Here is a 55,921-nt window from a genome sequence, read left to right on the forward strand (position 1 = left end):
AAACGCCCGGTTACATTCCGAACCCGGAAGCTAAGCCTTACAGCGCCGATGGTACTGCAGGGGGGACCCTGTGGGAGAGTAGGACACCGCCGAACTCCTTTTATAGCTCCGGTTCTTGGGCATGCAGCCCAAGAACCGGAGCTTTTTTGTGTTGAGGTAGGGTCAGGGAGCATCGTTGGAACGTTCCCACAGGAGGCCCCCGGGTGGAGGTCCAGGAGACCCGTGTCCAGACGGAACGGGTGCTCACCATCCCCAACATCCTCAGCATGGCGCGGCTCGCTGGTGTGCCGCTCTTCCTGTGGCTGATCCTGAGGCCCGAGTTCGGCGGTCCGCAGAGCGACGGCTGGGCGCTGCTGGTGCTCATGCTGAGCGGAGTCAGCGACTATCTGGACGGCAAGCTGGCGCGGCGTTGGAACCAGATCAGCAGCCTTGGCCGGCTGCTCGATCCCGCGGCCGACCGGCTCTACATTCTCTCGACTTTGGTCGGTCTCACCTGGCGCGAGATTCTGCCAATCTGGTTGACCGCTGCACTGCTGGCGCGCGAGCTGGTTCTCCTGGTGATGGTGGGCATCCTCAGGCGGCATGGCTATCCGCCGCCGCAGGTGAACTTCCTGGGGAAGGCCGCCACCTTCAACCTGATGTACGCCTTCCCGCTGCTCCTGCTCAGTGACGGAAGTGGATGGATCTCGTCACTCGGTGCTATTTTCGGATGGGCGTTCGCAGGATGGGGTACAACGCTGTATTGGTGGGCAGGAGTCCTCTACGTGGTACAAGTCCGCCGTCTGATCCGTGCGGACACCATGGCCGACTGAACCCGCCGTTTGGTGCTGGTCGTCGCTCGATGGCCCCCGGCGGAAAAGTGCGGGACAATCTGACGGGTGAAGTCGGCTAGACCGTCGTCTCTTCGAGGAGGACGCTTCCGACATGAAGGCCGTCGTGATGGCCGGAGGTGAAGGCACACGCCTTCGCCCCATGACCTCAAGCATGCCCAAGCCACTCCTGCCAGTGGTCAACCGCCCGATCATGGAGCATGTGCTGAGGCTGCTCAAAAGGCACGGGCTGAACGAGACCGTCGTGACTGTCCAGTTCCTGGCCTCCTTGGTCAAGAACTACTTCGGTGACGGCGAGGAGCTCGGAATGGAGCTCTCCTATGCCAACGAGGAGAAGCCACTCGGTACCGCCGGGAGCGTCAAGAACGCTGAGGAAGCGTTGAAGGACGATGCCTTCGTCGTCATCTCCGGTGATGCCCTGACCGATTTCGACCTCACCGAGCTCATCAATTTCCACAAGGAAAAAGGTGCGCTCGTCACCGTGTGTCTGACGCGGGTACCGAATCCATTGGAATTCGGAATCACGATCGTCGACGAAGAAGGCAAGGTCGAGCGCTTCCTTGAGAAGCCGACCTGGGGACAGGTCTTCTCCGACACCGTGAACACGGGCATCTACGTCATGGAGCCCGAAGTCTTCGACTATGTCGAACCCGATGTGTCCGTCGACTGGTCCGGCGATGTCTTTCCGCAGTTGATGAAGGAAGGCAAGCCGATCTACGGCTATATCGCCGAGGGCTACTGGGAGGACGTCGGCACGCACGAGAGCTATGTGAAGGCCCAGGCCGATGTCCTGGAGGGCAAGGTCGACGTCGAGATCGATGGGTTCGAGCTCTCCCCGGGTGTCTGGGTGGCCGAGGGTGCGGAGGTGCATCCCGATGCCGTTCTCCGTGGGCCGCTCTACATCGGCGACTACGCCAAGGTCGAGGCCGGTGCCGAGATCCGCGAGCACAGCGTCGTCGGTTCGAACGTCGTCGTGAAGTCCGGGGCCTTTCTGCACAAGGCCGTTGTGCACGACAACGTCTACGTCGGGCAGCACAGCAATCTGCGTGGCTGTGTCATTGGAAAGAACACCGACATCATGCGGGCCGCTCGGATCGAGGACGGCGCGGTCATCGGTGACGAGTGTTTGATCGGTGAAGAATCGATCATCCAGGGGAATGTACGGGTCTACCCGTTCAAGACCATCGAGGCCGGTGCCTTCGTCAACACCTCCGTCATCTGGGAGTCCAGAGGACAGGCGCATCTCTTCGGCGCGCGGGGGGTCTCCGGAATCCTGAACGTGGAGATCACCCCCGAACTCGCCGTGCGCCTTGCCGGCGCCTACGCGACGACCCTGAAGAAGGGCTCGACCGTCACCACCGCGCGCGATCACTCGCGTGGTGCTCGTGCGCTCAAGCGGGCGGTCATTTCCGCGCTGCAGGCCAGTGCCATCGACGTACGCGACCTGGAGAACGTACCGCTGCCCGTGGCCCGGCAGCAGACCGCTCGGGGTAGTGCCGGCGGGATCATGATCCGGACCACTCCCGGGGTGCCGGACTCTGTGGACATCATGTTCTTCGACGGGCGGGGAGCGGACCTGTCGCAGGGCGGTCAGCGGAAGCTGGACCGAGTGTTCGCGCGGCAGGAGTATCGGCGTGCGTTCCCCGGTGAGATCGGGGACCTGTACTTTCCGGCCAGCGTCTTCGACTCGTATACGGGTTCCTTGCTGCGGAACGTCGACACCACAGGGGTCGCCGAGTCCGGGCTGAAGGTCGTGGTCGACGCGTCGAACGGTAGTGCCGGGCTTGTCCTGCCTAGCCTGCTCGGCAAGCTGGGTGTGGACTCGCTGACCATCAACCCGGGTCTGGACGAGTCCAGGCCTACGGAGACCGGGGATATCCGGCGGTCGGGGCTGGTGCGGCTCGGTGAGATCGTCGCGTCGTCGCGGGCCGCCTTCGGAGTGCGCTTCGACCCTGTCGGTGAACGGCTCTCGCTGGTCGACGAGAAGGGGCGGATCGTCGAGGACGACCGTGCGCTGCTCGTCATGCTCGACCTGGTGGCCGCGGAACGGCGCAGCGGCCGGGTGGCGCTGCCGGTGACCACGACGAGGATCGCCGAGCAGGTGGCGGCGTACCACGGCACGCAGGTGGAGTGGACGACGACCTCGCCCGACGACCTGACCCGGGTGGGACGCGACGAGACGACCATCTTCGGGGGCGACGGCAAGGGCGGCTTCATCGTCCCGGAGTTCAGCAGTGTCTTCGACGGTACGGCGGCTTTCGTACGGTTGATCGGGCTGGTGGCGCGGACGCAGCTCACGCTCAGCCAGATCGACGCGCGGATTCCGCGGGCGCATGTCCTGAAGCGGGATCTGGCGACTCCGTGGGCGGTCAAGGGACTTGTGATGCGTCGGGTCGTCGAGGCGGCCGGAGAGCGCTTCGTGGACACCACCGACGGTGTGCGCGTGGTGGAGACCGACGGGCGCTGGGTGATGGTGCTGCCGGACCCGGCCGAGGCGGTCACCCATCTGTGGGCCGAGGGGCCGGACGACGCGTCCGCCCAGGCGCTGCTCGACGAGTGGTCGGCGGTCGTGGACAGCGCCGGTCGCTGAAAGGCGCGGCACGCGTGCGTGCCGGACATGTGTCCTCAAGGGGGCCTGTCCGGCACGCCGGTGGGGCCATTCGGAGGTAGTGGCCACGACGTGCGACGATGTGCGGCATGCCGCAGCAGCCCCCCGTTCGGAGGACACCCACGCGCCCTTCGCGTCCGGACGCGTCCATGTCGCTGCTCACCAACGTCATGGATCACAGCCTCGACGACGGCTATGCCGAGGCGGCCGAACGGAAGAAGGCCGCGGGGGCCGGCGGTATGCCCAAGACCCTCCGCGCCAGGCTGGGTCTCGCCGCCGGGTTGGTGCTCGCGGCGCTCGTCGTCACCGTGGGTGCGGCACAGGCGCGCGTGGCGGCTCCCGTCGTCGCCAAGGAGCGCGAGGAACTGATCGACCGTATTGACCGTGAGACCGACACGGCCGACAAGCTGGAGGGCTCCGTCGACAAGCTGCGCGACGACGTGGGCGATCGGCAGCGGGAGGCCCTCAAGAAGAGCGGCGGCGAGGACCAGTCGGAGCTCGTGGCCATTCTGTCGGGCGCGGTCGCCGTCCACGGTCCGGGCGTGAAGCTCGTCGTGAACGACGCCAAGGAAGCCACCACCGGCGGTGACGGCAACCCGCGCGAGACCAACGGTTTCTCGGACACGGGGCGCGTGCGCGACCGGGACATGCAGCGCGTGATCAACGGGCTGTGGGAGTCCGGGGCCGAGGCGGTCTCCATCAACGGACAGCGGCTTACGGCGCTGTCCGCGATCAGGGCCGCGGGTGACGCGATACTGGTCGACAACAAGCCACTGGTTCCGCCGTATACGGTGCTCGCCGTGGGGGACGGCAAGCGGTTGAGCACCAGGTTCCAGAACAGTGCCGACGGGCTGTATCTGCATGCCCTGCAGGAGAACTACGGCATCAGGACCGCCATCTCCACCGAGGACGACGTCCGGTTGCCCGTCGCACCGAGTGTGACCGTACGTACCGCACAGCCGAATACCGAGAAAAATGAGAAGGGCACATCGTGATCGCCGTACTGGGCCTCGTCGTGGGAGTCGTGGCCGGCATCTTGGTCCGGCCCGAGGTTCCGGCGGTCGTCGAGCCTTATCTGCCGATCGCCGTCGTGGCGGCGCTGGACGCCGTGTTCGGCGGCCTGCGGGCCATGCTCGACGGCATCTTCGACGACAAGGTCTTCGTGGTGTCGTTCCTGTCCAACGTGGTCGTGGCCGCGCTGATCGTGTTCCTGGGCGACAAGTTGGGCGTGGGCGCCCAGCTGTCGACCGGCGTCGTCGTGGTCCTGGGGATCCGGATCTTCTCCAACGCCGCGGCGATCCGCCGGCACGTCTTCCGGGCGTGAGGCCGATGAGCGAGAACGAAGAGACACCCGAGAACAGGTTGCGCAAGGAACTGCCCGAAGAGGTGGAGGCGCCCGCGACGGCCGCCGAGGGCGCGGAGAAGTCCTCCGAGCCGACTCCGGGGCTCACCGGGCGGCAGCGGCTGGCGAAGGGTGTGTGGCCGCCGCGCGTCACCCGGGCCCAACTCATCGTCGCCGTACTGCTGTTCGGGCTCGGCTTCGGGCTGGCCGTGCAGGTCGCCTCGAACAGCGACAGTGACAGTGCCCTGCGCGGCGCACGTCAGGAAGATCTCGTTCGCATCCTTGATGAACTGGACGACCGTACACAGCGTCTTGAGGACGAGAAGCAGGGACTGGAGAAGCAGCGCGACGAGCTGGAGAACAGCTCCGACCAGGCTGAGGAGGCCCGCAAGCAGACCGTCGAGAAGGAGGGGCAACTCGGCATTCTGGCGGGCACGGTGGCCGCGCAGGGACCTGGCATCACGATGACCATCGACGACACGAAGGGGACGGTCGAGGCGGACATGCTGCTCGACGCGATCCAGGAGCTGCGCGCGGCCGGCGCGGAGGCGATCCAGGTGAACGGCGTACGGGTCGTCGCCGGCACCTACCTCACGGACTCCGACAAGAGCGTGAGCGTCGACGGGAACAAGATCAACGCGCCCTATCGTTTCAAGGTCATCGGCAAGCCGGAGGACCTGGAGCCGGCGCTCAACATCCCTGGAGGCGTGGTGCAGACTCTTGAGAAGGAGCAGGCCACCGTTACCGTCGAGCGGTCGAACAAGATCGTCGTGGACGCCTTGCGAGCGGCGAAGCAGCCTGACTACGCTCGGTCGTCCTCTCAGTGAACCGGCGGTGCATGGGGGCCGTCCGGCAGGGGCATGAGGTTGCGGGGGGTCGGCGCACCGAATGGGTGGTGCGTGGTGGAAACTGTCTGGTGGATACGGACGTTGTGAGGATGTCCGGGTCGGCCGGTGTATGCAATCAGGGTTCGTCCTGCCCCACGGGCGGGTCTGTTTCGGTCAAGGGGAATCGCCCGTGAAGTTGTTTGCGAAGTTGTTCGGCAAGAGCGCGCGAGAGGGTAGCGACAATGCGAACGCGACCGCTCGCCATCGCGCACAGCCAGACGCGGAAGGCGAGCGTCCGCTGTTCCGAGACCAGGTGGGCGGTCAGGGCGGTGACGTTTCCGGAGGTCAGGGCGCGCCGTCTGTTGACCCTGCGGAGTCCGGCGGCATAGGTTTCGGGCAGCCGTCAACCTCAAGTACGGGTGGAGGGTTTTCCCCTATGTCGGCCCTGGTGTGTACGAGGTGCGGTAACCGCAACGCGGAGAACAGTCGCTTCTGTTCCAACTGCGGTGCGCCGTTGCGAGGCGGTGCCGAGCGGCCGTCCGAGACGACTTCGACGATCTCCATCTCCGGCCTTGAGGCGTACGACGCCGAGGTGACCGGACAGACGCAGATTCCGGCGCTCTCTCCCGAGGCGCAGGCGGCGGTGGACGCGCTGCCGCTGGGTTCCGCGCTCCTGGTCGTGCGCCGCGGCCCGAACTCGGGCAGCCGCTTCCTGCTGGACGGCGACCTGACCACGGCCGGGCGTCACCCGCAGAGCGACATCTTCCTGGACGACGTGACGGTCTCGCGCCGGCACGTGGAGTTCCGCCGCGCCGCGGACGGTTCGTTCACGGTGGCCGACGTGGGCAGCCTGAACGGTACGTACGTCAACCGCGAGCGGATCGACTCGGTCGCGCTCAACAATGGCGACGAGGTGCAGATCGGCAAGTACCGGCTGGTGTTCTACGCGAGCCAGCGAGGCTACTGACCCTCCCCCGGAGAAGGTCCATGCTTCATACACCGAGCGGCGGGGCCGGACACGGCGTCGCCGCCGCGGACAGTGGACTGATGAGCATCGGCACGGTGCTGAACGTGCTGCGCGACGAGTTCCCCGAAGTCACCATCTCCAAGATCCGTTTCCTGGAGTCGGAGGGGCTCATCGAGCCGCAGCGGACCCCCTCGGGGTACCGCAAGTTCAGCCCCGGTGACGTCGAGCGCCTCGGTCACGTCCTGAGGATGCAGCGGGACCACTATCTGCCGCTCAAGGTCATCCGCGAGCACCTGGACGCAATGGAGCGCGGCGAGGCCGTGCTTCTGCCTGCTGTGGGGCGCCAGCGGGACGGTGAGACCGTCCTGGAGGTCCCCGAGGGGCCCACGGCGGCCCGGATCGGCCGGGACGAGCTGCTGGCGGCGGCCGGCATCGGCGAGCAGGAGCTCGAGGAGTGGGAGTCGTACGGGCTCGTCGGGCCGTTGCCGGACGGGGCGTACGACGCGGAGGCGGCCACCGTGGCCGTCCTCGTCGTCGAGCTGGGCCGGTTCGGGATCGAACCGCGCCACCTTCGGGTGATGAAGGCGGCCGCCGATCGCGAGGCCGGGCTCGTGGACCAGGTGGTGGCCCCGCTGAAGCGCCATCGCAATCCGCAGACCAGGGCCCACGCGGAGGCCCGTACGAAGGAGCTGGCGGCGCTCACCGTACGGCTGCACGCCGCGCTCGTGCAGACCGCGCTGGGCGTGCGCCTGCCCTGAGCCGGGCGCCCGCGCGGCGGCCGGATCATCCCCCCGTTCCCTGCCCGACTACCCAAACGTCCCGGGCACGTCCTAGGGTTGCTGTGTGAACGAGCTCGATGTCGTAGGTGTCCGGGTCGAAATGCCCTCCAACCAACCGATCGTGCTCCTGCGTGAAGTGGGAGGCGACCGCTACCTCCCCATCTGGATCGGGCCGGGCGAGGCGACGGCGATCGCCTTCGCCCAGCAGGGCATGGCCCCCGCACGACCGCTGACCCACGACCTGTTCAAGGACGTGCTGGAGGCCGTCGGCCAGGAGCTCACCGAAGTGCGCATCACGGATCTGCGTGAGGGCGTCTTCTACGCCGAACTGGTCTTCGCCAGCGGGGTCGAGGTGAGCGCGCGCCCGTCCGACGCCATAGCGCTGGCGCTGCGCACGGGGACGCCGATCTACGGCAGCGACGGGGTGCTCGACGACGCCGGTATCGCGATCCCGGACGAGCAGGAGGACGAGGTGGAGAAGTTCCGCGAGTTCCTCGACCAGATCTCACCCGAGGACTTCGGCACCAGCAGCCAGTGAGTCGGGGCTGGCCCCGTGGACTCGCGGTCCGTGTGGCGCCGGTCCACGGTCGGTCACAACCGAAATGCCGGCATTTGCCAGCGGCTACTGAGAGCGTCCTGAAGCCCGCTCGGAGCACATTCGGCTAGCCTTTCCCCGCGGATGGGTGCGGGAAACCACTCCTAGGGTGATTATCACTCGGCGTGCCGAGTGTGGCGATCGTTGACGCACCCCTGGTGACTGCCTACCGTCGAGAAGGCAGGTCAAGGACGGAGGTCGGCGTGAGCAGCAGCGGCGACGGTACGGCTGGGGGTGCCCCGGGACACGGTCTCGGGGAGAGCGGTCCGTACCCTCCCCCAGGCTCTCAACTGCGTTCGAGCAGGGGTTACCCCTATCGCTCCGGCGCGGCCGATCACGTTCCGCAGCGACCGGCGGCCGTGCCGAGCAGCGGAGGGGCGACGTCCATGGCGTCCGAGCAGATCGGCTATCGAGGTCCTACGGCCTGTGCGGCCGCCGGGATCACCTATCGGCAACTGGACTACTGGGCACGCACCGGGCTCGTGGAGCCGAGCGTGCGGCCCGCCCACGGGTCGGGCACGCAGCGGCTGTACAGCTTCCGGGACGTCGTCGTCCTGAAGATCGTCAAGCGGTTCCTCGACACCGGTGTGTCCCTGCAGAACATCCGCACCGCGGTCCAGCATCTGCGCGCCTGCGGCTTCCGCGACCTGGAGCGCATGACGCTGATGAGCGACGGCGCCACGGTCTACGAGTGCACCTCGCCCGACGAGGTCCACGCGCTGCTCCAGGGCGGTCAGGGCATCTTCGGGATCGCCGTCGGAGTGGTGTGGCGGGACGTCGAGAGCGCGCTCTCGCAGCTGCACGGCGAGCGGATCGACACGGGCGAGACGCTGGTCGGGAACAACCCCGCGGACGAGCTCGCAAGGCGCCGGAACCGGGCCGTCTGAGCGGCTCGGGGCGGCACCCGGCGGTCGTTGCGGGGGCATTGTCAGTGGCGTAGTGCAGCATCGGAGATGTGAGAAACGCGCCCACGATCCTGCATCTCGACATGGATGCCTTCTACGCCTCGGCGGAGCAGGCGTCCAAGCCGAGTCTGCGCGGGAAGGCCGTCGTGGTGGGCGGGCTAGGGCCGCGCGGGGTGGTCGCCACCGCCTCGTACGAGGCTCGGGTGTTCGGGGTCAGGTCCGCGATGCCGATGGCCCAGGCGCGGCGGCTCGCGCCGAACGCCGCGTATCTGGTGCCGCGCTTCGGGTTCTACCGGGCGATCAGCGAGCAGGTCATGGGGCTTCTGCACTCGCTGTCGCCGCTGGTGGAGCCGCTCAGCCTGGACGAGGCGTTCGTGGACCTGGAGACCGAGGGGGCGGCCTGGGACCGGGCGTCGGCACGGTTGGTCGGGGAGAAGCTGCGCGCGGACATACGGGCGGTCACGGGGCTGACCGGGTCGGTCGGCCTGGCCGCGTCCAAGATGCTCGCCAAGATCGCTTCCGAGGAGGCCAAGCCTGACGGGCTGGTGCTCATCGAGCCCGGGACCGAGCGGGCCATGCTCGGGCCCATGTCGGTGCGGACGTTGCCGGGGGTGGGGCCGGCGACGGGGGACCATCTGCGGCGGGCCGGGATCACCACGGTCGACGATCTGGCCGAGGCAGGTGAGGACGAGCTGGTGCGGATGTTGGGGAAGGCGCACGGGCACGGGCTCTACGCGATGGCGTTGGCTCGGGACGATCGGCCTGTGGTGGCCGAGCGGGAGACCAAGTCGGTGTCGGTCGAGGACACCTACGACGTGGACATCCATGACCGGGTGAGGGTGGGGCTGGAGGTGCAGCGGCTGGCGGATCGGTGTGTGCGGCGGTTGCGGGAGGCGGGGTTGTCGGGGCGGACCATCGTGTTGAAGGTGCGACGGTACGACTTCTCCACGTTGACTCGGTCCGAGACCTTGCGGGGGCCTACGGATGATCCGGGGGTGGTGCGGGAGGCCGCCGGGCGGTTGTTGGAGTCCGTGGATACGACGGGGGGTGTGCGGTTGTTGGGGGTGGGGGTGAGTGGGCTTGCCGACTTCACGCAGGAGGATCTTTTCGCGCAGGCGGCGGGGGCGGCGGGCGTGGTGGGGGACGGGGTGGATCACTTGGTCGAGGAGGAGAGGGGCGGGGAGGGGGTGGATCACTCGGTCGAGGAGCAGCAGGTGGTTGCCGAGCGGCGGTGGCCCTCGGGGCATGACGTGCGGCATGCCGAGTTCGGGCATGGGTGGGTGCAGGGGAGTGGGCTTGGGCGGGTGACTGTGCGGTTTGAGACGCCGAGGTCCGAGCCGGGGCGTGTACGCACGTTTCGGGTCGACGACCTTGAGTTGGAGCCGGCTGAGCCGTTGCCGTTGGTTGCCGGAGGGCCCGGTGTTTCGGTGGACGGGGTTCGGACGTGACCGTCGGTCCGGGTGCTGTCGGACGCCTCAGGCGTCGGCGTCCTCTGTGCCGGCCAGCTTGCCGAAGTCGTGGTCCGGGAACGTTGGTGGGGGTGCTGTGTCGAGGCCGTAGTGGTGGTAGAGCTGGAGTTCTTGTTGGGGGGAGAGGTGGCGGCCTACGCCGAAGTCGGGGGCGTCTTTGATGAGGGCGCGTTCGAAGGGGACGTGGAGGGTGCCCTCGATCAGTTCGCTGGGTTCCAGGGGGACGAAGGCGTCGCGGGAGAAGAGGCCGGTGCGTATGGCGGCCCACTCCGGCACGCCGGTCGCGTCGTCGAGGTAGATCTCGTCGATCGTGCCGATCTTGGTGCCGTTGCGGTCGAACGCCTTGCGGCCGATCAGGTTGCGCGGATCGATGTCGGTCTGCACGGGCCCTCCACGTGGTCGCGACGCACTCGTAAACACTACGAAAGAGCACATTGGTGATCGTGGCCACTCGAAGGCTCGGGCGTAGCGCTCGCTGGTAGGCTGACAGCGGCTGCTGACCCCGTGCGGGAGAGTCCTCCAGACACCATCGGAGGCGCCGAAGGAGCAAATCCTCCCCGGAATCTCTCAGGCCCACGTACCGCACGGACGAGGTCACTCTGGAAAGCAGGGCGGGTGTCGAAGGCCTCCGCTCTCACCGACGGTGAAAGCCGGGCGCCTTCGGGATGTCCGGTGAAGCTCTCAGGTTGAGATGACAGAGGGGGAGGCCGTCGGGGTACCCGTGCCGTGGTACCCCTCGAAGGTCGTGACCGACCAGGAGGCCTCCGCAATGACCGCCCATCGCACTCCGCTCTCCGAACTCGAACAGGGAATCCCGTTCGAGCAGCGCCACATCGGGCCCGACCAGGAGGCGCGGGCCAAGATGCTCGCGCAGGTCGGCTACGGCTCGCTGGACGAGCTCACCGCCGCCGCGGTGCCGGATGTGATCAAGAACGCCGATGCCCTGGACCTGCCCGGTGCGCGCACCGAGGCCGAGGTGCTGGCCGAACTGCGGTCGCTGGCCGATCGGAACCAGGTCCTCGACTCCATGGTCGGGCTCGGGTACTACGGCACCTTCACGCCGCCCGTCATCCTGCGCAACGTGATGGAGAACCCGGCCTGGTACACGGCCTACACGCCGTACCAGCCGGAGATCTCGCAGGGTCGCCTTGAGGCCCTGCTCAACTTCCAGACCATGGTCGCCGACCTCACCGGGCTGCCGACCTCCGGTGCCTCCCTCCTCGACGAGGGCACCGCCGCCGCCGAGGCCGTGGCGCTGTCCCGGCGGATGGGCAAGAACAAGAAGGGTCTGTTCCTGGTCGACGCGGACGCGTTGCCGCAGACCATCGCCGTGATCGAGACGCGGGCCGAGCCGGCGGGCGTGGAGGTCGTGGTCGCCGACCTCTCCGACGGTATCCCGGCCGAGGTCGCGGGGCGTGAGATCAACGGCGTCCTCGTCCAGTACCCCGGCGCCTCCGGTGCCGTACGGGACATCAAGCCGTTGATCGACCAGGCGCACGAGCTCGGCGCGCTCGTCACCGTCGCCGCCGATTTGCTGGCGCTGACGCTGCTGAAGTCGCCCGGTGAGCTGGGTGCGGACATCGCCGTCGGCACGACGCAGCGGTTCGGTGTGCCGATGGGCTTCGGCGGGCCGCACGCGGGCTACATGGCCGTACGCGAGAAGTTCGCGCGCAGCCTGCCCGGGCGGCTGGTGGGCGTGTCCGTGGACGCCGACGGGCACAAGGCCTACCGGCTCGCTCTGCAGACGCGTGAGCAGCACATCCGCCGGGAGAAGGCCACCAGCAACATCTGTACCGCGCAAGTGCTGCTCGCCGTCATGGCCGGTATGTACGCCGTCTACCACGGGCCCGAGGGGCTGCGGGTGATCGCGCGGCGCACCCACCGGTACGCCACGATCCTGGCCGAGGGGCTCAGGGCCGGCGGGGTCGAGGTCGTGCACGGGTCGTACTTCGACACGCTCACCGTGCGCGTCGAGGGGCGGGCCGCCGAGGTCGTCGTCGCCGCGCGGGAGAACGGCGTCAACCTGCACCTGGTCGATGCCGATCACGTGTCGATCGCCTGTGACGAGACGACCGCGCGGGCCCAACTGGGCGCTGTCTGGGCGGCGTTCGGGGTCGAGGGGGACGTGGAGGCGCTGGACGCCGGGGCCGGGGAGACGATTCCGCAGGAGCTGCTGCGGAGCGACGAGTTCCTCGTTCACCCCGTCTTCCAGCAGCACCGCTCCGAGACGGCGATGCTGCGCTACCTGCGCAAGCTGGCCGACCGTGACTACGCGCTCGACCGAGGCATGATCCCGCTGGGCTCCTGCACGATGAAGCTCAACGCGACCGCGGAGATGGAGCCGGTCACCTGGCCCGAGTTCGGGCAGCTGCACCCCTTCGCGCCCGCCGAGCAGGCGCAGGGCTATCTGACGCTCATCCGTGAGCTGGAGGAGCGGCTCGCCGAGGTCACCGGGTACGACAAGGTGTCGCTGCAGCCCAACGCCGGGTCGCAGGGCGAGTTCGCCGGGCTGCTCGCCGTACGCGGATACCACCGTGCCAACGGGGACGAGCAGCGGACCGTGTGTCTGATTCCGTCGTCCGCGCACGGGACGAACGCCGCCAGCGCCGTCATGGCCGGCATGAAGGTCGTCGTCGTGAAGACCGCCGAGGACGGCGAGATCGACGTCGAGGATCTGCGGGCGAAGATCGAGCAGTACCGCGACGAACTTGCCGTACTGATGATCACGTACCCGTCGACGCACGGTGTGTTCGAGGAGCATGTCGCCGACATCTGCGCGCAGGTGCACGAGGCCGGTGGGCAGGTCTACGTCGACGGGGCCAACCTCAACGCGCTTGTGGGGCTTGCCAAGCCGGGGCACTTCGGCGGCGATGTCTCGCATCTGAATCTGCACAAGACGTTCTGCATTCCGCACGGTGGCGGTGGTCCGGGCGTCGGGCCGGTCGGTGTGCGGGCGCATCTGGCGCCGTATCTGCCGAACCATCCGCTGCAGCCCGCGGCTGGTCCGGAGACCGGGGTGGGCCCGATCTCCGCGGCTCCGTGGGGTTCCGCGGGCATCCTGCCGATCTCTTGGGCGTACGTCCGGCTCATGGGCGGCGAGGGGCTGAAGCGGGCCACGCAGGTGGCGGTCCTCAGCGCCAACTACATCGCCAAGCGTCTTGAGCCGCACTATCCCGTGCTCTACACCGGGCCCGGCGGGCTGGTCGCGCACGAGTGCATCATCGATCTGCGGCCGCTGACCAAGGCGACCGGGGTGAGCGTCGACGACGTCGCCAAGCGGCTGATCGACTACGGGTTCCACGCGCCGACGATGTCCTTCCCGGTGGCCGGCACGCTGATGATCGAGCCGACGGAGTCCGAGGACCTGATCGAGCTGGATCGGTTCTGCGAGGCGATGATCGCCATTCGCGCGGAGATCGAGAAGGTGGGGTCTGGGGAGTGGCCCGCCGACGACAACCCGTTGCGGGGTGCGCCCCACACGGCGGCTGCTCTGGGTGACGCGTGGGAGCACGCGTACACGCGCGAGGAGGCCGTGTTCCCGGGCGGGGTCTCGGTTGCCGACAAGTACTGGCCGCCGGTTCGGCGTATCGACCAGGCCTTCGGTGACCGGAACCTGGTGTGCTCCTGCCCGCCGTTGGACGCGTACGAGGACTGACAGCGCTGCACTGAACAGCTGAAGAGAAGGGCTCCTGCCGCGTGTGCGTCGGTGGGAGCCCTTTCTTGCGTCAGCTTCAGGTCGTCGAGAGGGAGACCTCGGTCGACTCGATCAGGGCGACGGCGGGGTCGCCGGTCTTGAGGGCGAGGTCGTCGACAGCCTCGCGGGTGATGGCGGCGGTCAGGGCGCCACCGTCCACGTCGAGTTTCACCGAGGCCATCGCTTCGCCGGTCGTGATGTCGGTGATCGTGCCGGGGAGTTGGTTGCGGATCGAGAGGCCTGCGACCGGGCCTGTGGCGAGGGAGACCTCGGTCGATTTCACCAGGGCGCGGACGGGGGTGCCCGGGGTGAGGGCGAGTTCGGTGACGGCTTCGCGGGTGATCGCGGCGGTGAGGTTCTGGCCGCCGGTGAGGCGGATGCCGACGGTTGCCATCACCTCGCCGGGGGTGACGTTGGTGACGGTGCCGGGGAGCTGGTTGCGGATGCTGAGGGCCATGCGCATCACCGTAGGCCTTGCTGGGGCTTATGCCGGGTACGCGTGTGTCTGCGTCGCCTTGACCGTTGCCCAGACCGAGGCGCCGGGGTGCAGGTCGAGTTCGGCCGCGGCGACCGTGGTGAGGTCGGCGGCGAGGGGGAGTTCGCCGGTGAGGTCTGCGCGGATCTGGTCGCCGTGGGTTTCCAGGCCGGCCACTTCGCAGTGCCAGAGGTTGCGGGCGCTGGTTCCAGTGGGGCGGGTGCGGTGGAGGGTTACCGCGCTGGGTGGGAATGCGACGAAGGCTTCGCCGGAGAGGGTTTCCGCGGTGGCGATCTCTGGGCCTGCGTCGAGGGTGACGGTGTGGCCGTCGGCCTGGCCCTTGTAGAGGTTGAGGCCTACGAGTTGGGCGATGTAGTCCGTGCGGGGGTGGCGGGCGATGTCTCTGGGGGTGCCTTCCTGTACTACGCGGCCGTCCTCGATGACCACCAAGCGGTCGGCCAGGACCATGGCGTCCAGGGGGTCGTGGGTGACCAGGACGGCTACTGCCTCGAACTCGGCCAGGTGGTGGCGGAGTTGGGTGCGGATATCGAGGCGGGTGCGGGCGTCCAGGGCGGCGAGGGGTTCGTCCAGGAGGAGTAGGCGGGGGTTGGTGGCGAGGGCTCTTGCGAGGGCTACGCGTTGGGCCTGGCCGCCGGACAGGTGGCGGGGCTTGGTGGTGGTGTGGATGGCCAGGCCCATGCGGGTCAGCCAGGTTGTGGCTTGGGCTCTTGCTTCTTTTTTTGTTGCGCCGTGGCAGCGGGGGCCGAAGGCGACGTTGTCCAGGGCGGTGAGGTGGGGGAAGAGGAGGTAGTCCTGGAATACGACGCCTACGGGGCGGGATTCGGGGGGTGTGCGGTGTAGGGGGGTGCCGTCCAGGTGGAGGTGGCCGGCGGTGAGGGGGGTTAGGCCGGCGAGGGTGCGTAGGGCGGTGGTTTTGCCTGCGCCGTTGGGGCCTAGGAGGGCTACGACATCTCCTGGGGCGGCCTTGAGGGTGACGTCCAGGTGGAAGGTCTTGAGGTCGACGATTAGGTGGGCGTCCAGGCCGGTGGGCGGGTGCGCGTGCGGGTGCGTGGGGGGTACCCGGCCTTCGGCCGGGATTGGGTTCCCACCCGCACCACCCGTACTGCTTTCGTTGTCGGGTGCGGGTAGCCCCTGTGGGGGCCTCGCGCCGTCGGCGGCTGCGGGGGGAGTGTTCGTCATCGGGCAGTCATCCAGCGGGTGTTGGGCCAATAGGCGTTCAACCGAGGGCGATTGACGGTGGTCACGCCGGACTCACCCACCGCTCCCGTAGAGCCGCCAGGACTGTGATGGAGACGGCGAGCAGGACCAGGCTCAAGGCGATGGCCGCTTCGGGGTTGTTCTGGAGGGCCAAGTAGACCGCCAGGGGCATTGTTTGGGTGCGGCCTGGGAAGTTGCCGGCGAAGGTGATCGTCGCTCCGAATTCGCCCAGGGCCCGGGCCCAGGCGAGGACGGCGCCGGCCGCGATGCCTGGCGCGATCAGGGGGAGGGTGACCCGGCGGAAGGCCGTGAAGCGGGAGGCGCCCAGGGTGGTGGCTGCCTCCTCGTAGCGGGGGTCCGCCGCGCGCAGGGTGCCTTCGACGCTGATGACCAGGAACGGCATGGCCACGAAGGTCTCCGCCACGATGACGCCCGTCGTGGTGAAGGGGAGGGTGATGCCGAACCAGGAGTCGAGCCACTGGCCGACGATGCCGTTGCGGCCGAGGGCCAGGAGGAGGGCCACGCCGCCGACGACGGGCGGGAGGACGAGGGGGAGGGTCACCAAGGCTCGTACGAAGCCCCGTCCCGGGAAGTCCGTGCGGGCCAGCAGCCAGGCCAGGGGGACGCCGATCACCAGGCTCGCCGCGGTTGCCGCTGTGGCGCAGAGGAGGGACAGGCGGAGTGCCTGCCATACCTCCGTGCTGGTCAGTTGGTCGGGGAGGGTGCTCCAGGGGGCTCGGACGAGCAGAGCCACCAAGGGGAGCAGGAGGAAGGCCAGGCCCAGGAGGGCGGGGAGCAGGAGGGGGAGGGGGACTCCTCTGCGTACGCCCTTGCGGACACGCCTCCGCCGCGGGCCGGACTCCAGGGTCTCGGCCGCGGCGTCGGACATGTCGCTCGGGGTCACGGCTTGAGGAACCCGGCCTCGGTCAGCACCTTCTGGCCCTCGGCGGACTGCACCAGGGCCACGAACGCCTTGGCGCCGGCGGCGTTGGGCGCGTCCTTGAGGAGGGTGATCGGGTAGTCGTTGATGGCGTCGGCCGACTCGGGGAAGTCCACGCCCTCCACCTTGCCACCGGCCGCCTTCACGTCGGTCCTGTAGACGACGGCCGCGTCGGCCTCCTTCAGGACCACCTTGTTGAGGGCGGACTTGACGTCCTGCTCGTAGGAGACCGGGGTGAGCTTCAACTTGCCGGCGTCCAGGGCCTTTTGGGCGGCGGCGCCGCAGGGCACCGTCTTGTCGCACAGGACGACCTTGAGGCTCGACTTGGTGAGGTCCTTGAGGGAGGCGACCTTGTCGGGGTTGCCCGGCAGGGTGGCGATCTCCAGCTGGTTGCGGACGAAGGTCGCGGGCGTGCCGACCCCGTCGCCCTTGTCCGTCACGATCGCCATCGTCTTGGGGCTGGCCGCGGCGAACACATCGGCCGGGGCGCCGCCGGTGATGCCCGCGGCGAGGCTGTCGCTGCCGCCGAAGCTGAAGGTGACCTTGGTGCCCGGGTGCTGCTTCTCGAACTCCTTGCCCAGGGTCGAGAAGCTCTCCTGGAGCGAGGCGGCGGCGAACACGGTGATCGTGCCCGACAGCTTCGGCGACGAGGACGTCGACGCCGACGAGTCCGACTTGGTGGAGTCCGAGTGCGATCCGGAGGAGCACGCGCTCAGGGCCAGCAGCGCGGCGGCTCCCACGCCCGCTGCCTGCAGGGTCCGGCGGGTCCGGCGCGCGGAACGGGTCATCACGGGTCCACTCCCTCTGTTTTTTCGTGGAGGAACCCCTCGGGCGCCTCCCGTGCGCCGATCATACTGGCGCATTTGCGAGGCGAAAGTCTCCTGTCGCATCGCATGAGCTGGAGCAATTCCCATGTGGGGTGGCATGTGCGTTCGTACGGGAGTGGTGTGCCGGGTGGGTCAGGAACGGTCGATGTGGACATTTGTCGACTTGACCCGGGCGGTGGCCTCCATGCCCACCTCCAGGCCGAGATCCTCGACGGCCTCGCGGGTCAGCAGCGAGACGAGGCGGTGCGGGCCGGCCTGGATCTCGACCTGGGCCGCCACGTCACCCAGCTTGATGGCGGTGACGATCCCGGGGAAGGCGTTGCGCACGGAGGTGTGGGAGGGGGCCTCCTCCTCGCCGTCCGCCTTCGCGAGTTCGACCGAGAACGCCGCCAGGTCGCGCCCCTCGATGAGCCGGCGACCGCTGTCGTCGCGGTGGGTGGTGACCCGGCCGGCATCCGCCCAGCGACGCGCGGTGTCGGGGCTCACGCCGAGCAGCCGTGCTGCCTGGCCGATTGTGTAGGACTGCATGCGGATCACGATAGGGCCGTGAACGGGCCGTCGCGGACGTGGGGTTGAGCGCCGGGTGTATCGCGATATAGCGTTAGTGGTGTGACTGTCATCGGAGCGGGTGAGGGTATGGCGGACGAGCTGCGGGCCTCGCACAGGGACCGGGACCGGGTCGTGGACGTGCTGCGCGTCGCCGCCGGCGACGGCCGGCTGACCTCGGAGGAGCTCGACGAGCGCGTGGAGGCCGCCCTGACCGCCCGCACACTGGGTGAGCTCGCCGCCCTGACGACGGACCTGCCGGCGGTGGCCGGGACGGTCGTGGCCCAGGTGAAGGACGTCGTCCGCATCGAGCAGCAGGGCGGATCGGTCCGACGCGGCGAGGGGTGGGTGGTTCCGCGGGTGCTGGAGATCGAGTCGGCCTGGGGTGATGTGACCCTCGACTTCACGCAGGCGGTGATCACCTACGAGACCCTGCGCATCGACCTCGACATGCGGGGCGGGACGCTGCGGCTGGTGACGCGGCCGGGTGTTGTGGTGGACACGGACTCGCTGGTGACCGAGTTCGCCAAGATCAAGGTGCGCGCGGCGGGGGATGTGGGGACTCCGGTCGAACTGCGGGTCGAGATCGGCGGCCGCCAGAGCTACGGCCGGGTGGTGGTACGGCCGCCGCGGCGCGGGTTCGGTAGGCGCACTCCGGCGGCCTGATCGTCGTAGCGTCGAGGCGGATCAGCCCGTGTGCACCCGCGGGCGGCGATCGCGGTCCGGTTCCGCCTCGCGCAGCACCTCTCGGGTGACCGGGGCGACCTCGCCCTGGCCGAAGAGGAAGAAGCGCAGGAACTGGGCGAAGGGGCTGCCCTCGGTCCACTCGAAGTAGATGTGCGGGGTGCAGCCGGTCTCGTCGCGGACGTGCAGGAGCAGGGCGGCCAGGGCGTTGGAGATGGAGGACGACTCCAGGGTCAGCACCCGGTAGCGGTTGTGCAGGACCTCGCCGCGGACCGTCAGACCCGACTCGAACTCGGACGGGTCCGTCACCGTGACCTCGACGAAGACGAAGTCCTCCTGCTCCGGCATGTCGTTGTCGTTGCGGATCTGCTCGATCTTGTCGCGGTACTCGGCCTTGTCGCGCTGGTCCGGCTCGTTGGCGATGAACCGGATCTTGCGGCTGGCCATGTCCCGGATGAATCGTTCCGCCATGACGTCCAGCTCGACGTGGGTGACGCGCAGCTCGAAGGCGCGGGCCAGCCGGGACAGCAGCGAGACCAGGATGATGCCGGCGATGAAGCAGGCGCCGATCTTGACGCCGTCGGGCCGCTCGATGACGTTCACGACGGTGACGTAGAGCATGACCGCCGACACGGCCGTGAAGGCGATGGTCCAGTTGCGTTGGCCGGCGCGGCGGGCGGCGATGGTCACGGCGATCGCCGCCGAGGACATCAGGACCAGCACGCCGGTGGCGTAGGCGCCGCCCTGGGCGTCGACGCTCGCGTCGAAGATCCAGGTGACCAGGAAGGCGACCAGGGTGAAGACGATGACCATGGGGCGCACGGCGCGGGCCCAGTGCGGTGCCATGCCGTAGCGGGGCAGATAGCGCGGCATCAGGTTGAGCAGGCCCGCCATCGCGGAGGCGCCGGCGAACCAGAGGATGGCGATGGTCGAGACGTCGTAGACCGTGCCGAAGGCGTTGCCCAGGTACTCGTGGGCCAGGAAGGCGAGGGCGCGGCCGTTGGCCTGGCCACCGGCCTCGAACTCCTTCTCCGGGATCAGCACGGTGGTGATGAAGCTGGTGGCGATCAGGAAGACGCTCATGATCAGGGCGGCGGCCGTGAGGAGCTTCTTGGTGTCGCGGATGCGGCCCTTGGGGTTCTCCTCGGTGTCGTCCGGGTCGCCCTGGACGTGCGGCATGACCGCGACGCCGGTCTCGAAGCCGGACAGGCCGAGGGCGAGCTTGGGGAAGACCACAAGCGATACGCCGATCATGGCGAAGACGTTTCCGTGCTCGGCGGTCAGGGCGCTGGACCAGTCGGTGACCACGTGGCCGGCCGTCGCGACGTGGTAGATGCCGACGATCACCACGACGACGTTCAGTCCGAGGTAGATCACGACCAGGGAGACGGCGACGCCGATCGCCTCCAGGAAGCCCTTCAGGAACACCGCGCCGAGCAGGGCGACCAGGACGAGGGTGATCAGCATCCGGTGGTCGTGCAGGGCGTCGGTGAGGTGCGGGTTCTCCACCAGGTGGGTGGAGGCGTCCGCCGCCGAGAGCGTGATGGTGATCAGGAAGTCGGTCGCGGCGAAGCCCAGCAGGGTCAGGACGAACAGCTTGCCCTTCCAGAAGGACAGCAGCCGCTCCAGCATGGCGATCGAGCCCTCGCCGTGCGGACTCTCCTCGGCCACACGCCGGTAGACGGGCAGCGCGCCCGCGAGCGTGACGACGACCAGCACGATGGTCGCCACCGGCGAGAGCAGACCGGCGGCCAGGGCGGCGATGCCGGGCTGGTAGCCGAGGGTGGAGAAGTAGTCGACGCCGGTCAGGCACATGACGCGGTACCAGCGCTGGCCCCTGTGGGCGGGTTTCGCCTCGACGGCCTGGCTCTGCCGGCCCGCCTTCCCCATGTCGGACAGCCCCTCCAGCATCCAGGAGCGCAGGCGACTGGGGGTCTCGGTGGTGGCCATCGGTGTGCTCCTGATGCGTCTCAGCGTGGGGGTCGGGCCATCACGCGGACGGCCGCACCAGCGTAAGCGGAGAGTGACGTCAGGGCCCATGGGTGAACGGGGCGAGGGCGTCAAGCTTGCGTTAAGACTGGCTGCGTAAGGGCCATGGGCACCCGAAAAGGGGTCGACCGGCCACATGGGGGTGCGGTGGGGCGGGGGCCTCGATGCCCGCCGGTGGACACCCAGCGTCATGGCCCAGGTCGCCGTCCGGCCATCTCGGGGTGCCGGCGCGAGGCGTGCCCGCCCGCGACCGTCCGTCGCGTCGCTTCGTAAGGATCGCGAACGGAGTCGAATGTTTCGTTCGTTCGCCCGCAATGACCGATCCACTGGGTCGGAGTCGTTTCCCCCGCCGAAGTCGCCCACAGATTCACCGCGTTCAAGGGGTTGCCACCCTTTGGGAGCTGTATCTAGGGTGCGGCAACAACGCATCTTTCTGGATCTTCTCCGAAACTTTCGGTCACAGCGGACGGTCGTGGACGCGCCGTCCCGTACCCCCAAGGAGCGCATGATGGGCGACCGGGCACTGTCCCGCCGCGGCTTTCTCGCGGCCTCCGCCGCGGCCGGTCTGGGCGTGACGGCACTGAGCGGATGCGGCGGGGACTCGGACGGAGGGTCGTCCTCGGGGACGACCACCGTCGAGTGGTGGAACATCTCCACCACCCAGCCGACCAAGAGCGTCTGGGCCGGCCTGGCCAAGAAGTTCGAGGCGCAGAACCCCAAGGTGAAGCTGAAGATCGTTCAGCTGGAGAACGACGCCTACAAGTCGAAGATGACGGCCCTCACCGCCTCCGGGAAGCTCCCGGACATCTTCCACACCTGGGGCGGCGGCGTCCTCAAGCAGCAGATCGACGCAGGGCTCGTCGAGGACCTCACCGACAGGACGAAGCCGTGGGCCGACGGCCTGCTGCCGGTGGCGAAGCAGCCGTACCTCATCGACGACAAGGTGTACGGGATCCCGTTCGACATCGGCATGATCGGGTTCTGGTACAACAAGGCGCTGTTCAAGCAGGCCGGCATCAGCGAACCCCCCACCACCTGGGGCGACTTCCTCGACGCCGTGAACAAGCTCAAGGCCAAGAGCATCACCCCCCTCGCCCTCGCGGGCAAGGAGACGTGGACCGGCATGTACTACTGGGCCTACCTCGCGATGCGCACCGCCGGCATCGACGCCCTGCAAAAGGCCGACGAGGCCAAGGACTTCACCGGAGCCGGGTTCGTCGAGGCCGGGCAGCACTTCAAGGACCTCATCCAACTCCAGCCGTTCCAGAAGGGGTTCCTCGGGGCCGCGTACTCCACACCGACCGGACAGGCCGCCACCGTCGGCAACGGCAAGGCGGCCATGGAACTCATGGGCCAGTGGGCCCCGGTCGTCGAGGCGGACGCCGGCAAGGGGCTCGGCGCGAACCTCGGCTTCTTCCCGTTCCCCGCGGTCGAGGGCGGAAAGGGCGTCATCACCGAGGTGTTCGGAGGCGGCGGCGGACACGCCCTGCGCAAGGGCGCCCCGCAGGCGGCCGTCGACTTCCTGAAGTTCTTCGCCTCCGAGACCAGCGACCTCGAACTCGTCAAGAAGACCGGCGCCCTGCCCGTGGTGCCGGCCGCCGCGAGCGCCCTGTCCGACCCCAACACCAAGGCCGTACAAGCCCAGTTGACGGGCGCCACCGGCTTCCAGCTCTACCTCGACCAGGCCTACGCCCCCGCGGTCGGCCAGGAGGTCAACGACAGCGTCGGCGCGCTCATCGCCGGCTCCAAGTCCCCCGAGCAGGTCGCGCAGTCGATCACCAAGGTCGCGAAGGAAGAGCAGTAGCCGCCGATGACCTCCACTCTCCTCCCGGACAGCCGATGACCTCCACTCTCCTCCCGGACAGCCGATGACATCCACTTTCCTCCCGGACAAGCGGACCGGTCCCGATCTCGCCGTCCCGTCCCCGACCAAGGCCTCGGCCCGGGGGCGGGCCCGGCGGCGCACGCTGAACTGGCTCACCGCGGTCGGCTTCCAACTGCCCGCGCTGGTCCTGTTCGTCGGCCTGGTGCTGCTGCCCATGCTGTTCGCGCTGTACGCGGCCTTCTTCCGCTGGGGCGGCTTCGGCATGCCCTCCGACTACACGGGCGCGGGCAACTTCACCCGGCTCTTCCAGGACCCCGTCTTCCTGGGCGACCTGTGGCGCTGCCTGGTCCTGGTGCTGCTGTCGCTCGCGCTCCAACTGCCGTTCGCGCTCGCCATGGCGGTCCTGCTCAACCAGCGGCTGCGCGGACGGGCCGTGTACCGGATGCTGTTCTTCGCGCCGTACGTCCTGTCCGAGGCCATCACCGGCGTGCTGTTCAGCATGGTCTTCGCACCGGACGCCGGGCTCGCCGACCATGTCCTGGGCGGTATCGGCCTGGACGGTCTGGGCGGGGAGTGGTTCGCCGACCCCTCCTACGTCATGGCGACGCTGTTCCTGGTCATGACGTGGAAGTACTTCGGCTTCCACATGATGCTCTACCTCGCCGGACTCCAGTCCATCCCGGCCGAGTTGACGGAGGCCGCGCTGATCGACGGCGCCAACGCGTGGCAGCGGTTCCGCAACGTCACCCTGCCGCTGCTCGCGCCCACCCTGCGCATCAGCGTCTTCCTGTCCGTCATCGGGTCGATCCAACTCTTCGACCTGGTCTGGGTGGTGACCCAGGGCGGCCCCGACCACCACTCCGAGACGATGGCCGTGACCATGTTCCAGTACGGCTTCAAGCGCTACCAGGTCGGCTACGCCAGCGCGATCAGCGTGGTCATGTTCGGCATCTGCCTCGTCTTCGCCCTCGCCTACCAGCGGTTCGTGCTCCGTCGCGACCTCGAAGGGGCGACCACCACGATGAGGGGGGACGGCAAGTGACCCGCAGATCCGGCGCCGTAAGGACCTTGCCGCTCCACGTGATCCTCCTCGCGGTCGGCGCGGTGATGGTCGTCCCCCTGGTGTACGCGGCCCTGTCCGGCTTCAAGTCCACCGACGAGCTCTCCCGCAACCCCTTCGGACTGCCCGAGCACTGGCTCACCGGCAACTACACCGACATCCTCCGCTCCGGCGACTTCTGGCGCCTGGTCGGCAACAGCACGCTGATCGCGGTCGGTACGACCGTGCTCGTGGTCGCCGTGTCGGCGCTCGCCGCGTTCTCCTTCGCCCGATTCGCCTTCCGCGGGCGGGAGGTGCTGTTCACCGTGTTCACGATAGGGCTGATGTTCCCCTTCGCGGTGGCGGTCCTGCCGCTGTTCCTGCTGCTGCGCTCGCTCGGCCTGCTCGACAACCCGCTCGGCGTGATCCTCCCGCAGGCCGCCTTCGCGCTGCCGATGACGATCATCATCCTGCGCGGCTTCTTCCGGCAGATCCCCGGTGAGCTGGAGGAGGCGGCCACGCTCGACGGCTGCAGTGCCTTCGGGTTCTTCTGGCGGATCCTGCTGCCCATGGCGCGGCCCGCGCTCGGCACGGTGTCCGTGCTGGCCGTCGTCACCAGCTGGAACAACTTCTTCCTGCCGCTGCTGGTGTTCACCGACGCCAAGTGGTGGACCCTGCCGATCGGCGTCCAGCAGTTCCAGGGCCAGTACTCGGCGGAGTACGCCCGCGTCTTCGCCTACCTGGTCCTCGCGATGGTCCCCGCCCTCGCCTTCTACTCGGTCGCCGAGCGCCAGCTCGTCGGCGGCCTCACCGCCGGCGCCACGAAGGGATGACGCGCGCCGACGGACGTACGGCTCACCCACACACCCGCACGTGAGGAGTCGCACCATGCGCAAGAACCGCCTCAGACTCGTCGGTGTCCTCGCCGCCGTCCTGGTCGCCACCGGCATCGGCTCTCCCGCCCAGGCGAGCCACAAGCAGCCGACGCTCGCGGACCTGGCCGAGCGCCACGGCCGCTACTTCGGCAGCGCAACCGACAACCCGGAACTCACCGACACCGCCTACAAGGCCCTGCTCGGCAGCGAGTTCGACATGATCACCCCCGGCAACGGCATGAAGTGGTACGCCACCGAACCCCAGCAGGGCGTCTTCGACTGGACCAACGGGGACGAGATCGTCGACCTGGCCCGCAGTAAGCACCAGCGGGTCCGCGCCCACACCCTGGTCTGGCACAGTCAGTTGCCGAGCTGGCTGACCGGTCGCGAGTGGACGGCCGGCGAGCTGCGGGCCGTACTGAAGAAGCACATCCAGACGGAGGTGCGGCACTACCGGGGCAAGGTCTACTCCTGGGACGTCGTCAACGAGGCGTTCAACGAGGACGGCACCTACCGCGAGACCCTCTGGTACAAGACGCTCGGCCCCGGCTACATCGCCGACGCGCTGCGCTGGGCCCACCAGGCCGACCCGCACGCCAAGCTGTACGTCAACGACTACAACATCGAGGCGGTCGGCCCGAAGAGCGATGCCTACTACGCCCTGGCCAAGGAGCTGAAGGCGCAGCGCGTCCCGCTCGACGGCATCGGCCTGCAGGCTCATCTCGCCCTGCAGTACGGCTATCCGACGACCCTGGAGGACAACCTCCGCCGCTTCTCCCGGCTCGGTCTCGACACCGCGCTCACCGAGGTCGACGTACGGATGATCCTGCCCGCGACCGACGAGAAACTCGCCCAACAGGCCGACTGGTACCGGGATCTCACCGAGGCGTGCCTCGCGGTGCGCCGGTGTGTCGGAGTCACCGTCTGGGACTACACGGACAAGTACTCGTGGATCCCGGCGTTCTTCCCGGGCGAGGGCGCGGCGCTGCCGTGGGACGAGCAACTCCTGCCCAAGCCCGCGTACTTCGCGATCAGGGACGCGTTGAAGTAGCTCGACGGGGCGACGGTGGTGCGGTGCTGGACCGCACCACCAGCTCCGTGCCCAGCTCCACGCGGGGCGAGTCCGGCTGTTCGCCGCGGGCCAGGCGCAGGACCGTGCGGACGGCCAACTTGCCCATGTCGGCGAGCGGTTGGCGGATCGTGGTGAGCGGGGGAGCGGACCAGCGGACTTCCGGAAGGTCGTCGAAACCGACCACGCTCAGGTCCTCCGGGACCCTCAGGCCCCGTCGGCGCAGCGCCTCGATCGCGCCGAGCGCCATCTGGTCGCTGGCCGCGAACAGCGCGGTCGGCGGCTCGGGCAGATCCAGGAGAGCCTGGCAGCCGGTGAAGCCGGACTCGGGGTGGAAGTCGCCGGGCACGACGAGGGAGTCGTCGGGCTCGATGCCGGCGCCCTCCAGGGCCGCGCGGTAGCCGTCGAGGCGGGCGCGGGAGCAGAGCAGCCGGGGTGGGCCCGCGATCAGGCCGATCCTGCGGTGGCCGAGCGAGAGCAGGTGCTCGGTGGCCGCCATGCCGCCGGACCAGTTGGCGGCGCCGACGGTGGGCACGTCGAGGGCGGGGGAGCCCGCCGGGTCGACGACCACCAGCGGGACGCCGAGTGCGCGCAACTCCTCGTGCAGCACCGGCTCCAGGGCCGAGGTGACCAGGACGACGCCGTCGGAGGCGCGGGCCCGCAGATTGCGCAGCCATTCGCGGGCGTCGCCCGAGCGTCCGTGGATCGCCGACACGACGGTGCCGACGCCGGCCGCGTGCGCGACCTCCTCCACACCCCGGATGATCTCCACCGCCCAGGGGCTGTCGAGGTCGTTGAAGACCAGGTCGAGCAGGGCGGCACGGGTGCCGGGTGCGGGGGCGCGTCTGCGGTAGCCGTATCTCAGGAGCAGGTCCTCGACGCGGGCGCGGGTCGTGGGCGACACGTCGGAACGGCCGTTGACGACCCGGGACACGGTCGGCACCGAGACCCCGGCCTCCTTGGCGATCTCCGTGATGGTGACCTTGACTCCGGGCTCGGCCTCGTGTGCTGCCAACTTCCCCACCCCCGTCGACGGTTCGCGAAACTTCCAGAAGTCTTCCGGAAAGGGTGCGGAGACCGCTCGGGAAACGCTCAGAAACCGCGGGACACACACGCACGCGCACGCCGCACTACACGGAGTGATCGACCCCGGACATGCGTCGGGGCCGGCTCGCAGTGTTCCTGCGACCGGCCCCTCAAGTCTCCGGGCGATGCGCCATACCGCCCGGTGGCGCTCAGGCGGCGGTCATCACCGGGTTGGTGCCCTCAGGGCGGTGCGGGGCGATGATCTGCCCGTCCGGCAGGAGCTCACCGGTGTCCTCGAAGAGCAGGACACCGTTGCACAGCAGGCTCCAGCCCTGCTCCGGGTGGTGCGCCATGAGGCGGGCGGACTCCCGGTCGGCTGAGTCGGCTGAGGGACACGGTGACTGGTGCTGGCACATTGGTTGGATCTTTCGCTGTGTCGTGAGGTGTGTGGTGGCTGTCGTGTCTGTCTCGCGGCTGGAAGTCTCGTCCATGGCCGCCCCCCGTTGTGATAAGTCGGTCAGAACCCAGTGTTGCCCCACGGGCGTCAATCCGCAGGGATTTAGCGGCACCGCTTCCTCACAGGTTGATGACGCATCACCCGGCCGGACGGTTCATTCCAACTGCACTGTCACTTCGGATGGTTCTCAGTGGTCGGATGGGGCTAGTCCGTCCAGGTCAGAAGGCACTTTGGGCTCGTACGAGCGATGAATTGCTCGTACGAGCAGAATGCGGCCGGGAAATGCGACGTACCCCGCTACCCGGAATTCCGGGGCGGGGTACGAGTGCCGTCGCGAAAGAGGAACGTCAGGCGGGCGAGCCCAGGAGAGGGGCCGGAGTCACCCGATGGGTCAGCACCGGGAGGAGCTCGGCGACCCGGTGCGGACGGTGGGCCGCGATGCCGGGCGGGGCGGGCGCCAGCGGGACGAGCAGGTCGGTGGCCGCGGGGTGGCCGGTGGTGCCGTCCGAGCCGCAGTCCCCGTGCAGCCACAGTGTGAGCATGTACAGGGCGGGCACGGAGAGCAGGCGGGGCTGGTAGTGCTGGGTCATGGTGTCGGCCTGGCGCAGGGCGCGCTCGGTGGCGGTGATGTAGGGCCCCTCGAAGAAGTGCGAGAAGACCCAGCCGTCCGGGGTCAGCCGGGTCTCGGCCGCGGCCACCGCGCGCTCGCCGCAGCGGATCAGAAAACGCCACCCGGCCAGCCGGGTGGCGGACGCGCCGGCCGGGGTGATCTCGTCCAACACATAGACAGGCAGGGGCAGTTCGGGTGTGGCGGGCCCCTGGGAGCACAGCAGGGCAGGGGTCCTGGCCTCGCGGACCGCGGTGGGCGAGGCGAGTGCGGTGAGAACGGTGCGAAGGGCGGGCGCGGGAGCCGGGGGGACATGCAGCGGCATGGTGGGTCGCCTCTCATTCGACAGGCACGGTGGCGCGAGGGCGGGGGCGGACGGCGCTGTCTGCTCGCGGGGGCAGAGAGGCATGGGCCGGGGTCTGGGAACGAGGAGTGTGGGTGAGGCCTGCCGCACGTCACCTCGACGGCAGGTTCCAGGACCGCGGGCGCCAACCCTCTGTCTTGTTCGCGGAGTTTATACGAGGTGTGTTCTGACGATGTTTCGTCTAGTCGCTTCCGGTGTACCCGGCAAGAGTGCATTCGGCCGCAGATTCGCGGGAATCATCCCGTTTCCGGTGCAGCCCTGCGGCGGTGACCTCGAAAAAGGCCGGGGAAGCGGTCGGCCCATTCTCGTCGGCGTTTTTCACGAGTCTGTCGGCCACTCGAAACTGCGCGATGCCCCATGCCCGGTGAATGTGCCGCCGGTCACATCAGGCCAGAGTAGCGGGGGGTGGGCCGGAACGGGGACGTTATCGATCGGCCCGGCTGGGCATGTTCCCACGTGACCCGGGACGCCGGCGGCCGATCTTCGGCCCGTCCGTGAGAGGAGGGATGCTCCGATGGGGGAGAAGGTCGTCGCAGGTGGGTTCGATCTGTCCGATCGGCAGCGTTACCGCGCCAAGCTCCGACGGTGTCTGACGGGGCTGGAGCGATTGCTGGAGCAGAAGCTGTTCGACCGACCCCAGAACCTCATGGGGGTCGAGATCGAATTGAATCTGGCCGGCCCCGACGGCATGCCGAGAATGCTCAATGCGCAGGTGCTCGAACGGATCGCGAGCCGAGATTTCCAAACAGAACTCGCCATGTTCAATCTGGAAGTCAACATAGCCCCACATCGGCTGGACGGTCGGGTATTCGACCAGCTCGCCGAGGAACTCCGGACGTCACTGGCATATGCGCACCGGAAAGCGGGAGAGCTCGACGCCGGAATCGTGATGATCGGTATTCTGCCGACCCTCGACCGGGACGATCTGATCTCCTCCAACCTCTCCGACGTCGACCGGTACACCCTGCTCAACGACCAGATCGTGGCCGCGCGCGGCGAGGACTTCGTCCTCGACATCGACGGCGTGGAACGCCTCACCTGCACCTCCAAGTCCATAGCCCCCGAAGCCGCCTGTACCTCCGTGCAGCTGCACCTCCAGGTCACGCCCGGCCGCTTCGCCGACGTGTGGAACGCCGCGCAGGCCGTCGCCGCCGTGCAGGTCGCCATCGGTGCCAACTCGCCCTTCCTGTTCGGCCGTGAGCTGTGGCGCGAGTCCCGGCCTCCGCTCTTCCAGCAGTCCACCGACACCCGCCCGCCCGAACTGCAGGCCCAAGGGGTGCGCCCGCGCACCTGGTTCGGGGAGCGGTGGATCTCCTCCGCCTACGACCTCTTCGAGGAGAACCTGCGCTTCTACCCCGCGCTGCTGCCGATCTGTGACGAGGAGGAGCCCCTCGACGTCCTCGACGCGGGCGGCATCCCGAGCCTGGCCGAACTCGTCCTGCACAACGGCACGGTGTACCGCTGGAACCGCCCGGTCTACGGCATCGCGGACGGCGTCCCGCACCTGCGCGTCGAGAACCGCGTGCTGCCCGCGGGCCCCACCGTCACCGACGTCATCGCCAACGCGGCCTTCTACTACGGCGTCGTCCGCGCCCTCGCCGAGGAGTCACGGCCGGTGTGGAGCCGGCTGCCCTTCGAGGCCGCCGCCGCCAACTTCGACGAGGCGTGCCGGCACGGCATCGACGCCCGCCTGGAGTGGCCCCGGCGCGGCCGGTACGGCGGCACCGCGCAGATCGACGCGGTGACCCTCGTACGCGACGAACTGCTGCCGCTGGCCGAGGTCGGACTGGACGCGTGGGGGGTCGAACCCGCCGACCGGGATCTGTATCTGGGCGTCATCGAGGAGCGCTGCCGGCGCCGGGTCAACGGCGCGTCCTGGCAGGCGGCGACCTTCCACGGGGCGCTGGAGGCGGGGCTCGCGCGGGATGCCGCGTTCGCCGCGACGACTCGGCGGTATAGCGAGCTCATGCACAAGGGAGAGCCCGTGCACACCTGGCCGGTGGGTCTTCCGGAGCCCGTGCCGCTGGCGTGACGGTGACGGTCAGTCGCCGGTGTCGCCCTGGGCACCCGCCGCCACGATCGCCTTGAGGATCACCGTGTGGATCTGGGCCGGGTTGCTGACCGACTGCCCGGAGCCGCCGGTGGCCTCGGCGATCTCCTGGGCCTCCTCCTTGTCGGCGTCGGGACCCACGGCGATCACGATGAGCGGTACCGGGCGCTCGGGGTTGGTGAGCTTCTGCAACTGGGTGATCAGGGCGGTGCGGGAGATGCTGCCGGGGTCCTGGTTGACGCCGTCGGTGAGGATGACCAGGGCGTTGAACTTCCCGTCGGCGTACGACTCGGTGGCCGCCTTGTAGGCGGCGAGCGTGGTGTCGTAGAGACCGGTGGCCCCGTCCGGGACCGGCTTCAGGGCGCTGAACGCCGCCGACAGCTTGTCGCGCTGGGTGCCGGCGGCCTTCTGCTCGCCGAGCCGCTCGGTCGGCACCAGGACGCGGTAGTCCTTGTTGCCGTCCAGCTTGGTGGAGAACTCCCACAGGCCGATCTCGTCCTCCGGGGTGAAGGTGGCGAGGGCCTGGAGCAGCGACGCCTTGGTCACGTCCATGCGCGACTGGCCGGTCTTCGGCACCGGCTCCGACATCGACGAGGAGGCGTCCACGACGGTGGTGATCCGCGCGCTCTGCACGGTGATCGTCCAGGTGCCGAGCGCCTCCTGCAGCGCCGCGTCCTCGGCCGGCTGCGGCGCGGCCTGCGCGTACGGCTGCGGGCTGCTGCCGCCGGCCTTGGCGACCACGGCCGTCGGCGCCTGGTCGTCGTCCGTCCGGAAGCCGTACTTCTCCAGCAGTCGCAACTGCTCGGGCTGGCGCAGGTAGTTCATGAACCGCAGCGCGGCCCGGCTCTGGTCGGTGGTCAGCTGGTCGACCATCGCGTACGGGTAGTTCAGCCGGGGCGAGCCGTCCTTCGGGTAGAACATGTCCAGGCTGCCGTCGACGTCGTTCGACGTGTTGTACGCGTACGCCGCCTGCTCGGTGAGGATCAGCGCCTGGTTGCGCTTGGGGTTGCCCTGTTCGGTGCCCGAGGAGTCCCGGGGGAGGGTGTCCAGGACCTGGCCGTCGGTGTCCGAGGTGCGCTGCGACAGCGTCTTCATCATCGCCGCCGCCTGCGTGTCCCCGTCCTTGAGACCGGAGGCGGCCGTCCCGATCTGCGTCAGGGCGAGCAGCCCGGTCGCACTGCGCGAGGGGTCGGCCGCGCCCAGCTTGAGCGAGTCGCTCTGCAGGGTGGCGCCGGCCAGTTCGATCCAGCTGTACGTCTTCTTCGGCCACCCCAGCGACTTGGCAGCCGTCGGCACCATGGCCACGCCGACCGGGGTGGAGGCCACGGCGCCCGACGGGGTCACGTCGGTCGCGCCGCTGTCCGAGGTGATCCGCTGGACCCACAGGTCGGAGTCCGGCACCCACACCTGCGCGTCGATCTTCTTGCCCGCGCCCAGCGTGTCGGCGACCTTGTACGAGTCGCGGGCGGTCACCGTGACGGCGACGCAGCGTCCGTCGGAGGTGACGTCGTTGGCGCGGGCCCGCTTCGCGGCGGCCGTCAGGGCGGGGGTGATGTCCGGGGAGGCGGCGAGCTCGATCCGTACCGGGTCGTCCTGGCAGGACGAGCCGAAGGAGAGCAGGCCGCTCTTGGCGGCGGCCGCGGTGCCGCCGGCGACGGTGAGGACGAGGGCCGTGGCGATGGCCACCGTGCGACCGCGGGCGCTGGGGCGGGGGTCGCTGACGCCCGCCCCATACTGATTGGGCAAGCTGTGACGTCCCATGACGGTGGTGCCCCTCCCTGTTGAACCTCGTGCCGGATTACAGCCGTACGGCATGGAATGGGGGAGGTACGCCCGTACGGCGTCCGTCCCCCCGACGGCCTGTCACGCACGATCTTCGTAAGTTCTTTCGAGACCCTAGCGGGGCGAGGATGGGCATGAGGCGGGATTAAACAACTGGAGGCAGGTGTGCAGGCAGAGGCGGGTCCGGTGGCCGATTCTTTTCCTCAGGAGCGGCCCTCACGACGGATCCTGCGTGACGAGACACTGCTCGTTCTGGGGCTTTCGCTCGGTGCGAGTGGAGTGTCCGCCCTGATCAGCTTTGTCGGATCGGTCACGAAACCAGGGGGTCTCAAAGACCAGGCGGCGACGCTCAACGCGTCGGCCGCGCCGGGCCGGCCCTGGCTCGATCTCGCCTGGCAGTTGTTCGGGATCACCTCGGCCCTGGTGCCGGTCCTGCTCGTCGCGCACTTCCTGTTGCGGGAGGGGCAGAGCCTGCGCACGCTCGGCTTCGACCGCACCCGGCCGTGGCTCGACCTCGGCCGGGGCGCGGGGGTCGCGGCGGTGATCGGCAGCACCGGGATCGCCTTCTATCTGGCGGCTCGCGGGCTGGGCTTCAACCTCACGGTGGTGCCGGAGGCGCTGCCCGACGTGTGGTGGAAGTATCCGGTGCTGATCCTTTCGGCGATGCAGAACGCGATCCTCGAAGAGGTGATCGTCGTCGGGTATCTGCTGCGCCGGCTGGGGCAGTTGGGCTGGACGCCGGGGACGGCGCTGGTGGCCAGTTCCGTACTGCGCGGTAGCTACCACCTCTACCAGGGCATCGGCGGCTTCCTCGGCAACATGGCGATGGGCGTGGTGTTCGTCTTCCTGTACCGCCGGTGGGGTCGGGTGGGTCCCCTGGTGGTGGCGCATTCCCTGCTCGACATCGGGGCGTTCGTGGGCTACGCGCTGCTGGCGGGGAAGGTGGACTGGCTGCCGACGGCGTGACGCGCCGGCAGGGGTTTCCGAAAGCCCTCAGGCGAGCAGCTCGCCCTCGATGACGGTGACCGCGCGGCCGTTCAGCAGGGTGCGGTCGCCGCGCAGCCGGGTGCGGACGCGGCCGGAGCGGGGCGAGGCCTGGAGGCCGGTCAGGTCGGGGCGGCCCAGGCGCTCGGACCAGAAGGGCGCGAGGGCCGTGTGCGCGCTGCCGGTGACCGGGTCCTCGTCGATGCCGACGTTCGGGAAGAAGCAGCGGGAGACGAAGTCGTAGCCGCGGGCCGGGTCCTCGGCGCGGGCGGTGGCGATGACGCCCCGCTCGGAGTAGGCGGCCAGGGCCCGGTGGTCCGGCGTGAGCGCGTGCACCGTCTTCTCGTCCGCCAGCTCAAGCACGAGGTCGCCCACGTTCGGGCCGGTGTCGAAGGCGACGAGCGGCTGCGCGCCCAGCGCCTCGGCGACGCCGTCCGGGACCTCGACCGGGGTGAGCGGGGCGGTCGGGAAGTCCAGGGTGATCGAGCCGTCCGCCTCCGGCGTAGCGCCGAGCACACCACTGCGGGTGGCGAACCGCACCGGGCCCTCGTGGGCGCCGGTCGTGTGCAGGACATGGGCCGTGGCGAGCGTCGCGTGGCCGCACATGTCGACCTCGGCGACGGGCGTGAACCACCGCAGCGCCCAGTCGGCCGCGCCGCCCTCGGGCAGCGGGTGCGCGAACGCCGTCTCCGCGTGATTCACCTCCAGAGCCACCTGCTGGAGCCGTTCGTCGTCCGGGAAGGCGTCGAGGAGGAGGACCCCGGCCGGGTTGCCGGTGAAGGGGCGGTCGGTGAAGGCGTCGACGATTCGGATTGGCATACGGCTGACGCTATGGGGTGACCGGAGTGGGCGGCCAAGGCCAATTCGGGGGTGCTGGACCGATTTTGGGGCGGGGTGGGGCGGGCGGTCGCTACGAGTGCTTCGTGGGGCGCCTGCGTCCAGCCCTCTGCCTCAGCCCAGCCCAGACCCCCGACGCTCCCGCGAACATCGCGCGCCCGTCCCCAGCGGCTGACACCCTGGAAGCGCAGGCGCGCGTCAACGTGTTCTGCGCGGTCGTGAGTTCAGCACCGTCCCAGGAGGCCGTCATGTCCCAGCCGTCCGTTCTCGCCGCGCTGCTTGCCGGGTTGCGCGGGGGTTCGATCGAGGTCGTCGATCTCACGTCGCCGTTGTCGTCGCAGACGCCGGTGATCCAGTTGCCGCCGGAGTTCGGGCAGACCCAGGTGTTCGAGCTGGAGGAGATCAGCCGGTACGACGACCGGGGACCGGCCTGGTACTGGAACAACTTCCGCAGCGGCGAGCACACCGGCACCCACTTCGACGCGCCGGTCCACTGGGTCACCGGAAAGGACCTCACGGACGTGGCGTCGGTGCCCGCGGGGCGGCTGATCGCGCCGGCGGCCGTGCTGGACTTCTCCGAGCAGGCCGCCAAGGACCCCGACTTCCTCGTCGAGGTGGACCACGTCAAGGCCTGGGAGGCGGAGCACGGGCCGCTGCCCGACGGAGGCTGGCTGCTGCTGCGCACCGGCTGGGACGCCCGTTCGGAGTCGCAGGAGGCCTTCCTCAACGCCGACGAGAACGGTCCGCACACGCCCGGTCTGTCGGCGGAGTGCGCGCGCTGGGTGGCCGAGGAGGCGCCGGTCATCGGCCTGGGCGTGGAGACGGTCGGCACGGACGCGGGACGGGCGCACTCGTTCGAACCGGCGTTCCCCTGTCACTCGTACCTCCTGGGCGGCGACAAGTACGGGCTGACCCAGCTGCAGAACCTGGGCGCGCTGCCGCCGACCGGTGCCGTCGTCATCGCCGGGCCGTTGCCCATCGTCACCGGATCCGGCGCCCCTGCGCGCGTGCTCGCGCTGGTGGAGCGGTCGTGAAGGTCGCCGAGGCCGTCGGGCGGGCGCTGACCGCGGCCGGGGTCGACCACGTCTTCGGCGTGGTCGGTTCGGGCAACTTCCACCTCACCAACGCCATGGTCGCGGCGGGCGCCCGCTTCGTCGCCGCCCGGCACGAGGGCGGCGCCGCCACCATGGCCGACGCGTACGCCCGCACGAGCGGGACCGTCGCCGCCGTGAGCGTGCACCAGGGCCCCGGGCTGACCAACGCCGTCACCGGCATCACCGAGGCCGCCAAGAGCCGTACGCCGCTGCTGGTGCTGGCGGCCGAGGCGACGCAGCCGACCTCCAACTTCCGTATCGACCAGGCGGTCATCGCGCACTCGGTCGGCGCCGTCACCGCGCGCCTGACGACGGCCCACGACGCGGTCGCGCAGGCCCTCGCCGCGCTGCACCGGGCCCGGCACGAGCGGCGCACCGTCCTGCTGGACCTCCCCCTGGAGGTGCAGGCCCTGGACGTGCCGCACGATGTGGCGCAGGCCTTCGACCCGGCGCCCGAACCGGTGCCGGTCAAGCCCTCGGTGGCCGAACTGGCGGAGCTGGTGCGGCTGTTGGACCGCTCGCGCCGCCCGGTCTTCGTGGCCGGCCGAGGTGCGCGTACGCCGGGCGGCCGGGACGCCCTCGCGGGGCTCGCCGAGCGATACGGCGCCCTGCTGGCCACCTCCGCGGTCGCCAAGGGCCTCTTCCAGGGCGGTGACTGGTCCCTCGACGTCTCCGGCGGCTTCGCCTCACCCCTGGCCGCCGAACTGATCCAGGGCGCCGACCTGATCGTCGGCTGGGGCTGCGCCCTGAACATGTGGACCATGCGGCACGGCAACCTCATCGGCGCCGGCGCGACCGTCGTACAGGTCGACGACGACCCGTCCGCGCTCGGCGTGCACCGCGAGGTCGACCTCGGCGTCACCGGCGACGTGGCACGGACCGCGCGGCGGGCGCTGGAGTCGGGCGGCGGCGAGCGGCGCGAGGGGTACCGGACACCCGAGGTCGGGGCCGCCCTCGCCGCGCGGGTGCGGTGGCGGGACGTGCCCTACGAGGACGAGGGCACCCGGGAGCGGATCGACCCGCGGACGCTGAGCATCGCGCTGGACGACCTGCTCCCGGCGGAGCGGGTCGTCGGCGTGGACTCGGGGAACTTCATGGGCTATCCCAGCGCGTACCTGTCGGTGCCGGACCACGAGGGGTTCTGCTTCACGCAGGCCTTCCAGTCGATCGGCCTGGGCCTCGCGACCACGATCGGCGCGGCGCTGGCCCGCCCGGACCGGCTGCCGGTGGCGGCCCTCGGCGACGGCGGGTTCCTCATGAGCGCCATGGAACTCGACACCGTGCGCCGGCTCGGACTGCCGATGGTGGTGGTCGTCTACAACGACGACGCCTACGGGGCGGAGGTCCACCACTTCGGCCCCGAGGGCCACCCGCTGGACACGGTCACCTTCCCGGAGACGGACCTCGCCGCGATCGCCCGCGGCTACGGCTTCGAGGCGGTGACCGTCCGCACGAGGGCCGACCTCAAGACCGTGGAGGACTGGTTCACCGGCCCCCGCACGGCGCCCCTGCTCATCGACGCCAAGGTGACCCGCGACCACGGCGCCTGGTGGCTGGAGGAGGCGTTCCGCGGCCACTGAAGCGGTCCACTGAGCCGGTCCACTGAGCCCGCAGGCAGGTTCCCGCCCTTCGAAGGGCCTCTCAAAAGGGGCCTTGCCATGCGATCGGTTCCGATATATCGTTGACGCATCGCGACAGATCAACGATGGAATGGAGTGATTGCGATGCGTTCCCATGGACATGAGCATGGACACGGTGGCCCCGGCTCTCGCGGCCGAGGCGGTTTCGACGGTCGGCGTGGTGCCTTCGGGCCCTTCGGGCCGGGGGGTCCGGGTGGTCCCGGTCCCGGTCCCGGCTTCGGTTTCGGTGGACCCGGGTTCGGTCCCGGGCCCTGGGGGCCGAGGGGTCGGGGCGGACCGCGCGGACGGGCACGGCGAGGCGACGTACGCGCGTCGATCCTGGCGCTGCTCAAGGACCGTGCGATGCACGGTTACGAGATGATCCAGGAGATCGCCGAGCGCAGCGGCGGGGCGTGGAAGCCCAGCCCGGGTTCGGTGTACCCCACCCTCCAGTTGCTGGAGGACGAGGGCCTGATCACCAGCGAGTCCGAGGGCGGCAAGAAGCTGTTCTCGCTCACCGAGACCGGCCGCACCGCGGCCGACGAGGGCCCGGACGCGCCCTGGGAGGAAGCCTCCCGCGGCGTCGACTGGGAGGCCCTCGGCGAGATCCGTCAGGCCGGCTTCGGTCTGATGGAGGCCTTCGGCCAGGTCTGGAAGACCGGCAGCAAGGAGCAGCGCGAGAAGGCGCTGAGCGTCATCAACGACGCCCGCAAGAAGCTGTACCTGATCCTCGCCGACGAAGACTGACGAGAACCGGTACGCACTGACGGCCTCCCCGCCGTGAAACAAGGCGCCCCGTGGAGCGATCCGCGGGGCGCCTTCGTGCGTGCGGCGCCGGTCAGGACACCAGCCCGGCCAGCTTGCGCAGCGACTCGTCGAGCGCGGCCGTCGCCGAGTCCTTGAGCTTGCCCGCCATCAGGGAGACGGCGGCACCGGTGAACTCGCCGTCGATGCGCACCGTCGTGGCGTCGCCGTCGGGGATGAGCGTGTACTTCGTGGCGACGGTCACCGCCATCGGACCCTTGCCGCGAATGGCGAACACCCTGGCCGGCTCCAGCTCCTCGATGGTCCACTCGACCTCCGCCGGAAAGCCCATCAGCTTCATGTTCTCCTGGAAGGTCCCGCCCACCGCGAACGTCTCGGGGCCGCCCTTGGGGAAGTTGGTGTGGGTCGCGTTCCACTCCCCGTACGCCGACCAGTCGGTGAGTTGTCCCCATACCTTCTCGGCGGGGGCTTCGATGCGTGCCTCCGCGCTGACTTCGGCCATGCGACCACCCCTTCGTTTCGGGCTCCGGTGTCGCGGAACGTAGCCGCACGGGCCGCAATGTTCAAGACTGATGAACCGTCAGAAATTCTTCAGCCGACCCGCTGTATCACCGCCGCGTCGAACAGGTCCCACGCGCGCGGGAGTGGGCTCTCGTCGTGGCAGTGCCACGCGTCCCAGAACAGGTCGGCGGGCAGTGCGTCCTCCGGGGCGTACACCCGGTACACGTACTGATTGCCGTCGACGGCCGGCAGCGCGACCAGCCAGCACCTGCTCTCCATGTCCCTGTGGGACGAGCGAGCCGGACGCCGCGGTTGCGCACCGGGCGCACGGTACAGCCCCGCGCGCCCCCGTGCGGGGAACGGCCTGATCTCATCCGTAAGGAGGAGATTTCGGCCGCCGGAGTCCACTCTGTGTGGGACGGGAAGATGCTTCCGTCCGGGGATGACCGAATGCCCTGGGACTGATGGGGTGGGGATGTGCAACCCCGGATCCCTCGGCAGTCGGTCGGCGAGCAGGCCCTCGGCCCTCGCGCGAACACTGCCGCCACGCTCAGTGCGGAGCTGACAGCGGTCGTCACCGCTGCCCGCCGCCGCGCGGTGCGGGACGGGGACCGGCAGATCGACACGGCCCATCTGCTGCACTCCCTCCTGGAGTACGACCCCGACGTGCGCGCCGTCTTCGACGACGGCCCCGAGATCGCCCGGCTGCTCGGCTACCTCGTGCAGCGCAGCATCGGCTACGGACTGCGCTGGCAGGGCAGCGTCGAGGACTCCGGCGCGGTACCCGTGGTGAAGGAGAGCGAGGGCCTGTCGCCGCTCGCCGCCGGCGCGATGGGGTACGCCTGCGACTGCGCCGCCCGCCGAGGCGACGAACCCGCCTGCGGGGTCGACCTGCTCGCGGCGCTCGTCGTGGACCCGCAGGCGCGCGCCGTCGAGGTGCTCGACCGGGCCGGGATCGACCGGCACGAGGTCACCGCCCGCGTCGAGGACTTCCTGTCGCAGTCCGGCTCGTCCAGTCGGTGAGACAGGAGTCAACAGGGGTGACGCTCCTGACCTCCCCTGTCATCATGTGCGGGTGCAGACGTCGAAGAGCAGTCAGGGCAGTCCCGGCAGGGGCGTCGGGCTCGGTCTCGCGGTCGGGTCCGCGATCGCCTTCGGAGGATCCGGGGTCGCGGCCAAGCCGTTGATCGAGGCAGGGCTCGACCCGCTCCACGTGGTGTGGCTGCGGGTGGCGGGCGCCGCCCTGGTGATGCTGCCGGTCGCCGTCCGCCACCGGGGACTGGTTCGCCACCGCCCCGCGCTGCTCGCCGGGTTCGGACTGCTCGCCGTGGCCGGCGTCCAGGCCTGCTACTTCGCCGCGATATCCCGGATACCCGTCGGGGTCGCGCTGCTGGTCGAGTACCTCGCGCCCGCCCTCGTCCTCGGCTGGGTGCGGTTCGTGCAGCGGCGGCCGGTGACGCGTGCCGCCGCGCTCGGCGTGGTCCTCGCGGTGGGCGGCCTCGCCTGTGTCGTAGAGGTCTGGTCGGGTCTGAGCTTCGACGCCGTCGGCCTGCTGCTCGCGCTCGCCGCCGCCTGCTGCCAGGTCGGCTACTTCGTCCTGTCCGACCAGGGCAGCGACGCCGGCGAGGACGCTCCGGACCCGCTCGGCGTCATCGCGTTCGGCCTGCTGATCGGCGCCCTCGTGCTGACCGTCGTGGCCCGCCCCTGGACCATGGACTGGTCCGTGCTCAGTGGCTCCGCCGACATGAACGGCACCTCCGTCTCGGCCGCCGTCCTGCTGGCCTGGATCGTGCTCATCGCCACCGTGCTCGCCTACGTCACCGGAGTGGTGTCGGTGCGCCGGCTCTCCCCGCAGGTCGCGGGCGTCGTCGCGTGTCTCGAAGCGGTCATCGCGACCGTGCTGGCCTGGGTGCTGCTCGGCGAGCACCTGTCCGCTCCGCAGATCATCGGCGGCGCGATCGTCCTGCTCGGCGCGTTCATCGCCCAGTCGACCGCCCCGGCCAAGGGCTCCCCGGACCCGGTGGCGAGCGGCGGTCCGGAGCGGGAACTGTCCGCCAGGGGGACGGCCGCCTGAGAGGCCGAGGGGGCGGTGGGGCCGGTCACCTGCCGGGCGTCCACACTCCCCGTCGCCGCACCTGATGCTCCCGAGCCGCCGTGTCCCCGACCCCGCCCCGCTCCGCGAGCCCCGCCACGATCCGGTCCTGCACGTCCTCCGGCTTGTGACCGGCGTACTTGAACTTCGCTTCTACGTCGATGACTTGGAGCACGAGCCCCCGGATCCCGGAGAGCATCCTGCCGTACGGCTCCTCGCCCACCGCCGCCCGCGCGGAACCGCCCTCCGGCTGGAAGTGGTCGACCTGGCGGTTCAGCAGCTCGGCCTTCTGTGCCGGATCGTCCACGACCTGGGCCCGACAACGGAGTTGGACGGCCGCGTAGAAACTGGTCGGAACGCCGTGCTCGGGCGGGGTGTCCGGCGGGGCCTGCCAGGGCCCGGGGACGTACGCGTAGTCGTCGACCACGCTCAGCAGCACGTCAGGGCACGCCTCCAGCGCCGGCCAGAGGGGGTTGGGCCGGGCGAGGTGCGTGACGACCTCGCCGTGCTCGCCGCGCTCGGGCTCGTAGGCGAAGTGCAGGGGCTGGACGTGCGGGGGCTCGCCCGGCAGGCCGTTGACGGCGAGCTGTCCGAAGTCGTGGGCGGAGAGCCAGTGCTGCCACTCGGCTTCGTCGCGGGGCGCGTCCCAGGGGCGGATCAGCATCACCGCACCGCAAGGTAGTCGGGGAGCTCGGTGCCGGGGGTCAAGTCCCCGTCGGACACGGGGGTTTCGTAGCCCTTGCGGAGCGGGACGACACCGGCCCAGTGGGGCAGGGACAGGTCCTCGGGCTCGTCGTTGACCCCGCCGGTGCGGAGCTTGGCGGAGACCTCGTCCAGGTCGAGGCGGATCACGGCGGTGGCGGCCAGCTCCTTCTTGTTCGCGGGCCGGGAGTCCGCCGCGCGGCCGGGGACGACGTGGTCGACCAAGGCGTCCAGGGCCGCGAGCTTCTCCTCCGGGTCCGTCACGTCGTGGGCCACGCCGTGCACGACCACGGACCGGTAGTTGATCGAGTGGTGGAAGGCGGAGCGGGCCAGGATCAACGCGTCCACGTGCGTCACCGTCAGGCAGACGGCGAGCCCCGGGTCGGCCTCGCCGGTCATCCGCAGCGGGCGCGAGCCGGTCGAGCCGTGCACGTAGAGCCGGTCGTCGACCCGGGCGTACAGCGTGGGCAGCACGACGGGCGCGCCGTCGCGGACGAAGCCGAGGTGGCAGACGTAGCCCTCGTCGAGTATCGAGTGCACCAACTCCTTGTCGTACGACGCCCGTTGCGCGGAGCGGGTGGGGACGGTGCGGTCGGTCGGCGTGTAGGCGGTGGGCTGCGACGTCGTCGGCTGGGCGGTCCCCTGCATGGCGTTCTCCGTGGGTGTTCGTGGCGTGTCGGGTGGCGATGCCTTGCGATGGCTATTGCACTAGTGCATAATCTGCTTTGTGCTAGAAGGATATCGGATCGAGGGGCGACGCGCAGCGGAGATTGCGGCGAGCGTCGAGCGTGCGGTGGGGGCCGGGGAGCTGGAGCCGGGGCAAGTGCTGCCGCCCATGCGGGAGTTGGCGGTCGAGCTGGGGGTGAATCCTAATACCGTCGCGTCCGCGTACCGGATCCTGCGGGAGCGCGGGGTGATCGAGACCGCCGGGCGCCGGGGCAGCCGGGTGCGGTCGAAGCCGGCCACCACCGGGCGGGACTACGTCCGCACGGACGTGCCCGAGGGCGTGCGGGACGTGGCGAACGGCAATCCGGATCCGGCGCTGCTGCCGTCCCTGGGCGATGCCTTCGCGGCGGCGGGAGCGCAGGGCGACCGGGAGCCGGTGCTGTACGGCGACGCCCTCGTGGAACCGGCGCTGGCCCGGATCGCGCGCGCCGAACTGGACGCAGACGGTGTGCCGGACGGACCCGTGGCCGTCGCCTCGGGCTCGCTCGACGTCATCGAGCGGGTGCTCGCGGCGCATCTCAAACCGGGGGACACTGTCGCCGTCGAGGACCCCGGCTGGGGCAGCCTGCTCGACCTGGTCCCGGCGCTCGGGCTGCGGGTCGTCCCGGTCGGCGTCGACGACGAGGGGCCGCTCCCCGACGACGTGCGCCGGGCTCTGGATGCCGGAGCGCACGCCCTGATCGTCACGGACCGCGCGCAGAACCCGACCGGCGCCGCGGTGAGCGCCACGCGCGCGCATGCGTTGCGTGCCGTGCTCCGGGAGCACCCGGAGGTCCTGCTGATCGAGGACGACCACGGACTCGGCATCGTCGACCTGCCCCTGCACCCGCTGGCCGGCATCACCCGCCACTGGGCCTTCGTCCGCTCGGTCGCCAAGGCCTACGGGCCCGATCTGCGCCTCGCCGTGTTCACCGGGGACGCCGTCACCGTCGACCGCGTGAACGGGCGGCACCGGCTCGGGCCCGGTTGGGTCAGCCGGATCGTCCAGCGGGCGGTGGTGCGGCTGTGGTCCGAGGGCGCACTCGACACGGCGGAGGTGGCGGCGGCGTACCGGCGGCGCCGGGACCTGCTGATCGACGCGCTCGCGGAACGCGGGGTGGCGGCCCACGGGTGCAGTGGGCTCAACGTCTGGATCCCGGTACCGGACGAGACCGGCGCCGTGTCCCGACTCCTGCACGCCGGCTGGGCGGTGGCCCCGGGCGCCCGCTTCCGCCTGAACGCGCCGCCCGGCATCCGGGTCACCGTCGCGACCCTGACCGACTCGGAGACGGGTCCGCTGGCGGACGCGATCGCGTCGGCGGTGGGACCGGCGGTGGGGGCGGTGACGGGGCGGGGGTATGTGTAGCGGGGGTATGGATGGGGGTGCCTAGGCCTTCGAAGTGGCCGCCGGTTCCTCGGCGTTGACGGCAGCGCCGACCTCGACCACGGCACCGGCCTCGACCTGCCGCTCCTTCCGCCCACGAGGCCTCGCCTGCGTAAGCGCCGCCCCCGCCAGCACGATCACCGCGCCGACCGGGGTCGACCAGGTCAGGGACTCGCCGAGGATCGTGACGCCGGCAGCCGTGGCGATGACCGGGATGAAGTACGTGACCATCTGTGCGGTGGTGGGGCCGACTTCGGCGACCAGGCCGTACTGGATGAGGACGGCGAGGCCCGTGCCGAGGGCGCCCAGGGCGGCGATCGCCAGGAGGGGGCCGGGGGAGAGGTGGTCCGGGACCGAGGTGAACAGTGGTGTGACGACGGCCAGTTGCACCATGGCCAGCAGCAACTGGGCGCCCGTCAGGGAGAGATGCGAGTGGCCGGAACCGGCGAGGGTGCGGCGGACGTAGATCCAGCCGATCGGGTAGCTGAGCGAGGCCAGCAGGGCCATCGCCGTGCCCGTGGCGTCCAGGCCGTGGAAGCCCTGCCAGGCGCCGAGGACCGTCAGGACGCCGAGGAAGCCGATGCCGAGACCCGCCACGCGGACGCGGGTCGGCCGGTCCTCGGAGAGGGCGACCAGGGACAGGGCCATGCCCCACAGCGGCGAGGTCGCGTTGCAGATGCCCGCGAGGGTGGAGGGGATCGTCAGCTCGGAGTAGGCGAAGAGGGAGAACGGCAGGGCGTTCAACAGGAAGGCGGCGACCGCCAGATGGCCCCATGTCCGCCAGCCGCGCGGCAAGCGCTCCCGCTTCGCGACCATCGCCGCCGCCAGCACCGCCGTACCGAACACCAGCCGTCCCAGGGTCACTTGGAACGGGGCGTACCCCTCCGTGCCGACCTTGATGAGGAGGAAGCTGAAGCCCCAGATCAGGGAGAGGACGCCGAAGCGGAGGCGCCAGTCGGTGCGGGGCGCGGTGGTCGTGGCGGTGTTCATGGCCGTAACGATGCCGCGCCCGACCTCGTAGCACAATCGAGATTTCGGCACCGGTATCTCGTAGTATCACTTACATGTTGAATCTGGAGCGCCTGCGCACCCTCGACGCCCTCGCGCGGCACGGCTCGGTCAGTGGTGCGGCCGACGCGCTGCATGTCACCACCTCCGCGGTCTCGCAGCAGATGTCCAAGCTGGAGCGGGAGGTGAGTCAGCAGTTGCTCGCCAAGAACGGGCGGGGGGTGCGGCTCACCGACGCCGGGCGGCTGCTCGCCGAGCACGCGGCGCGGATCCTGTCGCAGGTCGAGCTCGCCCAGTCCGATCTGGAGGCGCAACGCGGGCAGGTGGTCGGCGAGTTGAGGCTGTCGGCGTTCCCCACGGCCGCGCGCGGGCTGTTCCCCGCCGCGCTCGCCGACCTGCGCGCCGAACATCCGGGGCTGCGGGTGCGCTCCACCGAGCTGGAGCCGGAGGCCGGCATCGCCGGAGTGGTCCGCGGCGACCTCGACCTCGCGGTCGTCCTCGACTGGTACAACAAGCCGATGCCGCTGCCCGACGGCCTGGTGAAGGCGCCCGTCCTGGACGACCCGGCCGACCTGGCGATGCCGGCCGGGCACCGGCTCGCCGGGCGGGACGAGGTGGACCTCGGGGAGCTGGCCGAGGACGAGTGGATCACTTGGGGCGAGGGCGAGTTCTGCCACGAGTGGCTGATGTTCACGCTGCGCTCGCGCGGGATCGAGCCGATCGTCGCGCACCGCGCCGCCGAGACCCACACTCAAATGGGCCTGGTCGAGGCCGGGTTGGGTGTCTGCATCGCCCCGCTGCTGGGCCGCCACCCGATGCCGGCCGGCGTCGTCACCGTCCCGCTCCGGCAGCGCGTACGCCGGCACGTGTACGTCGTCTGGCGCGCGGACGCCGACCGCCGCCCCTCGATCAGGGCGGCGGTACGGGCATTGCAGGACGCGGCGCGGAAGGTGGGGTGACCCCGGTCGAGTCGAAGGGCGGGCCGTCGTTCTCGCCGGTAAGCCGGTCTACCGCCCGCCCAGCTTGCGGAAGTCCCAGGACACGATCTTGTCTGGCGTCAGTCGTATCCAGGCGTGTCGGCCGTCGTGCGGCATCTCCTCCAGGCGGAAGTTCTTGCGGGCGAACAGGGTTTCAGGAACGTCGAGTTCGGCGCGCAGCTCCCCGGTGCGCGGGAACTCGCCCACGAACTCCACGGCCCCGGACAGCTCGACGCCGCGCAGCTCGTCGTACTCCTCGCCGGTGTCGACCACGATCGCGACCCGGGGATCGCGGCGCAGGTCGGTCCAACGCTTGCTGCGCACCACGGAGTACAGCCACATCGAGGTCCCGTCCCAGGCGAACCACAGCGTGCTGACGTGCGGCGCCCCGCTCGCCGATATCGTGCCCACCCGGCAGGTGCGCTGGGTGGTGAGGAACTCGTCCAGTTCCCCCGGTGTCATCATGATCTTCCGGCCTCGACGCTGAGTGACGGTCATGCGGCCCCCTCTTCTCTCACGTCGTGTCAGAGGAACTCCAGTGATCCTCTGACATCACGTCAGAAAAGGATGGGTCGTCTTCCGTCCATGCGCAATGGTGGCTAGTCTCGCCCGCTGCACACCGCTCGCTCCAGACCGCCCGCGCCGAGGGGGAACCGTGCCGTCGCAAGAACAGCTCAGCGAACTGCTCGACCCGGCGACCACGGTGCTGCTCACCGTCGAGTGCCAGCAGGGGGTCGTCGGACCGGACAGCGCCCTGCCCCAACTCGCCCACGAGGCACGCTCGTCGGGAGCCCTCGCCAATGTCGCCCGGTTGGTGGCCGCCGCCCACGAGAGCGGCGTCCAGGTGATCCACGCGGTCGCCGAGCGCCGCCCGGACGGCCGCGGCGCCAACCACAACGCACGGCTCTTCCGGGCCGCCGAACGGCTCCCCGTCCAACAACTGTCCGGCACCACGGCGGTTCGGGTGGCCGCCCCGATCGAGGTAGCCGAACAGGACTTCGTCGTACGACGACTTCACGGGCTGTCTCCGATCCAGGGCACCGACGTCGACGCGCTGCTGCGCAACCTCGGCTGCCGCACGCTGGTCGTGACCGGCGTCTCGGCCAACGTGGCGATCCCCAACACCGTCTTCGACGCCGTGAACCGCGGCTACACCGCCGTCGTGCCCGCCGACGCCATCGCGGGGGTGCCTTCCGACTACACCCCCGCGATGATCCGCCACACCCTCGCATTGGTCGCTACGGTCGCGACCACGGACGAGGTGCTGGGCTGTTTCATGGGGCCCCGGCGCGCACGGGTCAGGCCAGCGTGATCGAGTCCCCGGTCACGGTGATCGACTGCTCGGGCAGCGGCTGCGTGGCGGGACCCTTCTTCACACTGCCGTCCGTCACCGAGAACTCGCTCTTGTGGCACGGACAGACGATGACGTCACCGGTGATCTGGGTGACCGCGCAGCCCTGGTGCGTGCATTTGGACGAGAAGGCCTTGTAGGTGCCGGCCGACGGCTGTGTCACCACCACGGCCGGGTCCTTGAAGATCTTGCCGCCGCCCTCGGGTATGTCGGTCGTCTTCGCCAGAGCGGCGCCCCCGGCGCCGGACGAGGCACTGCTGTCGGAGCCGCCGCTCGCGTTGTCGCCGGCCTGGGTGTTGGAGGAGTCGGAGGAGGACGAGTCGTCGCTCGACCCGCACGCGGTCAGCGCGGCGGCGAGTCCCGCCGCGCCCACCGCCGCCACGACCGTTCGTCGGGTGGGGGCCGGAGCGGTTTGGAGCGATTCGCTGGTCATGCGGACGTTCCCTTCCATGGCATGTTTCGTAGATCTGTACAGGGGTACGGGCGTCGGGCACCCGTTGTTCATGGGTGTCGCGATCCTGACGCGGGTGGGCCCAGAGGTGGGTAAAGCCGCGCTGTCGCTTTGCTGTCGGTGTCGGCGCGCCGCGACCCCGGGGCCGCCTCCGGAGCCGGTCAACACCCCAGTAACCTGGGGCGATGCTCAAGGAAGTCACCGCGACCCGCTACATCACGCCCCTGCGTGAGGGCGGCTCGCTGCCGGGACTCGTCGAGGGGGACGACCTCGGGACGTACGTCATGAAGTTCAGGGGCGCGGGGCAGGGGCGCAAGACGCTGGTCGCCGAGGTGGTCTGCGGTGAGCTCGCCCGCAGGCTGGGGTTCCGGATGCCGCGGCTGGTGACGATCGGCCTCGACCCGGTGCTGGGGCTCGGCGAACCCGAACAGCAGGTGCAGGAGCTGCTGAGGTCCAGCGGTGGCGCCAACCTCGGCATGGACTTCCTCTCCGGTGCCCTCGGGTTCGATCCGCTCGCCTTCGCCGTGAGCCCGGAGGAGGCCGGGCGGATCGTCTGGTTCGACGCACTGATCAACAACGTCGACCGCTCCTGGCGCAACCCCAACCTGCTGATGCACCACGGCGAGTTGTGGCTCATCGACCACGGCGCCACCATGATCTGGCACCACAACTGGCCCGGCGTCGAGAAGTCCGTCGCCCGCCCCTACGACGCCTCGGACCACGCCCTGGCCCGCTTCGCGCCGGACGTCACCGCGGCCGCCGCCGCGCTCGCGCCGCTGGTCACCGAGGAACTCCTCGCCGAGGTGACCGCCGAGATCCCCGACGCCTGGCTGACCGACGAACCCGGCTTCGACACCCCGGACGACCTCCGGCGGGCCTACGCGCGACCCCTGCTCACCCGCGCGGCCGACATCCACACGCGCGTGACCGGCATCGAGGAGGGCAAGTGAGCGAGACCAGCATCTACATGGCCGGGCACGTCACCGAGCGCCACATCACCCGGGCCGGCCAGGGCGGCGGCCGGGACGTCTTCGAGTACGCCCTGCTGCGCGTCGTACCCCGCGTCGAGCGCGGCGAGTGCATCAACGCCGGGGTGCTCGTGTACTGCCGCGCCAAGGCCTACGTCGGCGCCCGCACCCACCTCGACGACGCCCGGCTGCTGGCCCTGGACCCCGACGCCGACGTGGCCGGGATCCGGGCCGCCCTGGGCGCCGTCGAGCGCGTCTGCGGGGGCGGCGAGGCCGCGGGCGACGACCCCGGACAGCGGTTCCGCTGGCTCGCCGCGCCTCGCTCCACGGTCGTGCAGCCGGGACCCGTGCACACTGGGCTCACCCTCGATCCGGCGGCCGACGCGGAGCGCCTGCTCGACCTGCTGGTGAGGTAATGGATCACACCTGCCTCGTGTGCCGTTGACACCGGGTGCCAGGGCTTCTAGCGTCACGTCTGCCGAAGGTACTAAGCGGTCGCTCACCGAAGCGCGGCCCCGGGTGCCCCGGTCGGCGTACTTTCCCAGGGCGAGGAGAACCAGCAATGTCCACCACTGAGCAGCGGGTCGCCGTTGTGACGGGCGGCGCGCGCGGCATCGGCGCCGCCACCGCCGTACGACTGGCCGCCGAGGGACGCGCGGTCGCCGTGATCGACCTCGACGAGGCCGCCTGCAAGGACACCGTGGAGAAGATCACCGCGGCCGGCGGCCGGGCGATCGCGGTCGGCGCCGACGTCTCGGACGAGACGCAGGTCGAGGCCGCCGTCGCGCGCGTGGTCGACGAGCTGGGCGCGCCGACGATCCTGATCAACAACGCGGGCGTGCTGCGCGACAACCTGCTGTTCAAGATGAGCGTCGCCGACTGGGACACGGTCCTGGGCGTGCACCTGCGCGGCTCGTTCCTGATGGCCAAGGCCGTCCAGAAGCACATGGTCGACGCGGGCTTCGGCCGGATCGTCAACCTCTCCTCCTCCTCGGCGCTCGGCAACCGCGGCCAGGCCAACTACTCGGCAGCCAAGGCCGGTATGCAGGGCTTCACCAAGACCCTCGCCATCGAACTCGGCAAGTTCGGCATCACCGCCAACGCCGTCGCCCCCGGCTTCATCGCCACCGAGATGACCAAGGCCACCGCCGAGCGCGTCAAGATGGGCTTCGAGGAGTTCAAGGCCGCGGCCGCCACCCAGATCCCGGTGGCCCGCGTCGGCGAGCCCGAGGACATCGCCAACGCCATCGCCTTCTTCACGGACGAGGCCGCCGGCTTCGTCTCCGGCCAGGTGCTGTACGTCGCCGGCGGACCGCTCGACTAGGGAACTCGGGAACATGACTGAACAGCCTGAACTCTCCGGCAAGGTCGCCGTTGTCACCGGCGCCAGCCGCGGCATCGGCTACGGCGTCGCCGAGGCGCTGCTCGCCCGCGGCGACCGCGTCTGCATCACCGGCCGCAACGAGGACGCCCTCAAGGAGGCCGTCGAGGCGCTCGGCGCCGACCGCGTCATCGGCGTGGCCGGCAAGGCCCACGACGAGGCCCACCAGGCCGTCGTCGTGGAGCGCACGATGGAGGCCTTCGGCCGCGTCGATTTCCTGGTCAACAACGCCGGTACGAATCCGGTGTTCGGACCGATCGCCGACCTCGACCTGAACGTCGCCCGCAAGGTCTTCGAGACCAACGTCATCTCGGCGCTCGGCTTCGCCCAGAAGACCTGGCACGCCTGGCAGAAGGACAACGGCGGCGCCATCGTCAACATCGCCTCCCTCGCCGGTGTCTCCGCCTCGCCGTTCATCGGCGCGTACGGCGTCAGCAAGGCGGCGATGATCAACCTGACGCTCCAGCTGGCGCACGAGTTCGCGCCCGGCGTGCGGGTCAACTCCATCGCCCCGGCGGTCGTGAAGACCAAGTTCGCCGCCGCCCTGTACGAGGGCCGTGAGGCGGAGGCCGCCGCCTCCTACCCGCTGGCCCGCCTCGGCGTCCCCTCCGACATCGGTGGCGCCGCCGCGTTCCTCACCTCGGACCAGTCCGACTGGATCACCGGCCAGACCCTCGTCGTCGACGGCGGCATTTTCCTGAACGCCGGCGTCGGCTGACACCGGCTTTCACCAAAGCTCTCGAAGCGGGCGTCGTCGGACATTGACGGCGCCCGCTTCGATGTACAGGAAAGGCACAGACCTTTGACAACGTCGTCATAAACGCGCTGATCAAGTGCCCTGCGGCGAACCCGGTTGTGTCCGCCGGAGGCTGCGGTATGGTCTGCCGACCCTTGGTACGGCGGATCGAGGAGCGAGCGCGTGTTCAACCGGAATCGACCCCTACGACAGGTGGCGGCCATCGCGTCCATATCGTCCCTGGTGACCGGGTGCGGCGTGCTCTCGTCGGACTCGTCGGAGGACGCGGGGCCCATCGAGGTCGGGACGACCAGTGCCCCCAGCACCCTGGATCCGGCGGCGTCCTGGGACAGTTCGTGGGAGCTGTTCCGCAACATCTACCAAACGCTGCTCAGTTACCCCAACGGTGCGACCACCCCGCAGCCCGACGCCGCCGACAACTGCCGCTTCACGGACGACTCCAACACGACGTACCGCTGCGAGCTGCGCTCCGGGCTGAAGTTCGCCGACGGGCACGCGCTGGACGCGCGGGCGGTCAAGTACTCGATCGACCGGATTGGGAAGATCAACGTCAACGGCGGGCCCGCCGGTCTGCTCGGCAGCCTCGACCGGGTGCAGGCGCTGGGCGACAAGGAAGTGGTCTTCCACCTCAACAAGCCAGACGCGACCTTCCCCTTCGTGCTCGCCACGCCCGCCATGTCGATCGTCGACCCCGCGGAGTACCCGGCGAGTGCCCTGCGCGAGGACAACGGGGTCGACGGCTCCGGGCCGTACACGCTCGCGGACTACGAGGACGGCAAGAAGGCCGAACTCGCCAAGAACGACAACTACAAGGGTTACGCCGACCGCAGGAACGACGCCGTGACCATCAACTACTACCGGGACTCGGCCCCCATGGTCGCCGCGCTCCGGGACGGCACCCTCGACCTCGCCTTCCGCGGCCTCGACCCCGACGACGTCGTCGGCCTCCAGCGGCACGACTCGGACGGCAAGCTCCAACTCGTCGAGGGCTCCGGCACCGAGATCAACTACCTGGTGTTCAACCCGAAGGACCCGTGGGCCGGACGGGCCGTCGTCCGCAAGGCGATCGCCCAGGTCGTCGACCGCGCCGCGATCGCGCACAAGGTCTACAAGGACACCGTCGAGCCGCTGTACTCCATGGTCCCCAAGGGCCTGACCGGACACACCACCGGCTTCTTCGACGACTACGGCGACCCCAGCCCCGCCAGGGCCCGCAAGATGCTTTCCGACGCCGGCATCACCCAGCGCGTGCCGCTCACCCTCTGGTACACCACCGACCGCTACGGCTCCTCCACCAAGCTGGAGTTCCAGGAGATCGAGCGGCAGCTGGAGGGCTCGGGACTGTTCACGGTCACCCTCAAGAGCCGGCCCTGGAAGACGTATGTGACGGGCTACCAGAAGGGCGAGTACCCGGTGTTCGGGCGCGGCTGGTTCCCCGACTTCCCGGACCCCGACAACTTCATCGCCCCCTTCGTCGGCGACCAGAACGCGCTCGGTACGCCCTATCCGGCGCCCGAGATCACCGGCGAGCTGCTGCCGCGCTCGCGTGGCGAGAGCGACCGGGCCAACGTGGTCAGCGAGTTCGAGGAGGCGCAGCGGATCCTCGTGGACGACGCGCGGCTGCTGCCTCTGTGGCAGGGCAAGCAGTACGTGGCCGCGAGCGACGACATCTCCGGGGCGGAGCAGGCGCTGGACCCGTCGACGATCATGATGATGTGGACGCTGTACCGCAAGACCAGCTGGTAGTGCGGGGTTGTGCGGTGAGCGGGCCGATTGTCAGTGCCCGCCTGTAGGTTCTGAGACCTGGCAGTGACCGCCGGTCGATCACTGCGCACCGTTCACCGCACACCGTAAGGAAGTTGACGTGACCGACACCGCCATGCTGCCCGAGTCCTGGCGCGGGGTCCTGGGCGACGAGCTGCAGCAGCCCTACTTCAAGGAGCTCACGGAGTTCGTCGAGGAGGAGCGCGCGCAGGGTCCCGTCTATCCGCCGCGCGAGGAGGTCTTCGCCGCGCTCGACGCCACGCCGTACGACCAGGTCAAGGTCCTGATCCTCGGTCAGGACCCGTACCACGGCGAGGGCCAGGGCCACGGGCTGTGCTTCTCGGTCCGCCCCGGCGTGAAGGTTCCCCCGTCCCTGCGGAACATCTACAAGGAGATGCACCAGGAGCTGGGCACACCGATCCCGGACAACGGCTACCTGATGCCGTGGGCCCAGCAGGGCGTCCTGCTGCTCAACGCGGTGCTCACGGTCCGCGCCGGCGAGGCCAACTCGCACAAGGGGAAGGGCTGGGAGAAGTTCACCGACGCGGTGATCCGCGCGGTCGCCGACCGGCCCGACCCGGCGGTCTTCGTCCTGTGGGGCAACTACGCACAGAAGAAGCTCCCGCTGATCGACGAGACCCGGCACGTGGTGGTCAAGGGCGCGCACCCCTCCCCGCTGTCCGCGAAGAAGTTCTTCGGCTCCCGCCCCTTCACGCAGATCGACGAGGCGGTGGCCAAGCAGGGCCACGACCCGATCGACTGGACCGTCCCGAACCTGGGCTGACCACCGCCGGGCCGGTTCCCACGGAGCCGGCCCGGTGCCGCCTGACCGGGAATGTCAGTGCCTGCGGCTAGCGTCGGTGAAGACATCGGTGCGGACAAGCGACCGGCCGACGAGTGGGCGGAGTACGTGGTGGCCAAGGGACAGGAGCAGACGGCGCCCGATGCCGTGATGACGCGGATCGGACAGGTCGTCATGCTGCATCACGCGGGCGACCGCGAGGAGGCCCGGGACCGCTTCCTCCAGCTGTGGGCGGAGATCGGCGAGCACGGCGACGCCCTGCACCGCTGCACGCTGGCCCACTACATGGCCGACACCCAGGACGACCCCGCGGACGAACTGGCGTGGGACCTAAGGGCGTTGACGGCCGCCGAGGAACTCACGGACGAGCGGCTCGCGGAACACGAAGGGGCGCACGCGGACGAGGGGAGCGGCGGACGCGAGGGAGTCGTCGACGGCCCGAGGCTCGGTGCGCGCGAGGGCGCCCTCGCGGTGCGGGCGCTGTACCCCTCGCTGCATCTGAACCTCGCGGCGGACTACGTGAAGCTCGGCCGCGGCGGGGCCGCCCGCACCCATCTGCGCCGGGCCCGGGGCGCCGCCGGCTCGCTGGCGGACGACCCGTACGGGGACGGCGTACGGGCGGCCATCAGCCGACTGGAGCTGCGGCTGGAGGAGGAGGGGTCCGGCGGAGACGGGAACTGGGCGCCGCCGAACACCGGGGACGGCGGCTGGGGACCGCCGCGACAGCGGCCCTGACGGGCGTCCACCTCATGGCCGCCACCCCCCTGCCTTCACCGCCCGTACGACTGCTTGCAGATCAGCGACTCCGGGCTGTCCGCCTTCCAGCCGCCGTACTTCCGGCCCAGCGCGCACACGTCCGCCGTGTTCTTCGGGACCTGCTTGGTCACGTCGGGCATCTCGACGCCCGGTTGCGGCTTCGAGCGATGCGGGTGGTGCGGCTTCGGGTGCGCCTGACGTGGGTGGGGGTGCGGGTGGGAGCGGGGGACCGGCGGTTGTTGGGCGGCCGTCGGTGCCGAGCGGTTCGCGGGGTGGGGCGCGGGCTCGGTCGGGTCCGGGCGGCGGGACGGGCCGATCATCTCCAGCGCCTCGCGGGCCGGCGCCTGCACGACCTGCGGCTCCGCCCGGCCGTCGGGACGCGGAGCGGACGGCCGGGTCGGCGCCGCGGGCGGGCCGGACACGGGCGGGCGCTGGACGGTCACACAGCCGGAGAGGGCCGAGACAGCCACGGTGACCAAGAGCGTTGCGGTGGTCGTCGTTCGATGCACCCGCGCAACAATGGCGTCTTCGACGGCCCGGGGAACAGCGGACGAGCACAGGTTGGCCCGCACGAGTGATCTCCGCCCCCGTACGGAGGGGCGTGCGCGGCCGGGGTGACGTCAGTCGCCGGTGGCGCCGTCGACGGTCTCGCGGAGCAGGTCGGCGTGGCCGTTGTGGCGCGCGTACTCCTCGATCATGTGCGTGTAGAGCCAGCGCAGGTTGAACCGCTCGCCGGTGCGCCGGTGCTTGCCCTCGGTGAGGTCGTCCAGGGCGAAACGGGCCGCGTTGTGCTTGGCCGCCTCGATCTCGGCCTCCCAGGTGGCGCGGGCCTCGGCCCAGGTGTCCGACTCGGTGAGGTGGAAGTCGCCGTCCGGGTCCTCGTCGGTGTAGTAGATCGCCCCCGCGTCCTCGTTCGCGAGCACCCGGCGGAACCAGCTCCGTTCCACCTCCGCCATGTGCCGAACCAGCCCCATCAGGGTCAGTCCGGAGGGCGGTACGGAGGCGGTCCTGAGCTGGGCGTCGGTCAGGCCCTCGCACTTCCAGGCCAGGGTCTGCCGGTGGTAGTCCAGCCAGCCCTCCAGCATGGTGCGTTCGTCGGCGGTGGTCGGCGGTTCACGGCGCTCGGTAGTCATGGCCGCCATCCTCGCCCGGCGCGACCCCGCAGACCAACGGGTTTCCGGTGTCGCACGGTGTCGCACGGCGCCGACCCGACCGTCCGCCCCGCTCGCCCGCCGGCGTCCGGCGCGGCCGCCGTATGCTTCCGGGCAGGTAAAGGCAGGCGCAGGCAAGCGACAGGGGAGCCCAAGTGAAGGTCGGCTGCATCGGACTCGGTGACATCGCGCAGAAGGCCTACCTGCCCGTGCTGGGCGCACTCGCCGACGTCGAGCTGCACCTGCAGACCCGGACGCCCGCCACGCTCGCTCGCGTCGCCGACAGCCTTCACCTCCCGGCCGAGCAGCGGCACACCACCCTCGACGCGCTCCTCGCCCAGGACCTCGACGCCGCCTTCGTGCACGCGCCCACCGCCGTGCACCCGGACATCGTGACCCGGCTCCTGGAGGCGGGCGTGCCGACGTACGTCGACAAACCGCTCGCCTACGAACTCGCCGACTCCGAACGGCTGGTGGCGCTCGCCGAGCGGCACGACGTGTCCCTCGCGGTCGGCTTCAACCGGCGCTTCGCGCCCGGGTACGCCCAGTGCGCCGACCATCCGCGCGAGCTGATCCTGATGCAGAAGAACCGCATCGGGCTGCCGGAGGAGCCGCGCGCGATGATCCTCGACGACTTCATCCACGTCGTGGACACCCTGCGCTTCCTGGTGCCGGGCCCGATCGACGACGTCACCGTGCGGGCGCGCGTCGAGGACGGGCTGCTGCAGCACGTCGTGCTCCAGCTGGCCGGGGACGGGTTCACCGCGCTCGGGGTGATGAACCGGCTGAGCGGTTCGGCCGAGGAGATCCTGGAGGTGTCCGGGCAGGACACCAAGCGTCAGGTGGTCAACCTCGCCGAGATAATCGACCACAAGGGCCAGCCGACGGTACGGCGGCGCGGCGACTGGGTGCCGGTGGCCCGCCAGCGCGGCATCGAGCAGGTGGTTCTTTCCTTCCTCGACGCGGTGCGCGCGGGCAAGGTGCTCAGCGCCCGGGATGCGCTGGCGACTCACGAACTGTGCGAGCGGGTGGTACGTGCGGTTCAGGGGTCGGCCGCCTGAGCCGCACGGCCCGCGCGCCCTCCAGCGCACACCACAGGGCGAGCACGATGATCGCGCCGTGCACCGGCCAGTCGCCGAAGCGGACGTACGGCGTCGTGCCGGTCGCCAGCGGAATGTCGTACACCCGGGCCGTGCTGTCCTCCGTGCCGAGCCATGGGCCCAGGCGCTGTCCGCTCGCGCCGTAGACGGCGGAGACGCCGGTCAGGGTCGCGTGGACCATCGGGCGGCCGGTCTCGGCGGCGCGCAGGGCGGCGAGCGAGGCGTGCTGCTCGGGGGCCCAGCTGTGCTGGAAGGACGACGTGGACGACTGGGCGATCAGGACGTCGGCGCCGTCCTGCGCGAGATGGCGGCTCATGTCGGGGAACGCCGACTCGAAGCAGACCATCGGGCCGACCCGCAGGCCGTGTCCGACGTTCATCACCACCTGCTCGGTGCCCCGCCTGCGGTCCTCGCCGGCCGCCTTGCCGACGGAGGTGGCCCAGCCGAGCAGGGAGCGCGCCGGGATGTACTCGCCGAACGGCACGAGCCGCATCTTGTCGTAGCGGTCGCCGGTGAGTCCGTCCGGGCCGACCAGCACCGAACTCTTGTAGATGCCGGGCTTGTCGGAGCGCCGCGCGTCCACGTTGACCATGATGTCGGCGCCCGTCTCGCGGGAGAGGGCCGCGATCCGCTTGGCCAGATCGGGCCGTCCCGCCAGGTCGTAGCCGACGCTGCTCTCGCCCCACACGATCAGGTCCGGATGCTGCGCGGCGAGGGTGCGGGTGAGCTGTTCCTCGCGGTCGAAGCGCTGGTCGACGCCGACGATGACGCCCGGCTGGACGACGGCGATCCGCGTCTGCCCGTCGACGTCGGGGCGCGGTGACCACACCCAGGCCGCCGAGGTGGCGGCGGCCGTCGCGACCAGGCCGGCGACGGCGGGCACGCGGGACTCGCGCACCGAAATGAGCACGGCGACGGCGACATTGACGGCCACCACCAGGAAGCTGAGCAGCCACACCCCACCCACGGAGGCGAGCCGCAGC

The 55,921-nt window shown here is 69.9% G+C and carries 56 protein-coding genes, 1 rRNA gene and 1 riboswitch (1 of these 58 cut by a window edge); of the genes, 35 read left to right on the forward strand and 22 right to left on the reverse strand.

What is annotated here, in order from left to right; all coding sequences use genetic code 11:
- The 11 genes from rrf to M2283_RS43060 form a co-directional block, all read left to right on the forward strand.
- Positions 1-95: ribosomal RNA gene (gene rrf / locus M2283_RS43010) — 5S ribosomal RNA — on the forward strand; the annotation flags it as partial.
- A 108-nt stretch (positions 96-203) separates the two neighbouring features.
- Complete coding sequence (locus M2283_RS43015) at positions 204-812, forward strand: CDP-alcohol phosphatidyltransferase family protein (RefSeq protein WP_280882035.1); 609 nt, start codon at positions 204-206, stop codon at positions 810-812.
- A 112-nt stretch (positions 813-924) separates the two neighbouring features.
- Positions 925-3,420, forward strand: a complete 2,496-nt coding sequence (locus M2283_RS43020) for a mannose-1-phosphate guanyltransferase (RefSeq protein ID WP_280882036.1) — start codon at positions 925-927, stop codon at positions 3,418-3,420.
- 98 nt (positions 3,421-3,518) lie between these two features.
- The gene (locus M2283_RS43025) at positions 3,519-4,433 is read left to right on the forward strand and encodes a DUF881 domain-containing protein (protein ID WP_280882037.1); all 915 of its coding nucleotides are present in this window, start codon (positions 3,519-3,521) and stop codon (positions 4,431-4,433) included.
- Positions 4,430-4,762 carry a small basic family protein gene (locus M2283_RS43030; protein ID WP_280882038.1) on the forward strand — a complete coding sequence of 111 codons (333 nt, stop codon included), beginning with the start codon at positions 4,430-4,432 and terminating at the stop codon, positions 4,760-4,762. The genes M2283_RS43025 and M2283_RS43030 overlap by 4 nt, the downstream gene beginning before the upstream one ends.
- A 5-nt stretch (positions 4,763-4,767) precedes the next feature.
- Entirely contained in the window at positions 4,768-5,607 is an 840-nt protein-coding gene (locus M2283_RS43035) for a DUF881 domain-containing protein (protein WP_280882039.1), read from the forward strand.
- Between the two features lie 61 nt (positions 5,608-5,668).
- Complete coding sequence (locus M2283_RS43040) at positions 5,669-6,574, forward strand: FHA domain-containing protein (RefSeq protein ID WP_280882040.1); 906 nt, start codon at positions 5,669-5,671, stop codon at positions 6,572-6,574.
- 20 nt (positions 6,575-6,594) lie between these two features.
- Complete coding sequence (gene ftsR / locus M2283_RS43045; protein ID WP_280882041.1) at positions 6,595-7,332, forward strand: transcriptional regulator FtsR; 738 nt, start codon at positions 6,595-6,597, stop codon at positions 7,330-7,332.
- Positions 7,333-7,417: 85 nt separating this feature from the next.
- Positions 7,418-7,891: a bifunctional nuclease family protein gene (locus M2283_RS43050; RefSeq protein ID WP_004002801.1), complete on the forward strand. Its 474-nt coding sequence runs from the start codon at positions 7,418-7,420 to the stop codon at positions 7,889-7,891.
- A 260-nt stretch (positions 7,892-8,151) separates the two neighbouring features.
- The gene (locus tag M2283_RS43055; RefSeq protein WP_280882042.1) at positions 8,152-8,835 is read left to right on the forward strand and encodes a MerR family transcriptional regulator; all 684 of its coding nucleotides are present in this window, start codon (positions 8,152-8,154) and stop codon (positions 8,833-8,835) included.
- A gap of 68 nt (positions 8,836-8,903) precedes the next feature.
- Complete coding sequence (locus M2283_RS43060) at positions 8,904-10,301, forward strand: DNA polymerase IV (protein ID WP_280882043.1); 1,398 nt, start codon at positions 8,904-8,906, stop codon at positions 10,299-10,301.
- A 27-nt stretch (positions 10,302-10,328) separates the two neighbouring features.
- On the opposite strand, the gene M2283_RS43065 is transcribed toward M2283_RS43060, so the two are convergent.
- Positions 10,329-10,706: a PRC-barrel domain-containing protein gene (locus tag M2283_RS43065; RefSeq protein WP_280882045.1), complete on the reverse strand. Its 378-nt coding sequence runs from the start codon at positions 10,704-10,706 to the stop codon at positions 10,329-10,331.
- A gap of 113 nt (positions 10,707-10,819) precedes the next feature.
- A riboswitch (glycine riboswitch) is annotated at positions 10,820-10,915 on the forward strand.
- Positions 10,916-11,091: 176 nt separating this feature from the next.
- Here M2283_RS43065 and gcvP point away from each other — a divergent pair.
- On the forward strand, positions 11,092-13,977 hold the full coding sequence (gene gcvP / locus M2283_RS43070) for an aminomethyl-transferring glycine dehydrogenase (protein WP_280882046.1): 2,886 nt from the start codon (positions 11,092-11,094) through the stop codon (positions 13,975-13,977).
- Positions 13,978-14,053: 76 nt separating this feature from the next.
- Here gcvP and M2283_RS43075 read toward each other — a convergent pair whose 3' ends face one another.
- From M2283_RS43075 to M2283_RS43095, 5 genes are all read right to left on the reverse strand, one after another.
- Positions 14,054-14,473: a TOBE domain-containing protein gene (locus tag M2283_RS43075; RefSeq protein ID WP_280882047.1), complete on the reverse strand. Its 420-nt coding sequence runs from the start codon at positions 14,471-14,473 to the stop codon at positions 14,054-14,056.
- Positions 14,474-14,500: 27 nt separating this feature from the next.
- Positions 14,501-15,691 (reverse strand): ABC transporter ATP-binding protein, encoded by a 1,191-nt coding sequence (locus M2283_RS43080; protein ID WP_280882048.1) that lies wholly within the window; start codon positions 15,689-15,691, stop codon positions 14,501-14,503.
- Positions 15,692-15,752: 61 nt separating this feature from the next.
- Positions 15,753-16,598 carry a molybdate ABC transporter permease subunit gene (modB, locus tag M2283_RS43085; RefSeq protein WP_280882049.1) on the reverse strand — a complete coding sequence of 282 codons (846 nt, stop codon included), beginning with the start codon at positions 16,596-16,598 and terminating at the stop codon, positions 15,753-15,755.
- A gap of 11 nt (positions 16,599-16,609) precedes the next feature.
- Positions 16,610-17,437, reverse strand: a complete 828-nt coding sequence (gene modA / locus M2283_RS43090; RefSeq protein WP_280882050.1) for a molybdate ABC transporter substrate-binding protein — start codon at positions 17,435-17,437, stop codon at positions 16,610-16,612.
- Positions 17,438-17,608: 171 nt separating this feature from the next.
- Positions 17,609-18,004, reverse strand: coding sequence for a TOBE domain-containing protein (locus M2283_RS43095; RefSeq protein WP_280882051.1), 396 nt, complete (start codon positions 18,002-18,004; stop codon positions 17,609-17,611).
- Positions 18,005-18,112: 108 nt separating this feature from the next.
- Between M2283_RS43095 and M2283_RS43100 the strand changes: the two genes are divergently transcribed.
- Positions 18,113-18,688 (forward strand): DUF1707 SHOCT-like domain-containing protein, encoded by a 576-nt coding sequence (locus tag M2283_RS43100; protein WP_280882162.1) that lies wholly within the window; start codon positions 18,113-18,115, stop codon positions 18,686-18,688.
- 21 nt (positions 18,689-18,709) lie between these two features.
- Here M2283_RS43100 and M2283_RS43105 read toward each other — a convergent pair whose 3' ends face one another.
- Positions 18,710-20,656, reverse strand: coding sequence for an amino acid transporter (locus M2283_RS43105; protein WP_280882052.1), 1,947 nt, complete (start codon positions 20,654-20,656; stop codon positions 18,710-18,712).
- A 547-nt stretch (positions 20,657-21,203) separates the two neighbouring features.
- Here M2283_RS43105 and M2283_RS43110 point away from each other — a divergent pair.
- From M2283_RS43110 to M2283_RS43125, 4 genes are all read left to right on the forward strand, one after another.
- Positions 21,204-22,499 (forward strand): extracellular solute-binding protein, encoded by a 1,296-nt coding sequence (locus tag M2283_RS43110; protein ID WP_280882163.1) that lies wholly within the window; start codon positions 21,204-21,206, stop codon positions 22,497-22,499.
- A 64-nt stretch (positions 22,500-22,563) separates the two neighbouring features.
- A complete protein-coding gene (locus M2283_RS43115; RefSeq protein WP_280882053.1) occupies positions 22,564-23,562 on the forward strand; it encodes a carbohydrate ABC transporter permease in 999 nt (332 codons plus the stop codon).
- The gene (locus M2283_RS43120) at positions 23,559-24,392 is read left to right on the forward strand and encodes a carbohydrate ABC transporter permease (protein WP_280882054.1); all 834 of its coding nucleotides are present in this window, start codon (positions 23,559-23,561) and stop codon (positions 24,390-24,392) included. The genes M2283_RS43115 and M2283_RS43120 overlap by 4 nt, the downstream gene beginning before the upstream one ends.
- A 55-nt stretch (positions 24,393-24,447) precedes the next feature.
- Complete coding sequence (locus M2283_RS43125) at positions 24,448-25,485, forward strand: endo-1,4-beta-xylanase (protein WP_280882055.1); 1,038 nt, start codon at positions 24,448-24,450, stop codon at positions 25,483-25,485.
- Here M2283_RS43125 and M2283_RS43130 read toward each other — a convergent pair.
- From M2283_RS43130 to M2283_RS43140, 3 genes are all read right to left on the reverse strand, one after another.
- Complete coding sequence (locus M2283_RS43130) at positions 25,466-26,518, reverse strand: LacI family DNA-binding transcriptional regulator (protein WP_280882056.1); 1,053 nt, start codon at positions 26,516-26,518, stop codon at positions 25,466-25,468. The two genes, M2283_RS43125 and M2283_RS43130, sit on opposite strands and share 20 nt — an antisense overlap.
- A 220-nt stretch (positions 26,519-26,738) precedes the next feature.
- Entirely contained in the window at positions 26,739-26,945 is a 207-nt protein-coding gene (locus M2283_RS43135) for a DUF5999 family protein (RefSeq protein WP_124000496.1), read from the reverse strand.
- A 388-nt stretch (positions 26,946-27,333) separates the two neighbouring features.
- Entirely contained in the window at positions 27,334-27,918 is a 585-nt protein-coding gene (locus tag M2283_RS43140) for a hypothetical protein (protein ID WP_280882057.1), read from the reverse strand.
- Positions 27,919-28,471: 553 nt separating this feature from the next.
- Here M2283_RS43140 and M2283_RS43145 point away from each other — a divergent pair.
- A complete protein-coding gene (locus tag M2283_RS43145) occupies positions 28,472-29,989 on the forward strand; it encodes a glutamate-cysteine ligase family protein (protein WP_280882058.1) in 1,518 nt (505 codons plus the stop codon).
- A 9-nt stretch (positions 29,990-29,998) separates the two neighbouring features.
- On the opposite strand, the gene M2283_RS43150 is transcribed toward M2283_RS43145, so the two are convergent.
- Complete coding sequence (locus M2283_RS43150; RefSeq protein WP_280882059.1) at positions 29,999-31,768, reverse strand: substrate-binding and VWA domain-containing protein; 1,770 nt, start codon at positions 31,766-31,768, stop codon at positions 29,999-30,001.
- A 186-nt stretch (positions 31,769-31,954) separates the two neighbouring features.
- Here M2283_RS43150 and M2283_RS43155 point away from each other — a divergent pair, with 186 nt between their 5' ends.
- Positions 31,955-32,755 carry a CPBP family intramembrane glutamic endopeptidase gene (locus tag M2283_RS43155; protein ID WP_280882060.1) on the forward strand — a complete coding sequence of 267 codons (801 nt, stop codon included), beginning with the start codon at positions 31,955-31,957 and terminating at the stop codon, positions 32,753-32,755.
- 27 nt (positions 32,756-32,782) lie between these two features.
- Here M2283_RS43155 and M2283_RS43160 read toward each other — a convergent pair whose 3' ends face one another.
- Positions 32,783-33,592, reverse strand: coding sequence for a PhzF family phenazine biosynthesis protein (locus M2283_RS43160; protein WP_280882061.1), 810 nt, complete (start codon positions 33,590-33,592; stop codon positions 32,783-32,785).
- 266 nt (positions 33,593-33,858) lie between these two features.
- Between M2283_RS43160 and M2283_RS43165 the strand changes: the two genes are divergently transcribed.
- The 3 genes from M2283_RS43165 (at position 33,859) to M2283_RS43175 (ending at position 37,070) form a co-directional block, all read left to right on the forward strand.
- Positions 33,859-34,644 (forward strand): cyclase family protein, encoded by a 786-nt coding sequence (locus M2283_RS43165; RefSeq protein WP_280882062.1) that lies wholly within the window; start codon positions 33,859-33,861, stop codon positions 34,642-34,644.
- A complete protein-coding gene (locus M2283_RS43170) occupies positions 34,641-36,284 on the forward strand; it encodes a thiamine pyrophosphate-binding protein (protein WP_280882063.1) in 1,644 nt (547 codons plus the stop codon). Before M2283_RS43165 ends, M2283_RS43170 begins: the two co-directional genes overlap by 4 nt.
- Positions 36,285-36,428: 144 nt before the next feature.
- The gene (locus tag M2283_RS43175) at positions 36,429-37,070 is read left to right on the forward strand and encodes a PadR family transcriptional regulator (protein ID WP_280882064.1); all 642 of its coding nucleotides are present in this window, start codon (positions 36,429-36,431) and stop codon (positions 37,068-37,070) included.
- A 91-nt stretch (positions 37,071-37,161) separates the two neighbouring features.
- Here the strand turns inward: M2283_RS43175 and M2283_RS43180 are convergent, their stop codons facing one another.
- Positions 37,162-37,590 (reverse strand): type II toxin-antitoxin system Rv0910 family toxin, encoded by a 429-nt coding sequence (locus M2283_RS43180; RefSeq protein ID WP_280882065.1) that lies wholly within the window; start codon positions 37,588-37,590, stop codon positions 37,162-37,164.
- A gap of 89 nt (positions 37,591-37,679) precedes the next feature.
- Complete coding sequence (locus tag M2283_RS43185) at positions 37,680-37,868, reverse strand: hypothetical protein (protein ID WP_280882066.1); 189 nt, start codon at positions 37,866-37,868, stop codon at positions 37,680-37,682.
- A 198-nt stretch (positions 37,869-38,066) separates the two neighbouring features.
- Between M2283_RS43185 and M2283_RS43190 the strand changes: the two genes are divergently transcribed.
- Positions 38,067-38,612: a Clp protease N-terminal domain-containing protein gene (locus M2283_RS43190; RefSeq protein WP_280882067.1), complete on the forward strand. Its 546-nt coding sequence runs from the start codon at positions 38,067-38,069 to the stop codon at positions 38,610-38,612.
- A 46-nt stretch (positions 38,613-38,658) separates the two neighbouring features.
- Positions 38,659-39,663, forward strand: coding sequence for an EamA family transporter (locus M2283_RS43195; RefSeq protein ID WP_280882068.1), 1,005 nt, complete (start codon positions 38,659-38,661; stop codon positions 39,661-39,663).
- A gap of 25 nt (positions 39,664-39,688) precedes the next feature.
- Here the strand turns inward: M2283_RS43195 and M2283_RS43200 are convergent, their stop codons facing one another.
- Both M2283_RS43200 and M2283_RS43205 read right to left on the reverse strand, forming a co-directional pair.
- The gene (locus M2283_RS43200) at positions 39,689-40,345 is read right to left on the reverse strand and encodes an FMN-binding negative transcriptional regulator (RefSeq protein ID WP_280882069.1); all 657 of its coding nucleotides are present in this window, start codon (positions 40,343-40,345) and stop codon (positions 39,689-39,691) included.
- On the reverse strand, positions 40,345-41,031 hold the full coding sequence (locus M2283_RS43205) for a pyridoxamine 5'-phosphate oxidase family protein (RefSeq protein ID WP_280882070.1): 687 nt from the start codon (positions 41,029-41,031) through the stop codon (positions 40,345-40,347). The genes M2283_RS43200 and M2283_RS43205 overlap by 1 nt, the downstream gene beginning before the upstream one ends.
- A 79-nt stretch (positions 41,032-41,110) precedes the next feature.
- Between M2283_RS43205 and M2283_RS43210 the strand changes: the two genes are divergently transcribed.
- Positions 41,111-42,454 carry an aminotransferase class I/II-fold pyridoxal phosphate-dependent enzyme gene (locus M2283_RS43210; RefSeq protein ID WP_280882071.1) on the forward strand — a complete coding sequence of 448 codons (1,344 nt, stop codon included), beginning with the start codon at positions 41,111-41,113 and terminating at the stop codon, positions 42,452-42,454.
- Between the two features lie 21 nt (positions 42,455-42,475).
- Here the strand turns inward: M2283_RS43210 and M2283_RS43215 are convergent, their stop codons facing one another.
- Complete coding sequence (locus tag M2283_RS43215) at positions 42,476-43,498, reverse strand: DMT family transporter (RefSeq protein WP_432423211.1); 1,023 nt, start codon at positions 43,496-43,498, stop codon at positions 42,476-42,478.
- A gap of 38 nt (positions 43,499-43,536) precedes the next feature.
- Here M2283_RS43215 and M2283_RS43220 point away from each other — a divergent pair, with 38 nt between their 5' ends.
- Positions 43,537-44,439 (forward strand): LysR family transcriptional regulator, encoded by a 903-nt coding sequence (locus tag M2283_RS43220; protein ID WP_280882073.1) that lies wholly within the window; start codon positions 43,537-43,539, stop codon positions 44,437-44,439.
- Positions 44,440-44,487: 48 nt separating this feature from the next.
- Here the strand turns inward: M2283_RS43220 and M2283_RS43225 are convergent, their stop codons facing one another.
- A complete protein-coding gene (locus tag M2283_RS43225; RefSeq protein WP_280882074.1) occupies positions 44,488-44,955 on the reverse strand; it encodes a pyridoxamine 5'-phosphate oxidase family protein in 468 nt (155 codons plus the stop codon).
- A 157-nt stretch (positions 44,956-45,112) separates the two neighbouring features.
- Here M2283_RS43225 and M2283_RS43230 point away from each other — a divergent pair, with 157 nt between their 5' ends.
- A complete protein-coding gene (locus M2283_RS43230; RefSeq protein ID WP_280882075.1) occupies positions 45,113-45,769 on the forward strand; it encodes a cysteine hydrolase in 657 nt (218 codons plus the stop codon).
- Here the strand turns inward: M2283_RS43230 and M2283_RS43235 are convergent.
- Positions 45,756-46,241, reverse strand: coding sequence for a Rieske (2Fe-2S) protein (locus tag M2283_RS43235; protein ID WP_280882076.1), 486 nt, complete (start codon positions 46,239-46,241; stop codon positions 45,756-45,758). The two genes, M2283_RS43230 and M2283_RS43235, sit on opposite strands and share 14 nt — an antisense overlap.
- A gap of 203 nt (positions 46,242-46,444) precedes the next feature.
- Between M2283_RS43235 and M2283_RS43240 the strand changes: the two genes are divergently transcribed.
- The 7 genes from M2283_RS43240 to M2283_RS43270 all read left to right on the forward strand — a co-directional run bounded on the left by M2283_RS43240 (position 46,445) and on the right by M2283_RS43270 (position 52,666).
- Entirely contained in the window at positions 46,445-47,209 is a 765-nt protein-coding gene (locus M2283_RS43240) for a HipA family kinase (protein ID WP_280882077.1), read from the forward strand.
- Positions 47,206-47,643 carry a DUF3037 domain-containing protein gene (locus M2283_RS43245; protein ID WP_280882078.1) on the forward strand — a complete coding sequence of 146 codons (438 nt, stop codon included), beginning with the start codon at positions 47,206-47,208 and terminating at the stop codon, positions 47,641-47,643. The genes M2283_RS43240 and M2283_RS43245 overlap by 4 nt, the downstream gene beginning before the upstream one ends.
- A 146-nt stretch (positions 47,644-47,789) precedes the next feature.
- Entirely contained in the window at positions 47,790-48,551 is a 762-nt protein-coding gene (fabG, locus tag M2283_RS43250; protein ID WP_280882079.1) for a 3-oxoacyl-ACP reductase FabG, read from the forward strand.
- 13 nt (positions 48,552-48,564) lie between these two features.
- Positions 48,565-49,326 (forward strand): SDR family oxidoreductase, encoded by a 762-nt coding sequence (locus M2283_RS43255; protein ID WP_280882080.1) that lies wholly within the window; start codon positions 48,565-48,567, stop codon positions 49,324-49,326.
- 201 nt (positions 49,327-49,527) lie between these two features.
- Positions 49,528-51,111, forward strand: coding sequence for an ABC transporter substrate-binding protein (locus M2283_RS43260; protein ID WP_280882081.1), 1,584 nt, complete (start codon positions 49,528-49,530; stop codon positions 51,109-51,111).
- Positions 51,112-51,229: 118 nt separating this feature from the next.
- The gene (gene ung, locus M2283_RS43265; protein ID WP_280882082.1) at positions 51,230-51,913 is read left to right on the forward strand and encodes a uracil-DNA glycosylase; all 684 of its coding nucleotides are present in this window, start codon (positions 51,230-51,232) and stop codon (positions 51,911-51,913) included.
- 129 nt (positions 51,914-52,042) lie between these two features.
- A complete protein-coding gene (locus M2283_RS43270; RefSeq protein ID WP_280882164.1) occupies positions 52,043-52,666 on the forward strand; it encodes a hypothetical protein in 624 nt (207 codons plus the stop codon).
- Between the two features lie 35 nt (positions 52,667-52,701).
- Here the strand turns inward: M2283_RS43270 and M2283_RS43275 are convergent, their stop codons facing one another.
- Together M2283_RS43275 and M2283_RS43280 are read right to left on the reverse strand one after the other, a co-directional pair.
- A complete protein-coding gene (locus tag M2283_RS43275; protein WP_280882083.1) occupies positions 52,702-53,196 on the reverse strand; it encodes a hypothetical protein in 495 nt (164 codons plus the stop codon).
- A gap of 111 nt (positions 53,197-53,307) precedes the next feature.
- Positions 53,308-53,820 (reverse strand): DinB family protein, encoded by a 513-nt coding sequence (locus M2283_RS43280; RefSeq protein WP_280882084.1) that lies wholly within the window; start codon positions 53,818-53,820, stop codon positions 53,308-53,310.
- 173 nt (positions 53,821-53,993) lie between these two features.
- Here M2283_RS43280 and M2283_RS43285 point away from each other — a divergent pair, with 173 nt between their 5' ends.
- Positions 53,994-54,899 (forward strand): Gfo/Idh/MocA family protein, encoded by a 906-nt coding sequence (locus tag M2283_RS43285; RefSeq protein WP_280882085.1) that lies wholly within the window; start codon positions 53,994-53,996, stop codon positions 54,897-54,899.
- Here M2283_RS43285 and lnt read toward each other — a convergent pair.
- Positions 54,823-55,921, reverse strand: partial view of an apolipoprotein N-acyltransferase gene (gene lnt / locus M2283_RS43290; protein WP_280882086.1) — the 3' portion only. Its footprint extends 467 nt past the window's final position; only the last 1,099 of its 1,566 coding nucleotides appear in the window; its start codon lies off the right edge, out of view; the stop codon is at positions 54,823-54,825. The two genes, M2283_RS43285 and lnt, sit on opposite strands and share 77 nt — an antisense overlap.

The sequence above is a fragment of the Streptomyces pseudovenezuelae genome (assembly GCF_029892565.1).
GTDB classification, from domain to species: domain Bacteria; phylum Actinomycetota; class Actinomycetes; order Streptomycetales; family Streptomycetaceae; genus Streptomyces; species Streptomyces pseudovenezuelae_A.

Bases quoted from the DNA above. Each gene is read 5' to 3' on its own strand.
- M2283_RS43095 (WP_280882051.1), bottom strand. From the start codon at position 18,004: ATGCAGTCCTACACAATCGGCCAGGCAGCACGGCTGCTCGGCGTGAGC.
- M2283_RS43125 (WP_280882055.1), top strand. From the start codon at position 24,448: ATGCGCAAGAACCGCCTCAGACTCGTCGGTGTCCTCGCCGCCGTCCTG.
- M2283_RS43145 (WP_280882058.1), top strand. From the start codon at position 28,472: ATGGGGGAGAAGGTCGTCGCAGGTGGGTTCGATCTGTCCGATCGGCAG.
- M2283_RS43100 (WP_280882162.1), top strand. From the start codon at position 18,113: ATGGCGGACGAGCTGCGGGCCTCGCACAGGGACCGGGACCGGGTCGTG.
- M2283_RS43200 (WP_280882069.1), bottom strand. From the start codon at position 40,345: ATGCTGATCCGCCCCTGGGACGCGCCCCGCGACGAAGCCGAGTGGCAG.
- M2283_RS43255 (WP_280882080.1), top strand. From the start codon at position 48,565: ATGACTGAACAGCCTGAACTCTCCGGCAAGGTCGCCGTTGTCACCGGC.
- M2283_RS43105 (WP_280882052.1), bottom strand. From the start codon at position 20,656: ATGGCCACCACCGAGACCCCCAGTCGCCTGCGCTCCTGGATGCTGGAG.
- M2283_RS43220 (WP_280882073.1), top strand. From the start codon at position 43,537: ATGTTGAATCTGGAGCGCCTGCGCACCCTCGACGCCCTCGCGCGGCAC.
- M2283_RS43110 (WP_280882163.1), top strand. From the start codon at position 21,204: ATGGGCGACCGGGCACTGTCCCGCCGCGGCTTTCTCGCGGCCTCCGCC.
- gcvP (WP_280882046.1), top strand. From the start codon at position 11,092: ATGACCGCCCATCGCACTCCGCTCTCCGAACTCGAACAGGGAATCCCG.
- M2283_RS43240 (WP_280882077.1), top strand. From the start codon at position 46,445: ATGCTCAAGGAAGTCACCGCGACCCGCTACATCACGCCCCTGCGTGAG.
- fabG (WP_280882079.1), top strand. From the start codon at position 47,790: ATGTCCACCACTGAGCAGCGGGTCGCCGTTGTGACGGGCGGCGCGCGC.
- M2283_RS43180 (WP_280882065.1), bottom strand. From the start codon at position 37,590: ATGGCCGAAGTCAGCGCGGAGGCACGCATCGAAGCCCCCGCCGAGAAG.
- M2283_RS43185 (WP_280882066.1), bottom strand. From the start codon at position 37,868: ATGGAGAGCAGGTGCTGGCTGGTCGCGCTGCCGGCCGTCGACGGCAAT.
- M2283_RS43135 (WP_124000496.1), bottom strand. From the start codon at position 26,945: ATGTGCCAGCACCAGTCACCGTGTCCCTCAGCCGACTCAGCCGACCGG.
- M2283_RS43075 (WP_280882047.1), bottom strand. From the start codon at position 14,473: ATGGCCCTCAGCATCCGCAACCAGCTCCCCGGCACCGTCACCAACGTC.
- modA (WP_280882050.1), bottom strand. From the start codon at position 17,437: ATGACCCGTTCCGCGCGCCGGACCCGCCGGACCCTGCAGGCAGCGGGC.
- M2283_RS43020 (WP_280882036.1), top strand. From the start codon at position 925: ATGAAGGCCGTCGTGATGGCCGGAGGTGAAGGCACACGCCTTCGCCCC.
- M2283_RS43025 (WP_280882037.1), top strand. From the start codon at position 3,519: ATGTGCGGCATGCCGCAGCAGCCCCCCGTTCGGAGGACACCCACGCGC.
- M2283_RS43175 (WP_280882064.1), top strand. From the start codon at position 36,429: ATGCGTTCCCATGGACATGAGCATGGACACGGTGGCCCCGGCTCTCGC.
- M2283_RS43235 (WP_280882076.1), bottom strand. From the start codon at position 46,241: ATGACCAGCGAATCGCTCCAAACCGCTCCGGCCCCCACCCGACGAACG.
- M2283_RS43115 (WP_280882053.1), top strand. From the start codon at position 22,564: ATGACATCCACTTTCCTCCCGGACAAGCGGACCGGTCCCGATCTCGCC.
- M2283_RS43280 (WP_280882084.1), bottom strand. From the start codon at position 53,820: ATGACTACCGAGCGCCGTGAACCGCCGACCACCGCCGACGAACGCACC.
- M2283_RS43080 (WP_280882048.1), bottom strand. From the start codon at position 15,691: ATGACGAACACTCCCCCCGCAGCCGCCGACGGCGCGAGGCCCCCACAG.
- modB (WP_280882049.1), bottom strand. From the start codon at position 16,598: ATGTCCGACGCCGCGGCCGAGACCCTGGAGTCCGGCCCGCGGCGGAGG.
- M2283_RS43035 (WP_280882039.1), top strand. From the start codon at position 4,768: ATGAGCGAGAACGAAGAGACACCCGAGAACAGGTTGCGCAAGGAACTG.
- M2283_RS43140 (WP_280882057.1), bottom strand. From the start codon at position 27,918: ATGCCGCTGCATGTCCCCCCGGCTCCCGCGCCCGCCCTTCGCACCGTT.
- M2283_RS43205 (WP_280882070.1), bottom strand. From the start codon at position 41,031: ATGCAGGGGACCGCCCAGCCGACGACGTCGCAGCCCACCGCCTACACG.
- ftsR (WP_280882041.1), top strand. From the start codon at position 6,595: ATGCTTCATACACCGAGCGGCGGGGCCGGACACGGCGTCGCCGCCGCG.
- M2283_RS43040 (WP_280882040.1), top strand. From the start codon at position 5,669: ATGGGTGGTGCGTGGTGGAAACTGTCTGGTGGATACGGACGTTGTGAG.
- M2283_RS43150 (WP_280882059.1), bottom strand. From the start codon at position 31,768: ATGGGACGTCACAGCTTGCCCAATCAGTATGGGGCGGGCGTCAGCGAC.
- M2283_RS43160 (WP_280882061.1), bottom strand. From the start codon at position 33,592: ATGCCAATCCGAATCGTCGACGCCTTCACCGACCGCCCCTTCACCGGC.
- M2283_RS43165 (WP_280882062.1), top strand. From the start codon at position 33,859: ATGTCCCAGCCGTCCGTTCTCGCCGCGCTGCTTGCCGGGTTGCGCGGG.
- M2283_RS43225 (WP_280882074.1), bottom strand. From the start codon at position 44,955: ATGACCGTCACTCAGCGTCGAGGCCGGAAGATCATGATGACACCGGGG.